The sequence below is a fragment of the Pseudomonas sp. B21-012 genome, assembly GCF_024749305.1.
Classification (GTDB): domain Bacteria; phylum Pseudomonadota; class Gammaproteobacteria; order Pseudomonadales; family Pseudomonadaceae; genus Aquipseudomonas.
This window is the reverse complement of the sequence record NZ_CP087197.1, coordinates 2873594-2929187: the sequence shown is the minus strand read 5'-3', so window position 1 is coordinate 2929187 and position 55594 is coordinate 2873594. Positions and strand designations below refer to the sequence as shown.

Below are 55594 nucleotides of genomic sequence, written 5' to 3'. Positions count from 1 at the left end.
TCGAGGGCGTGGGCCTGGGCCTGTCGATTGTCCGGCGCCTGGGGCAGATGATGGGCATGCAGGTGACGATACGTTCGCGAGTGGGCCATGGCACGGCCGTCAGCCTTGAAGGTTTGCGCGAAATTTCCGCGCCCAAGCGTCAGGCCTACCGTGAAGACCCGAGCCAGGTCGGCCTGCTGACCGGTTTGAAAGTCTGCCTGGTGGAGGATGATCGCAACGTGCTGCTGGCCACCAAGGCCTTGCTCGAGCGCTGGGGCTGTGACGTCCAGGCCGAACTGAGCGGCAAGGACCTGGCCAGCGACTGCGACATCATCGTCGCCGACTATGACCTGGGCAACCACGCCACCGGCATCGAGTGCATCGATGAGCTACGGGCGCAACGGGGCAGGGCGGTGCCGGCGCTGATTCTTACCGGCCACGAAGTGGAGAAGATCCAGGCGGCCCTGCACGACCGCCAGATCGCGATCCTGTCCAAACCGGTGCGCCCGGCCGAGCTGCGCGCTACCTTGCGGGCGTTGCGCGAGGCCTCGGCAGCGTCGGTTTAGCCTGGAATCAGTACCGCTGCAGCGGATTTTGCGGGCGGCCACTGTTCTTGTTGTAGCATTGCGCGCCCATGCCCATGCCCATCGAGGCGATCCCGATCATCACGCCGCTGGGCAGCTCGCAGTTGTAGTCACCCGATGCGGTGCTGGCGATGTAGTAAGTGGAGCTGTGGTCGCTGCGCACGTTGGAAATCTTCGTCACCGGCTCGCCGATGGTGGTCTGCGCGGTGGACTTGAGACGGTCTTCGTTGGGTTTCATGGTCTGGCAACCGGCGACGGCGACCAGCAGGGCGCTGAGCAGGGTGATCTTGCTGAATGCTGATTTCATGGTGCATCTTCCTTGGTGTTGTTCTGTTTTACCGGCACAACGATCCCGCACGCCGCATAGGCGCGGCGTTGGGGAACACTGGGGGTTGCCGGGGAATATAGCGCCAGGGAGGAGGGGGGTCGATTAGCACAAATGGGCTAATGGCATATTGATATAATTTTTTATCTATCGTTGTGACAAGGATATCCGCATGCCCATTTATCTCGCAGCAGAGCAACAGCTGAACGTAGGACACGCCACCGTCATCGAGGCACCGGCGCAGGAGGGGCCTTTTGCCGTGGTCTTCGAGGACGATGAAAATACCGCCTATTTCTACGCCCTGGACAGCAGTGCCAGTGACAACCCGATCCAGGATGCGCTGCATATCTATAACGTCGAAGATATCTCCGACCGGGAGAAGCCCTCGACGGTGAAGATCGGCTGGTCCATGGACCACAGCAAGGCGGTGCTGCTGATCAATGAATATCCCCATGCCGTGTTTGATTTTACCGGCAAGCAGGGTTACTGCCACTCAGGCTTTCCGCCGTCTGTGGGGAAGGGCTGGTCGCTGCAGGGTCATGAGTGGCAGGAAGACGTACTCAAGCTGTTTGCCTGAGGCATGAATATATAACTCAACTAAATAGTTATTTAGTTGAGTTATATTTTAAGGCTATAAAAAAGAGCAGGGCAGTAGCGTACTTCCAGGTTCACCTTTGTTCAATGGCCGCGTGGGGAAACTCCTCGCGCAAAGCCTGGCTCAACCACTCGATAAACCATGCAGCATCTTCCGACAACGGCTGTTGCGGTGTCAGCACTTGATAGCTTTCAAGTGCAATTTGCGCGTCGGTACAACGCACCAGCGAGCCGTCTGCCAGTTCATGTTTGACCAGCACTTCGGTGGCCAGGGCAATCCCGTGCCCACGCCGGGCCAGGTTCAAGGCAATGTCGTTGCTCATGTGCGAGGCTTCGGACCTGACCTTTAGCGGTAACTGTTGCGCCGCAAACCAACTGTTCCACCAGGTGCCGTCGTCGACGTGAATCAGCTCGCAGTTCGGCAAGTCCTGCACCTGCAGGGCTTTATTCGGCAATTTTGCCAGGTACGTCGGCGAACAGACCGGGAAAACCGGCGGTTTGATCATCCTCAGAAACACCCCTGAATGCTCGCCTGGCAGGCCAAAACCGATACCCAGGTCAGCCTGACGGGCATCCACTGACGTGAACGAGGCATTGGGTTCAATGGCCAGCTTCAGGCCCGGGCGCAGGCTGCGCACTGCATCGACATGCGGCGTCAACCAGCGAGACGCAAAGGCCGGGACACACAGGATGCGCAGCCAGCGCTCCTGCTGGCGACTTGCAACCCGCGAGCCGGCATCGGCCAGAATCTTTAGGGCCTGGGTCGCGGCCCGGTGAAACTCAAGCCCGGCCGCAGTCAGAGTAACGCCGCGAGGCGTACGCTCGAGCAGTTGCACGCCCAGCCAGTCCTCAAGGTTTTTCACGTGGCGGCCAATGGCCGGCTGGGTCACGTGCAGCGCCCGGGAAGCGGCCACGTAACTGCCCAGGCGCGCAGCCGCCTCGAAGGCACGAATGGCATTGAGCGGAGGCAGACGGTCGCTGGGCATGGCGTTCACTGTTGTTAGTTTTTGTAATATCGACCCGGACTTTATTGTTCTTTTCCCGCCCCGGCAAGTTGATAAGCTCGAAATCGACTGACGCAATTTCACTGGATGTCGAGGAAGTACCGATGTTACGCAGAACAATAAAAAAACAATCCACCCAGGTTTTTTCGCTGTTGGCATTGAGCATTGCCGCACTGGGCTTGACCCATAGCGGTATCAGCCTGGCTAGCGACCAAGGCGCACACTGTGGCGTTCCAGGGCTCAGCGTTTGCCCGCAACCCTTTGATAAAACGCTGCCCGACCCGCACAACATGCTGACCTGGGACCAGGCCACACGGGTAGTGGGTTTTCGTAATACCTACCGCCTGTACGAAGGCGATGTATTCAGCACCCAGGGCGTCAAACCATCGCCATTAATGCCGGCCAGCAGCCCATTGCCAGCCATTGACTATGCAATGAACGGCAAGCACTTCAGCATCGATAACTACATCGCCAACCAGAGCGTCACCGGCCTGTTGATCCTCAAGGACGGCAAGATTGCCTACGAGTACTACGGCAAGGGCAACAGCGAAAACACCCTGTGGACCTCGCGCTCAGTGGCCAAATCGGTGGTCAGCGTGCTGGTGGGCGTGGCGATAAAAGAAGGCAAGATCAACTCGGTGGACGACAAGATCACCCGGTACATCCCGGAACTCAAAGGCACGGCCTGGCAAGAGGTAACCTTGCACCAGTTACTGCAGCACACCTCGGGCGTGGTCTGGGATGAAAACTACGCATCACCTGACTCCGATTTCTCCCACATGACCCAGTGCGAAGCCAAGCCTGCGCCATACGACTGCGTGTTCAACCTGGTCAAATCGGTGAAACGCAAACCCGGGGTCAATCCGGGCGAAGTCTGGTCCTACAATACCGGCGGCGCCTGGCTGGTGGGGCGCGTGCTGGAAAACGCCACCGGCATGACCCTGGCCAAATACCTCGAAAGTCGCATCTGGAGCCGTTACGGCATGCAGCAGGATGGCGTCTGGCATGCCTTGGTCAAAGACAAAGTCGACATGGGCGGCCACGGCTTCAACGCAGCACTGCGTGACTGGGGCCGCTTTGGCCAGTTCGTGCTCAGCGGCGGTCAGTTGCCATCCGGCGAGAAGATCCTGCCGGATGACTGGATTGCACGCTCGACACACTGGACCACCGCCAAAGGCTCGGTCACGCCATCGGCACCGAACGGACAGTACGGCTATCAATGGTGGTACTCGGCGCCGGCACCTGACGCCAATGCCGAACCCAAGAAAACCGCCACCAGCGAACAAACGTTCTGGGCGCTTGGGATTTACGGCCAGACCATTGCAATCAACCCGGCGGAGAAACTGGTGATGGTGCAATGGTCGACGTGGCAGAACGCAGAGACACCGAGTTCGCTGTATGACGAGCAGGCGTTGTTTGTGAATGCGGTGAGTGAAGCGTTGCACGGCAAGTAACGGTGTAAGGCTGAAAACGGGTGGTGCCAGGCTTGAAATCTGTCCTGGCACTGCCCGTGGGCTGCTATAGATGACTACGCATAATGTATATTATGTTAAATAGAGTATTATGAAAGAAAGCCCGGCATCACCGCCGGGCTTTGCACTACACGGAAGTAAATCTCCAAATTTCTGGCCTGTAAATATCCGAATCCGTAGAGCCTCCCCGGATTCGGATATTTACTTCCTGACGCATTGTGCCTTCGTACATCTCCCTGCGACTGAAAAAATCGAGACTTCCTCTTCGGAATTTGTCACGCGCCCGTTTTACTGGGGCGAGCTTGAAACAAAATCGCGTCAAGCTGCTCAATTTCGAAATTTCCTCGCCTGTCGGTTGCATGTCTGACTCGGGAATTCAGTGACCTGTGTTAGCGCAAAAATCATCGACGTATCGATCCTGTGCGCAGACCTTTAGACTTTTCAGAAATGCAACCCAACCCCACCATACTCATCAACGGTTATTTGAAAAATTCAGAGAAACCGTGCATTCCCAAGTCTAGTGCCTGGCTCATCAAGGAGCGGTCCGAATTGCTTAAAGTTACGAGCTCGCTGGAATGTGACAATTGAGACCAGGCAGCCAAGGTACAGTGCCAGCATTTTTCGAGTCTGAGAGATCGCCACCCTCTTCCTTTGTGGGTACGACACGGTTCTGCAGAGTTACCAAAGATGGGGGAATAGAACCTCAATCGAGTCTGGTGAAAGGTTCAGCGATACAGGTTTACGATCGTCCAGATAGATCAGGCCCTCGCTGGCCATCTGCGCGAGAATGCTCTGAGTGGTTCGTTCGCCTACGCGTAGGCGGGCGTAGATATCAGCACGTTGCTGGTCGCCTTGATAGAGCAACGTTTTGTAGATATCGCGTGACTCGATTCGTAGTGGTGATAACTTTTGGGCCTTGCGATTGGTGTATACCCCGCGCTGTCGCAATTCGAAGTACGCATCGATACGGACGCCGAGCAGTTGTGGCTCGAGCACCGAACTGAAGTACTGCACTTGGCCCAACGCAGTTTCGAGGAAGTATCGAGTGAAGACCAGCAGGCCCGAGTCAGACAGTTCACAACGGCCGTCAAGATCGCCTTTCCTGGGGTGGTCCGCAGCACGCAGTGCGGCATAGTACGCCTCGACGTCCCGACCGAAGCCACGACTCATCGACCACAGCCCGTACCCACCCATACCGACTGCTTTGAGATACTGGTCCGTGAATAGCCGGCCGATCCGGCCATTGCCGTCCAGGAATGGGTGAATCCACATCAGGCGGTGATGCGCTCCTGCAGCCGCAAAGAAGCGGGAAAGCCCGTGAATCCTGTCAAGCCGGTACGCGTTTTCGAACCAGTTCATGTGGGAACGCATTTCCTCGACGCTTGGAGGAATGTGCTTACCCACGACTACGTCCTTCTGCCGAAATTCACCTGGTACCAGTCGAACTGTAGCGCCGCCATCATTAAGCTTGGGATCTAAGTACTGGTCAGACATGCTCGTATAAATCTCGCGATGCATCCGGGCAATCGCGTTACGGGAGCAGACTTCCACCTTGTGAATGGGGTCATCGGCAAGACGCTTTTGAGCCTCTATGTGACGCTTGATCTCCTGTAGGTCCTCGTCGAAGTTCTTCTCCTGGGAGCGCAGGACGTCTTCCGGATCCGTCGCGTTGCCCTCAATCTTGTTGCTATAGTACGAGTTTACCTGTCGCAGCAGATTCAACATTGGCAAGCGAAGCGGCGCAGGGATCTTCCCGTGCAACTCAATGTCGTACTGGATAAGCCTGACCACTGCTTCCTGTAGGTCCGATGGGGCTCTGTCATGTGGGATGAAGGGAGTGAGTGCCATTTGCCGGTTCTATGATTTATCAGTTGCCTTATAAATGAAGGCTTAAAACATCTTCAGAGATGAAGGGTGTCACCCCTCCTCCTTCAACCCAATTTCCGCCTATGCGAATTGTCGGTAGTTCCGAGCCCGGCTTGCGCCGCTACACATCGTCGCGACAACGATGCGTGCGTTCCTTCAAGCAAACTGACTGCGTCAGACTTCAGCCGCATACATGGGCCACTGCCCAGCCGAAAAGACCTGCAGGGTGATGTCACAGCCAAACCATTGGCTGGTGGGCATCTAGAGTCTGCAGCCGAGTAATTCGCCCCTCGGTGAAGAGAGAGGATGCGCTGCTCACATTCGTGCGTCTCTGTTATCAGGCTCTCTGCGCGAGGCTAGGCCTCTCGCGCTCCTTATGTGTACACGCCGTACTGCAGACGTACCAAATAATCATGCACGGTCTCATAGCCCGAGTGGGTCGATAACAGCGCACACGGTGCCACATGACCAAGACCTAACGCTGGCTCGATGAGCCAACGTTTAGCGATGCTGTATTGGCCAAAAACCCTTATAGCCGTCTTCATTATTTCGCTACGCATAGCTAGAAAGTGTCCGTATCGAATACTCCAGCAATAAGTGTGGGGCCTTTCAGAAAGTCTCGAAAGCATCACAGTGCTCAACCGTTCCCGCGTGAATTCTAATCCCTTGACCGCATAAAGGTGCTGAAACGAGGCGTTTTAGCTCCAAGTGGTGTGTTCGTCAGATTTCCTACCGGAATCTACCCAAGCACGACGGACATGCGCCTCGACGCTAACGAACTCAATGACCTATTGCTGTTGCCCGCTAGCCTGGCATCTGAGAGTCACGAGAACCAAGCCAAGCGACTGCTTGGAAAATGGAGAGCAGCGGCGGTGACCATAGGCATTTTGTTGTAGAAAGGGAGCCACCTTCGGCATGGAATATTCTACGCATGTCTGCGCTGCTCCCCGAAGATTGTCGCTGGAGAGCGGCACGATGGTAAACGAGAATTCAATAAATGAACACTATAGGGCTCATCCGACATCAGAATCTGAGCAAGTTCTCAAGGCTCAATGACCTCTTCTCTCAACCGGCTGATCAGCCCGTCCATACAGGCGTCAGGGTCTTGGAGCAAATAAGCGGTCACAATGAGACTTAGTGGGTGGATACCGATCCGACCTGCCAAGTCGTCAATTTTTTGCAGGGTTGGCGCCTTTATCCCACGCTCGAGTGCGCTCACATAGGTTCGGCTGCTCACCAAGGCGAAATCTTCTTGGGTCAAGCCGTGTAAATTTCGCATGCGTCGCAACGCTTCACCCAGGGCCTCACGGATTTCCATGATCATTCCTCGTAAAAGGAATGATGAAGCGCTAACGAACACAATAGGGCTACAACCTATAGTGTTCATTGTGGGATAATTTGAAGTTTCCAGCCCTAGCGACGAGTCGCCTAAAGGGCATGAAGTGCTCAGTGGAGCCTGCTTTGATCTATTTGTCTGAATCTCATACCCGCACTGTTCGTACTGGCTCTTACTGTGAAATTGAGGGGTTGTGCTTCTGGGTGACTTTGCGGTCGCCTACCAACGGTCAGAGGGAACGTGCAGCGGTCATTGAGAATGCTTACGAGCTCAACGTATTTCTCACCCAAGCCACTGGCGTCGATATCGAAAAAGTGCAAATGCTATGCCCTCCATCCATCACTGGACGTTCGCATTGGAGCATGGAGGAGCTTCGCAAGGTTGTGATTCATCGCGGGATTGAATCCTCAAAAAGCGCGGTGGTGTACGAGACTGAGGTGGCCACTTATAAATTGGGGGACCTAGACCTACGCTTACGTAAGCGTTCACACGCGTTGTTTTCTGCACGAATTCTGAAAGCGCGCACCTCCTGTAGTACGGCCCTAGCTCCAAAATCTGGTGAGGATCCACAACTGTACGCGCGCTATTGATGAGGTTACGCACCTACCTCCTTAGCTCTGGCACAAATACATGTGTTTCTGGCTACAAGTCTGTCTGTAGTGGTCAACTAATCCCGGACACCGCGTTAAGTTTTTCTTCGGCCATCGGACACCTCTCTATGGCGAGCATTCTCGCCTAAATGGGTGTCCGGAATCATTAGACCACTACATAAGTGAGCCTCACCTTCAGATTTCGTTAAGAAATACCTTGGATACTCCTCCCCAACCTATACAGGGAGGCAATCTGCCCATGCCCCATTTCGACTGGAACACCCCCCTGCCCCTGCGCTTCGGCCAAGCCGAGACGCCGCAGCTGACATTGACCAGTGCCATTCCAGGCGACAGCCTGCGACCCGCACTCGAAGCGTTTATTCAGCAACGCTTTCGCAAGGCTCACGGCGCCGACATCCGTTATTTCATGCCTCAGCTGTTTGGCATGAGCAAAGCCCATGGCGAATTATGTGCGGTCGCCGGGGTGCGCCTTGCACGTGACGAACCACTGTTCCTGGAACGTTACCTGGACGAGCCCATCGATCCGCTGATCAGTGCTACTGCCGGATACCCGGTGGGTCGGGCCAGCATTGTCGAGGTCGGTAACCTGGCTGCCTGCGATACCGGCAGTGCACGACTGAGTATCATCGCCATCACCTGGCTACTGGCCATGGGCGGCCTGGAATGGGTGGCATTTACCGGCAACATCGGCTTGGTCAATAGCTTCCATCGCCTCGGTCTGAAACCGGTGACGTTGTGTGCAGCCGACCCGGGCCGACTGGGTGACGATCGCTACAGTTGGGGCAGCTATTACGAGAGCAAACCCTGGGTACACGTCGGTAACATTCGCGCGGGATTCATCCATTTGCGCAACAGTGGTCTGTTTACTCGGCTGGGTCTGCCGTCATCCATTGAGGGCACTAGCCATGTCGCTTGAGTTACAACGTTTCCAGAAGATCCTGCATAGCCATATGGAGCGCAACCCACACGCAATTGCACTTTGGGATGATCGGGTGAGACTCGATTACGCCACTCTTTACGCCGAAGTGTCGTACCGCCAGCAACGCCTACGCGACGAACACGTTCAGGTTATAGCCCTGGCACTGGATAACGGCGTTGAAGCAATACTCTGGGATCTTGCCGCGCTGTTCGAGGGCTTGACTTGCGTAACCTTGCCGCCCTTCTTTAGCCCTACACAGCGCGCCCATTGCCTGGAGCAAAGTCAGGCGGCAAGGGTGATTTCGGAACCGGAGCTGGATGCTGAATTGCTTGCCTTGGGCTATGAAAAAAGCGGCGAGTTCTGGCGCCGTACATTCGCCGGCCCGAACCGGATGCCCCCAGGCACGGCCAAACTGACCTTCACCTCCGGTACCACCGGTACCCCTAAAGGCGTGTGCCTGAGTGCTGAAAACCTACTACAAGTAGCAAGAGAGCTGGATCAAGCCAGTAAACCTGCTGACCCGCAGCATCACTTGGCATTGTTGCCACTAGCAATCCTGCTGGAAAACCTCGGTTGCTACGCCGCACTGTACGCTGGCGCAACCTTGAGCTTACCGAGTCAGAAAGCTTTGGGCATTCAAGGCGCCAGCGGCGTCAACTTACCCCGGCTACTCGAGCACCTTACCAAGCGCGCACCCGAGAGTCTGATTTTGGTGCCGCAGTTGCTGCAGATGTTGGTCAGCGCCACTGAGCAGAAAGCCTTCGACCCACAGAAATTGCGCTTTGCTGCTGTAGGAGGAGCGCGCGTCTCTGAGGACTTGTTGCTCCGAGCTGAGCGCGTCGGTCTGCCGGTTTACGAAGGTTACGGATTATCTGAGTGCGCCTCGGTGGTGTGCCTAAATCGTCCCGGTGCACAGCGCCCGGGAAGCGTTGGTAGACCCTTGCCTCACATCCAGGTGAAGCTGGCAGACGATGGTGAAGTACTGATCAAGGGCTCGGCACTGCTCGGCTATCTGGGCGATGCACCTTACGCCGAGGATTGGTGGCCCAGCGGCGACCTCGGAGAGCTAGATCCGGAAGGCTTCCTTTACCTCAAAGGTCGCAAGAAGCATCAATTTGTCACTAGTTTCGGACGCAACGTCAACCCGGAATGGGTAGAGGCCGAACTCACCCAACGCTGCCACATTGCCCAAGCCTTTGTGTATGGGGAATCGCTTCCACGCAATCACGCCCTGTTGTGGCCCCATCGTACCGATTGTACGGATGCAGAACTGGCTAGGGCTGTAGCGGAAGCAAATGACGCATTGCCCGACTACGCCCAAGTTCATAGCTGGACGCGCCTGCCCTATCCCTTCACGGCTGCCAACGGCTTGCTGACTGCCAATGGCCGACCGCGCCGCGACGCTATTGTCGAGGCGTTTCACGCGCAACTTACCGAATCTGCCGTATCTGAGGAGTCTGCATCATGAGTTTTTTCGACACGCTTCAAGAAGCTACACATCAAGAGCGCCACGAACTGTTCAACCTGCCGATAATCCTCGACGCACTTGAAGGTAAGGTCAGCCTTGAGAGCTATCGGGAATTTCTTGCGCAAGCCTACTACCACGTCCGCCACACTGTGCCACTGATGATGGCCTGCGGCGCGCGACTGCCAAGCCACCTCGAATGGCTACGCAAAGCGGTATGCGAGTACATCGAAGAAGAATACGGCCATGAACAGTGGGTGCTTAACGATATAGCCGCCTGCGGCGGTGACCGTGACGCCGTGCGTGACGGCCAACCCTCAATGCCGATTGAACTGATGATCAGCTTTCTTTACGACTTGATTGCTCGAGGCAACCCGGTAGGCCTGTTCGGCATGGTCAATGTGCTGGAAGGCACAAGCATTGCCCTGGCCACCCATGCAGCGGGCAGCATCCGCGAGCATCTGGGTCTTCCAGAAAGCGCCCTCAGCTATCTCAGTTCCCACGGTTCACTGGATATCGAGCATATGCAGACCTACCGCCGCCTGATGAACAGGCTGGAAGACCCCGCAGACCAGGCGGCTGTCATCCATGCGTCAAAAGTGGTGTACCGGCTGTACATCGATATGTTTCATGGTTTGCCCCGGACTGCGGAGGTTCATCATGCAGCTGCATGATGCCCGCGTGGTCTTGACTGGCGCTAGCGGTGGGATCGGCCAGGAAATTGCCAGGGCTCTGTGCGCCGCCGGTGCCCGGGTGCTGGCGGTAGCTCGACATCAGGAATCCCTGATGCCGTTGCTTGAGCGCTATCCGCAAAATCTGTGCTGGGTAGCCGCCGACCTTACATTCCTCAATGATCGTCGTAAAGTACTGGCCGCCGCCGAAGCCATTGATGGCATCAACTTGTTGATCAATGCTGCCGGCGTCAACCACTTCGCCATGCTCGAACAGCTGGATGACAATGAAATCAACGCGATGTTGAGCGTGAACGTCAGCGCCCCAATTTGCCTGACCAAACTGCTTCTACCATTGCTCAAGCAGGCCGACAGCGCCATGGTGGTCAACGTCGGTTCAACCTATGGCTCGATTGGCTACCCTGGATATGCCAGTTACTGTGCAAGCAAGTTTGCACTTCGCGGCTTTTCCGAAGCCCTGCGCCGGGAGCTTGCCGACACCCGGGTCGGCGTCCTCTATGTCGCACCACGCGCCACCCGTACCTCGATGAACAGCTCTGCCGCCCAAGCGCTCAACGATGCACTCAAGGCAAGCGTCGATGATCCACAGGCGGTGGCAGGGGCGGTGATCCACGCCATTGCTGGTGACCGTCGCGATCTCTATCTGGGGTGGCCGGAGCGATTTTTTGTGCGGTTGAACAGCCTGTTGCCCAACTTGGTGGATCGTGGCCTGCGCAAGCAATTGCCGCTGATCCGGCGTCTTAGTCACACCCACGAAAATGAGCACCTCAAACCATGAAAAAGACCGTTGCCTGCCTGCTGCTCGGCATGTTGAGCCAAGGCGTCTGGGCGCTCGACAACGCGGATCAGCAACGCCTTAATGACATTCAGCAAAGCTGGGCGCACACACAATATGAACTGCCAGAGCAACAGCGCGTAGCGGCGTTCGCGCAATTGGCGGCACAAACATCGTCGTTCACGCGAGATCGCCCAGTGTTAGCCGAAGCGTGGATCTGGTCAGGAATCGTCACCAGCAGTTGGGCGGGTGCTCAAGGCGGGCTGGGCGCCCTAGGCAAGGTCAAAGATGCCAAGGCCGATCTGGAAAAAGCCCTGACTCTAGACGCCGACGCCTTGCAAGGCTCGGCCTATACCAGCCTTGCTGCACTCTACGACAGAGTGCCCGGCTGGCCGATCGGTTTCGGTGATGCTGACAAGGCAGAGCAACTGCTTCAGAAAGCATTGCAACTCAATCCTGCCGGCATCGATAGCCTATATTTCTGGGGCGATCACCTCTACCGCCAGAAGCGCTACGCTGAAGCGAAGGTTGCCCTGCAAAAAGCACTACAAGCGCCTCCAAGGCAGGGCCGGGAAAGTGCTGACGTTGGACGGCGCAAAGAAATCGCCGCACTACTGGAAGACGTTAACAAGAAACTCGATTGACTGGAGTTTGCGTGCGTTTATTACTGATCGAAGATGATGTCGCCCTGGGCGAGGGTATTCATCAAGCGCTAGGGCGTGAAGGTTACACTGTCGATTGGCTCAAGGAAGGGAGTAGTGCTCTGCACGCCATGCTCAGTGAGACCTTCGACTTGGCAGTGCTTGACCTTGGTTTGCCACGTATGGACGGACTAGAAGTACTCAGTCGCCTGCGCTATAGCGGTTCCAACCTGCCGGTGCTGATCCTCACGGCCCGTGATGCAACAGAAGACCGTATCGCAGGGCTGGACGCAGGCGCCGATGACTATTTGATCAAACCGTTCGATCTGGCCGAACTGAAGGCCCGTTTACGTGCTTTGTTACGCCGCAGTGCCGGGCGAGCACAGATGTTGATCGAGCATGCGGGCATCTGTCTGAACCCTGGCACTCAGCAAGTCAGCTACCAGGGCCTGCCTGTAGCCCTGACACCCAAGGAATATCAGTTGCTGCATGAATTGCTGTCACCCCCTGGTCGCGTGATGACCCGAGATCAACTGATGCAATTGTTGTACGGCTGGAACGAAGAAGCCGAAAGCAACACGCTGGAAGTACACATCCATCACCTGCGCAAGAAGTTCTCGACTGATCTGATTCGCACAGTTCGCGGCGTGGGATATCTGGTGGAGGAGCGTCGATGACGTCAATCCGACGTCGCACACTCACCCTGATAATCGGCTTGATGCTCTTGGGGTTTGCGGTGATCAGTGCGCTTAATTTTCACGACAGTAATCACGAAATCACAGAAGTCTACGACGCTCAGCTCGCACAAAACGCACGGCTTCTACAGGGTGTCATGCGCATGCCACTACAGAGAAAGGAGTACGCCGAGCTCTATCAGGCCTTCAATACAGCATTAGGCGAAGCCGTACCCAGAGTCGACGGACATCCTTACGAAAGCAAAATCGCGTTTCAAGTCTGGAACAGCCAAGGTGAGCTCCTTGTGCATACGGCGAGCGCCCCCTCTTTTCACACCCTGCCTGGCAAGCCCGGTTTCAGCGATGTCGTGGATCTGAACAATCGGAATTGGCGCGCTTTCATGTTGGAAGACAAACGCAACGGTATGCGGATTTGGGTGGGCGAGCGCGATGATGTGCGAGCTGACCTCGTTGAGCGTATTGTGCGCCACACCTTGTGGCCCAACGTTTTGGGCAGCTTGATTCTTGCGGCAATGGTTTGGCTTGCCATTGGATGGGGTCTCAGGCCGCTCGCGAATATGGCTTCTACCCTTCGTGCTAGACACAGCGGGTCACTGGAGCCACTTCAATTGACCCCCCTTCCGAGCGAGCTGGAGCCAATGCAGGCAGCGCTCAACCGTATGCTGGCGCAAATTCAGGAAGTGCTTGGGCGTGAGCGACGTTTCATTGCCGACGCTGCGCATGAAATGCGCACCCCCCTGGCGGTGCTAAAGGTACATGCCCAGAACTTGTTGGAAACACAGAGTGAAGAAAGTCGGCGCGAGTCACTAGAGCATTTGATTGCGGGTGTGGATCGTACCAGTCGATTGGTCAACCAGTTGCTGACGATGGCTCGCATCGAGCCGCAATCAGTATCCACTACGCCATCAACCATTGATCTTGCAGCCACCGTCCGCGACAGCCTGGTTCAATTGACGCCTTGGCTGCTGAGCCAGGGACTTGAACTGGTATTCGATGTCAGCGACGACACCTACAACGTCAGAGTTGATCCGACTGCCATCAATATTGCGATAAACAATCTGGTAACCAATGCGGCAAATTTTTCTCCGGCACACGGTCTGATCACGGTGCGTCTTGGAAGAAAAGGCGACCACTACGAACTGTCTGTCGAAGACGACGGCCCGGGTATCGATGAGTCCGAGTATGGCCGGCTCCTTGAACGTTTCTATAGTCGAGGTAATGACCAGGGAGCAGGACTGGGGCTCGCTATCGTGAAAACAATTGCAGATCGTATGGGAGGGCAGATAACGCTAGAAAATCGTAGTCAGGGAGGTATGCGTGCAACGTTAGACCTACCCTTCAAGTAATACTCTCGGATTCGCAATCAGTCTCCCGTCGGTGGGCCCAGTGGCTGGGCGCGCGTCGGACAAAGCCTTGAAAGTAGCCACCCGTAAATTGGTTGGGAAGACTCATGTTTGACATACATCAAACGGGGGCGCCCCGACAGGTGTAGATAAGAATGGTGATTTACGAACCTCTCCATCCCTTCGGAGTAAATCCCATGGCACCTGTTCAATCTAACGCGCAAACACCATCTACTCCCGCCTTTCCTCCTGAAAAAGGCGAACACTGGATCGAGCCGCTAAAGGATGGCGGGCACGTCCTCATCAGACCTCTGCGTGCAGAGGATCGCGAGCGAGAAAAGGCCTTCATCATGCGCCTTTCACCAGAGTCGCGACACTTTCGCTTTTTGTGCCAAATCAAAGAGCCAGGTGAAGCCATGCTTGATCAGTTGATGACCGTCGATCAGCGGGAGAAAATGGCATATGTGGCTTTGGCACATGTAAAAGGCGAGCTCATAGAGGTCGGTATTAGTCGTTACGCAGCCGGCGCCCAACCAGATGAATGTGAGTGTGCGGTTACCGTTGATGATCAATGGAAGCATCGCGGCCTAGGAGCACTGCTACTTAGCCACCTGATCGATATGGCTCGGGCGAATGGGTACAAAGAGATGTACTCAATCGACTCGGCGGCCAATACGGCGATGCATGATCTAGCTCGTGACCTCGGCTTTTCCACTGCACGTGATCCCAGCGATGCCTGCCAGGTTATCCATCGCCTTTCATTGACTTGATGAGCGCTGCGGAGCTGCAGACTGTCCACCTGAAATCACACGGTTCAAACATTGCTGCTCGTCCTCCTCAGTGATGCCTTGGAAATCACTTACTTCAAAGACTGAAGTGTTGAACAGGGCGAGCCGCAATACACCATTTCTTTCCAAAAACACCTCAGACAAACACAAGCAGATGGGCGAAGAAACAGATACCAACCTCCCATCCTCCCCCAGGAACGCAAGCTGATCGTTGAGATTCGTTTCACAGGCAGAAACGATGGTACGAATTGATCGAGCCGCGTAGTACAACGTTGTGGGATACCCCACACCTATGGCTATCAGAAGACACAATACAAGGTTCGATTCCTTAGCGTAGGTCGAGATACGATCAACCTTATGCCGCCACCCTGTTGAGCCAGGATTGAAAATAGCTTTACCAACAAGCAGGGTATAACGATGTTGCACAATGACCCCAACGCACAGACTGATCGTAACAAAGCCCAGTAAGATCCAGGGCTTGGCCGTAAGCAACTCAACAGCACCATCGAACCAGCCTGCAATAGATACCAACACTACGAAGCTCACCACTCCAGCAATTATGCCGAAGCTAGCTCGTGGCCTTTTCAACCAGGCTTTAAGCTTCTCTTTACTGGTTGCGTTCATGGTCAATACCCTCACATTAGTCCGTGCCAAATTAGGCTATACGGTGCTGGGCAACTAAAGCTCTACGGTTTCAAGGTGCTCTGGCACTGACACCGACCAACCAAGCTCAAGGCTGATTCGGCGCCGCAGCGTATCAGCTGCATGGGGTTCACCATGCACCACAAAGGTATGCCGAGGGGGCCTCTTGAAGCCCCGCAACCACTGCATGATTTCATCAGTATCGGCATGCGCCGACAGACTCTCCATGGCAGAGACCTGAGCGCGTATCGGGACATCCTCACCGTGCATACGGATTGTCCTAACTCCAGCAATGATGTCCGCTCCGCGAGTACCACCGGCCTGAAACCCAGAAAACAACAACGTATTGCGGGGGGTGGGAGCCAGCGCCTTCAGGTGATGCAGTACCCTGCCCCCGGTTGCCATGCCACTGGCTGCGATGATCACCGCAGGGTCGCGAAGCTGGTCAAGGTGTTTTGATTCGTCGACTGTACGAATGATATGGGTGCTACGGCACATCGCTGCGCACTCCACGGCAGACAGGCGATGCTCTTGGTGAAAGCGCTGATACAGCGCGGTGGTATCTGATGCCATTGGACTATTGAGGTAAACCGGAATGTCTGGGATTCGATGCTCTCTTTTGAGCGCATACAGGTAGTACATCAATAATTGCGCACGCCCAACGGCAAATGACGGAACCAGGGTGATGCCGTGCCTTAGCAGTGTTTGATTAATGACATTGGCGAGATACGTCTCTGGAGCCTCCTTCGGGTGCTGTCGGTCACCATACGTAGATTCGACCAAAAGAATGTCTGCGTTCTCGATCAGCTCCGGGGTTCGCATGATAGGGTCGTTGGGGCGCCCTAGGTCACCAGAAAACACTATGATTTGGCCTCCTGCATTTATTTCGACAGTCGCGGCACCTAAAATGTGACCTGCAGAACGAAGATAGACCTGTAGACAGTCGACGATTTCAACCGAGTGATGTAGTTCCAGTGGGCGGAGATGTGCAAGTGCTCGCTTCGCCTCCTCTTCCGTGTACAGCGCCTGGGCGGGGTGGTGCTTGGAGTAGCCACGTCGGTTTGCATAGTCGGCTTCCTCTTCCTGTAGGCGACCACTGTCGAGCAACAGGATCCTCACCAGCTCACAAGTGGCCGCAGTCGCATAAATCGGCCCACGAAACCCATTCCGAACCAGAACTGGAAGGTAACCGCTGTGATCGAGGTGCGCATGGGTAAGGACTACCGCATCGATTTCATCCACGGGTATAGGCAAAGATTGCCAGTTGCGTAAGCGCAACTGCTTGTATCCTTGGAACAGTCCACAATCGACAAGCACCTGCGTCGAATTGTGCTGGAGTAGATACTTGCTTCCGGTAACCGTACCCGTCGCACCGAGAAATGTGAGCTGCATGATTCTGACCTCGAAAGCTGACCGGAGGGCTCTAGTTGCCGGAATTAACAGCCAGTACGCTGCAATGTGCCGAGTTCACTATCCGGTCTGTCGTATCACCGAGCAGTTTGCCCAAGCCTTTAGGTTGCACTATCCCCATAACCACAACATCAACAGCCAAATCGCGCACCAGATCGCTGATAGCGGTCACTGGCGGCCCTTGGACAAAATGTCGACATTCAGTAACAACGCCGTAGAAGTCGGCCAGTTCATCATAAGGTTCGCGTAATACAGCAATTAGCTCCTCAACCCAGTCCAAAGCCGCATTCGAATCGGCAACAAAGATTGGTGAAATGTCATAGGCAGAAAGTAGGTGCAACTGAGCATTGCATTGCAGCGCCATGGCCGTGGCTGCGCGGATTATTTTGTGATTGAAGTCGTTTCCTTGCTCCGAATTGGCCGTATCGACGGCTGCAAGGATTACGTTGGGAAGAGGCACATTGCCATGCTGGACAAAATGTACAGGTACCGGACTGGTGCGCATCAGCTCGCTATCGAAAGAGACCCCAAACACCCGCTTGAGCGCTGAAATCTCATCAATGTCCTTGATGACCATGTCGGGACGAAGCGTGTGAATGCAGTCAAGCACGTCCTTGACGGGATCGTCGGTCAATGCTGCCTGGCTGGTAGCGCACGCATCGTCTATATGTATTGCCCCAACCGTTTCCGTCAATCGATCACGATATTGTGAGAACTGCTCGGCGATTTGCTGTTCAACCTCTACTTCTTCTCGCCAGTTGCTAAGCCCATGAGGTTCAAACAAACCCAAGACATGCAACCCTGCCCCCGTCGTTTTAGCCAAAGCCTTGGCGCGTTGTGCCGCTGGCGAGGTCAAATCGGCATCCAGGGCAAGCAGCAACAATTGTTGGTACTGACTCATCGCAAACCTCCAATCATGTCATCGCCTACCGGGAATTGAAGCTCAGGCACTAAATTCTGTGCCTTGACCCCGCTTCAGACTTGATTCAGATCAGAAAGGCTGCGACACGCAACGAACTTGATGCAAGTCAGAACGAGGATGCTGGTGAGCAGTACAACAGTAATCGGCAAGCTCCCTTTGATGACTGTAAGCCCGGAGAGCGCGATGAATAACGATATCGATTTTGGCGATCTGTCTAGGGAGCACTGGATAGAGTCGTTGAACGACGGTACTCCTGTACTGATTCGACCACTGCGTGAGCCCGACCGTGAGAGGGATCATGAGTTTGTAGGGCATGTGTCTTACGAGTTGAGACGCTTTCGCTTCCTAGCAGGGTTTAGCGGGGAGGCATCATCGTTTTTCGAACGGTTGATGGATGTGGACTACCACCACCGCATGGCTTACGTCGCGTTGATGTATGACGGTGGCCAACTGCGTGAAATCGGCGAAAGCCGCTATGCGGCAGTCCCCGACAGCAAGAACTGCGAGTGTGCGGTTGCCGTGAGCGAGCAATGGCAGCGCAAAGGCTTGGGTAGACTGTTAATGAATCACCTGATCAGCGCCGCACGCAGCAATGGCTATGAGCGCATGATTTCACGTGATCTCTCAAACAACTACGGGATGCATCGACTTGCGAAAACACTCGGTTTTTCCTCACGCTACCTGGCTGGAGATGTAACTGAAATCATCCATGAGCTCAACCTACATGGATGATCATTTACCTCTGCGCGGTATTATCCGAGCTCCGAAACCGCGCTGAGGCAGGTTCTTTGTCAGACCACTGGAGTTTCCGGGGTGATGACCAGGACACTGCTAGGCATTTTGTAAAGTACCCTTTCAACCGTGCTGCCGATGTACTTGGCCAAACCACGGTGGTGCACCCGCCCCATCACTACGATATCGGTACCTTGGGCTTCGCAGAAGATGCTCAAGACTTTTGCTGGGTCGCCCATGATCATATGGCAACTCTCCGGATCAATACCGTTGCGCTCAGCCAGCTCGCGAAAGGCGTCGCTTTGGGCTTCATGCAGACTTTCGGCAACATTTGAGCCAAACAAAAATGATTTACGCCCAAGGTTCTCCGCATCCGTTTGCATAGAGGTCAGATCATAGGCATACAAGATCTCCACCTGCGCCTTACATTGCATGGCCAATTTCAACGCCTCAGTGATGATGCGGTCATTGAATCCTTGGTACTGATCCTCGGGACGCGATAGGTCAACGGCAGCGAGAACTTTACGAGGCATAGCATGGCTGGCCTTGTCGACAAAATGCAGCGGCACCGAGCACTCCCGTAACAGCCGGATATCAAGTGTAGTGAACATCGCCCGCATCAGGCGCGACTCATGCTCTATGTCCTTGACCACCATTGCAAACGGCTGCTCCCTCAGATGGGTCAGGATTTCATCCAAGACATCGTTCACCCAGACAACCTCTGTGGTGACTGTAAGCCCGTTCCTACGCAGGGGTACGGCTTGGGTTTCAAGCCACTGGCGGTGCTTTTCGACATAGGCCTGGCGCATCACTGCCAGTGCCTGTTCATTGACCAGCCCTGCGGTGGCAAGCCCCTCAAGGTAATCGAAAGCCACTATATGCAATGCAATGCCTTTGGCTTTTGCCAAAGCGGCAGCACGGTCAAAGGCGTCAGTGCGCTGCATCAAAGGGGGGGCGATGAACAACAAGCGTTGATAGTCGGACATGACACACCTCGCACTAAGGGATGAGTAGGTACGCACCATCCTGCATCCGTCCAAGGCTGTGTGTTTGACTTGCATCAAAATCGGATGCACACCACCTCAAAAGGACACGACGATTGGGTGTAGCACACGACCATAGGCGCAGTCCGACGCACGGCAACCTAACTACAAAAAATGGATTTGATTCCTTGATCCCGGTCAATTGATTCGACGATTTTCAGCGCACGCTAAGCAAAGGTGAATGCCACGATCCCAAAGAGGAACCCGCTGCCATGGCTACCATGAAAGCTGCAATTTTTGTGGAGAAAAATCGGATAGAACTGGACGAAAAGCCAATACCGAACATTGGCCCTGCCGATGCGTTGGTTCGGCTCACAACCACGACGATCTGCGGAACCGACATCCACATCCTCCGAGGTGAATACCCTGTCGCCAAAGGGTTGACCATAGGTCATGAACCCGTTGGTATCATTGAAAAACTCGGCGCCCAGGTTCAAGGCTTTAGCGAAGGACAGCGGGTCATTGCTGGCGCAATAACCCCGAGCGGCCACAGTAATGCGTGCCTGTGTGGATGCTCATCCCAGGATGGGCCGGGCACCCTTCATGGATTCAAAGCTATTGGTGGTTGGAAGCTCGGCAACACGATTGATGGCTGCCAGGCCGAGTATGTTCGGGTGCCTGACGCCATGGCCAACCTTTCACTGATTCCCGATAACCTTAGTGACGAACAAGTTTTGATGTGCCCAGACATCATGTCTACCGGGTTCTCCGGTGCAGAACGGGGTGATGTAAAAATCGGTGATACGGTCGCCGTATTTGCCCTAGGGCCCATTGGTCTTTGCGCGGTGGCCGGTGCCCGCTTGAAAGGTGCCGGCACGATCATCGGTGTCGACACCGTAAATGCGCGTATGGCCGTTGCCCGTCAGCTAGGTGCTACTCACGTAATCGACTTCACACAAGGCAACGTCGTCGAGCAAATCATGGCGATTACCATAGGCCGTGGGGTCGATGTTGCGATTGAAGCACTTGGAACCCAATCGACATTTGAATCAGCGCTGCGGGTGCTACGTCCTGGAGGCACCTTATCCAGCCTTGGCGTATACTCTTCGGACTTGCGCATTCCACTTGATGCCTTTGCTGCTGGCCTAGGCGACTACAACATCGTGACCACACTGTGTCCAGGCGGTAAAGAGCGCATGCGACGCTTGATGGAAATCATAGCCAGCGGGCGCATCGATCTGGCGCCACTCGTGACGCACCGGTTCAAGCTGGACGATATTGAAGCCGCCTACGAGTTATTTGGGCATCAACGAGACGGTGTCATGAAGGTGGCCATTACGCCCTGATTCCATCTGCTGTCAGCAGCTTGAATACCTGATGGCATGGACGCCGTTCCTGATTCGATTGAATGTGGAGCGCGCCAAATGCTCAAATTACTCCTACTGTCGATCCTACCGCGAATAGTCCCAGGTTCAATGCTTAACCAGACTAGAAAACGCTTACTTGGTCTCGTCGACGGTAAGCGGAGCTACCGCGCCCCAGACCTGGAACTCATGTTGCGCCGCGAAGTGGGATTGCCCTACCAACCTGTCCTGTTCGCCAGGAACATCGGGGATCAGTTCATCGTCACCGCGGACTTGCAGTCTGTAGGTATCGACAGCTTGCAGATAGGGATTACAACGCAGCAATTCACCTTAAGCGGTTGGGTGATGCCGGATGCTGCCGACGCCTCGACGACAGCTATCTCATCTGAGTGTGGATGTTTTAGTTCTTCACGAACCATTCCGCCCTCAATGGATCTTGACCATTTCACTCTCAATTACCATCAGGGTTTGTTGGTATTCAGCGTGCCTAGTAAGCACTCACAAAACCGGCGTCCTTTGCATTCCACTGCATCGATTACGGAGTAGCATCAATGAACGTCTACATTGAAAATAATCCGCGTCAAAACCGTTGGTGGGTTCACCTGGACATATGGATGGTGAGTTTTCGCAGTATTGACGAAGCGACAGCCTTCGTTGATCGACTTAATACTCGATTGAACGCCCCACACTCCCTGGCGCTGATTGCTAGCTATCCTCTAGTACCTGGAAAGTTCATAAATCGCGACCTGCATGACCCTATTGCCCCATCAGGATCTGCTACCCCGGTATCGGAGGTGAGAAATGCATAGCCTCCTGAACGTTGCCACTGACCTAGAGGAACGTAATCCCATAGGGGTGATATCACCGATCAATGTAAACCCATATAGGGCGGCTTGCGTGGATTGCAAGGTCGGTTCGTTGTGCCTTCCAACTGGCATGTGCAAACACGGAAACGACCGTTTCAGTGAGCTGATCAGGCAGCGCATACGGATTAAGAAAGGTTACGGCTTGTATCACGCCAACGACCCGTTGGAATTCCTCTACGCAGTACGCTTTGGGAGTTTTAAGACCTGCTTTGCAAATGCGGAAGGACAAGGGCTGGTAACCAACTTCTGGATGTCAGGAGACACAATGGGGTGCGATGCGATCAGCACCAACCGGCATGTATGCAGTGCGTTTGCTCTTGAGGACAGTGAAGTTTGCCTTATTCCTTATCAACGCCTGGAGTCGTTAGCCCATGAGTTCCCGTTCTTACAACAAAGCCTCAATAGGTTGCTCAGCAGTGAAATTGTTCGAGAGCATAAGCGGCTTTTAATGATGTGCAACCTCACCGCAGAAGAACGAATGGCCAGCTTTCTACTAGGCTTGTCCAAACGATACCTAGAACGCGGATTTTCCGCCCATAGCTTTGTTTTACGCATGTCGAGAGATGACATTGCGTCCTACTTGGGACTGAGACTTGAAACCATCTGTAGATCCATAGCGCACCTGCGCCAGCTGGAAATAGTTCAGTTCAGCGGACGTACAGTGGAAATTTTGAATTTGTCTGACTTAAAGGCTTTAGAACATGGCTACGGTAGAGGCCCAGCGGCAACTCACTAAGTCGGGATGGGTTTCAGCTCATCCCGAGCAGTCCCGACACCTACCCTCTCCCGCACATCGATGCGGCTCTCATGCTTGAAACCCTGGACATTACACATCTCGCTGCTGCCTTGGGTATAGGTATGCTCGTAGGCCTGGAGCGTGAACGCAAAAAAGGTACCGGGGAACATCGCGCATTTGCCGGACTTAGAACCTTTGCCATCACGTCTGTACTGGGTTACGTATGCATGGCCGTCGCGGGTGCGATGTTGGTCGCCATCATGAGTATTGGCTTGGCAATCATAGTTGCAGTTGCCTACTGGAAACACCCTAGCAAGGATCCTGGCATCACCAGTGAAATAGCTCTGCTTTTCGTCTTGCTGCTCGGTGCCCTAAGTTATGACCAGCCCGAACTGGCTGTCGCCGTCGGTGTCGTGCTTACAGTTGTCCTCGCATTCAGGCAAGAGCTGCATCGCTTTGCCCGCCATCAATTAACTGAAAACGAAGTCCGCGACGGGTTGATACTACTGATTGCCGTATTGATCATTTTACCCTTGGCACCCGATCGCTTCATCGGCCCCTTTGGTGCCATCAATCCCCGCACAATCGGTACCCTGATCATACTGCTGATGTGTGTAGGGGCGCTGGGGCATATCGCCTTACGGGTGGTCGGCACACGCTATGGCTATACCCTCAGTGCCATTGCATCAGGGTTTGCTTCAGGATCCGCGACAATTGCGCTGATGGGGCACCTGGCTCGGAGCGAACAATCGTCTGTCAGAGCACTCAGCGCTGCAGCTATATTTTCCAACCTAGCGACTATTGCAATGCTGGGTCTGGTGCTGGGTACAGTCGACCCCGCTTTCTTGAGGGAATTATGGGCTCCCATTCTGCTAGCGTCGCTCACAACAATAGTATATGGCTCTGTGCTGCTCGCCCCCTGGAGTACTTCCCTTGTGCCGACCGCAACCCAAGTCGGCGATAGTGCATTCAATCTCAAGGTCGCCCTCGTTGTGACTATGGCCATAACAGGTATCACGTTGCTATCTTCGGCACTGCTGCATGCCTTTGGACACAATGGTGTACTGATTGCGGCGATAGTTAGCGGTCTAGCAGATGCCCACGCAACGGCAGCATCTATCGCGTCGCTGGTGAAGTCTGGGCAATTATCAATGGCAGAAATTGCGGTGCCCGCGCTGACCGCAATGAGCAGCAATACACTTACTAAATGTGTGCTGGCCTGGATCAGCGGGGGCGCAAAATTTGCCGCGAACGTAATTGTCGGTCAGTTGGCAATCATTACTTCGATGTGGGCTGGACTGCTGCTCCAGTGAATAATCCGCCCTTTCTTGCAAGCCAGATAAACGATAGTACGCGCCAATCTTTAACGAGCACGCCAGCTTTCCAGGAGACTGAAGAGCACCATTCCCACCAACATCGCAAGTACGAATACGAGTATTTTCCAGTGCCCACTTAACACCAGGGCGAGTGCAGGCCCCGGGCAGATACCGGCAATACCCCAACCAACACCAAATACCAGGCTGCCCACCACCAACCGCCGATCTAATGCTCGCACCCGAGGCATTTGCATCGGCAAACCAAGCATCGAGCGTGTTTGTTTGCTGCTCCACTGCATGGGCAAAAGTGCCACCCCGATAGCACCCACCATTACCAACCCGAGCGATGGATCCCAGCTTCCTGCCAGATCCAGAAAGCCGATTACCTTGGCTGGATTAACCATGCCTGCCAACAGCAAGCCAAGGCCAAACACCACACCGCAGATAAAAGCCGTTACCCATCGCATGCTCATACTCCTGCCAGGTGACGGCTAACGAACACAACTGCAAATCCCGCGCACATAAAGCACAGTGTTGCGACAAGTGAACGAGGCGACAGACGCGCCAGTCCACAGACACCATGCCCACTGGTGCAACCTGCCGCGCAACGTGTTCCCAGGCCAACCAGCAAACCGGCCACAAGCAACCCTACCCAGTCTGTCTGAAACTGTACGACCGGCCGACCCGCAAATAACCACCACACTAGGGGGGCTACCAACACCCCCAGGAGAAACAGTGCTTTCTCGCCTCTGCCCTCGCCCTTCTTTTGCAGCAAACTGCCCAGCAGCCCGCTAATACCGGCAATACGGCCATTCACAAGTGCAAACAGGCTCACGGCAAGCCCGATCAACGCACCGCCGAGCAAGGCCGACCAAGGTGTGAAATTGGCCCAGTCGATAGTCATTTCGGCTCCTTCGCACAGAACCATTGATACAAGGTTTTAATCACCGCCAGGGCAGCTGGACTATCGATGCGATAGAAAATCTGCTTACCTTCACGCCTTGTCGCCACCAGATCTTCGCGCCTCAAAACCCCTAATTGCTGAGACAAGGTGGGCTGCTGAATGCCAAGCAGGGACTCCAGCTCACTTACACTGCGCTCACCTTCAGACAACTGGCATAGCAACAGCAGTCGCTCTGGATTTCCCAGGGTTTTAAGCAACTGAGCTGCTGCTTCGGTGTTGCCGCTTAACTGCTGAACATCCATCGCCAGTTCTTCTATGACTGTAATCTCGCTCACATGATAGATCTAAATATATTATATAAAATAATATAATATTATACAAAACCTGCAAGTACCACGACCGATCAGGTTCCGACGATATGCCCCGGCGACGTTGGTGCCGAAGGTCTCAAAGGGCCTGCCCATGCCTTGGAAGGCCAATAGAAATTAGCGCAGCCAACAGCACGAATGCCGAGGAAACCAACCTTCCGAGGCACCGGGTATCGAGCGTGTCCTCGCCGGCTTGAGAGAGTGCATCGGCGATGACGATCAACTGACAACTGAATCGCCCCGGGCTTTCTAGACACCTTGCAAGCTCTTTGGACTGCCCCCGGAAAGGTAGACATCCCCGGCCTATGCTTGGACTGCCCCCGGAAAGGTAGACATCCCCGGCCTATGCTTTGAGCATAGGAGGAAGTCTATGAGTACCCAACGATACACCCCGGAATTCAAGGCGGAAGCGGTCAGGCAGGTGGTTGAACGCGGCTATTCAGTCGCGGAGATTGCCGCACGCCTCGGCGTCTCGACGCACAGCCTCTATAAATGGGTCAGCGCCGTCACCCCTGATAAATCAGAAAAGCAGGCCAGCGAATTGCTCGAAGCCAAGAGTGAAATCCTGCGGCTACGGGCCCAAATGCGCCGCCTTGAAGAAGAGCGGGATATCTTAAAAAAAGCCGCGCGGTACTTTGCCAGAGAGCCCGAGTGAAGTACCGCTTCATGAACGAGCATCGTCATCAGTATGCAATTACCACGATGTGCAGGGTATTGCGGATCGCTCGTGCCGGGTTCTACCAATGGCTGCACAAGCCCGTTTCTGAGCGCGACCAGGACAACGACCGCTTGCTGAAACTGATTCGCGATTCCTATGCGGCTAGCCGAGGGGTTTACGGTGCTCTACGCGTCTATGGCGACTTGCGGGAAGCCGGCGAGAGTTGCGGCAAACACCGCGTTGCGCGGTTGATGCGTGCCAACCGGATAAAGGCGTTGAGGGGTTATAAGGCGCCGCGCCCAATTGCCGGGCGGCCGTCGATCATTGCACCCAATCATCTCAACCGAGCATTCACAGTTGATGCCCCCAACAAGGCTTGGGTGACCGACATCACCTATATCCGCACATGGCAGGGTTGGCTGTATTTGGCCGTGGTGGTGGATCTCTATGCGCGCAAGGTCGTGGGCTGGTCGATGAAGCCGACATTGGCCCGTGAACTCGCGCTGGACGCGTTATTGATGGCGCTCTGGCGCCGTAGGCCCAAGGAGCGCGTACTGGTGCATTCCGATCAGGGCAGCCAGTACGGCAGTGATGACTGGAAGCGCTTTTGCTTGGCCAATAACCTTGAGCAGAGCATGAGTCGGCGTGGCAACTGCTGGGATAATGCCGTGGCCGAATCGTTTTTCAGCAGTTTGAAGAAAGAACGGATCCGTAAGCGCATCTACAAAACCCGTGACTTGGCCAGGGCCGATGTGTTCGATTACATCGAAATGTTTTACAACCGAACCCGCCGCCACAGTCACCTGGGCGGCGTTAGTCCTGAGGCCTTTGAAAGCGCCTCGTTATGAGGCCGGAAAATGTCTATTGGAATGGGGGTAGTCCAATCAAGCCTCGCCGCACATTGTGGACTGCGCCGTCCTCGACGTACCGGAGAACCAGGTACGCGTGGTCATGGTGCTGACGCGCGCCAAGGCACCGCTGATGCAGCAATTCTCGCAGATACCAGATCAATAGACCGAAGATGAGCGACTCTTTCCCCGCTCACACTACACTCCGACAATCCGCTATGTTCAACGCGCGAGCACTAAACAGTCGAACGGGTTGAAGAACATAGTCAGGCAACAGGCAGCGCAACGTCTAAGGCCCTTGAGCGGTCAGTCAAAGCTCCAAAGCGCCCCTGAGCAATGCATCCAGTTTCAAACTAGCTCCAACGTTTCGCTGATCCAGAAGCGCGATCGGAATATCGTGCAGAACTGCAATCGAGTCAGGCAACCCGTCCCCAATCAATGCAAGTGGACAGGCAATGTCCATCTGTAAGGAACATAGCTTCTTCGCCAGTGCCGTGTTTACGGGCCCCTGGAGTGCGAGCACAAGTGCTGCAGGCTGGAGGGTCGCGCACAACAATGGCAGTTCCTCGAGCGGCTGCCCACTGCCTAACACCTCGATACGCCACCGCTCACTACTGAGAAGTAAGCCGTTGCTCAGCAAATCCAGCTCAGCGCTTCCTTCAATGCCGGCCAGTAACACACATGGGGCACCGAGTTGATTTAGTTGCAGACGTAGCAATAGGCGAGCTCGCAGAAAAGTATCGAGGAACAGCCATTGGCTACGCTGACCGAAAGCGCTGCCAGACAACAGACTGCGCCAGACCGGCATCAGCACATCGAGCAACACCGTAGCCTTGGGGTACAAGGTGAAAAGCTGACCATGAATGCCCTCGAGCGCCTGCCGGTCGAATGCTTTCGTCGCTCGTAGTACAGCAGCGCGCCAATGCTCAATGGAATCGGTCTGCGGCCCGGGCGGGCGGGCGACTTCGTCGTGCTGGCGTGCGAGCAACTCACCCACCTTGCTGATCGGCAAGCCACTACCGGTCCAGCGCAGTATGTCGCGTATGCGCTGTACATCCTGGGCCGTGTACAGGCGGTGCCCGCCTTCGGTGCGTTGGGGGCGAATCAAACCATGACGACGTTCCCAGGCGCGCAGGGTCACTGGATTTATGCCAGTCAAGTTGACGACATCGCGCATGGGCAGCAAATCGGTGGAGGTCGCTTCAGTCATCGCAAGTGATCATCAGGGCGGTTGCACATTCTAAACCCATACCAACCTTCTACGGCGATCGTTCTTCCATCATGATATCGACAACCGCACCTTAGCCTTCCAGCACAAAGGTCTACGCTGCGCATACCGAAAACGCTACTTGAGTGGGTGGGCCACATGATCGACGCAAAACTCTTGCAATTAATGGTCGAGAGCTCCAACGATGGCATCGTCGTCGCCGAGCAGGAAGGCGACGACAGCATCCTGATCTACACCAACCCTGCCTTCGAGCGCCTCACCGGCTACGCCACGGACGACATCCTCTATCAGGATTGCCGCTTCCTCCAGGGCCAGGACCACAACCAACCAGGTATCGCAGCCATCCGCGAGGCAATTCGCGAAGGGCGCCCGTGTTGCCAAGTGCTGCGCAACTATCGCAAGGATGGCAGCCTGTTCTGGAATGAGCTGTCTATCACCCCCGTACACAACGATGCCGATGAACTGACTTACTACATCGGCATCCAGCGTGATGTTACGGCACAGGTCTTCGCCGAAGAGCGGGTCCGCGAACTGGAGGCAGAGATAGTCGATTTGCGTCGACAACTCGCATCAGGCAACGGCTGACCTTGCAACAAATCTATACAGGGCCGTTGACTTGTATAGATTTAGACGTAAGCTCCTCTTATATCTGTACAGAATTTCACTGTTGTACAGGATTTTCGGGAGCCTTGCATGTCCACTTATCTGCAGTATTTCGCGGAGCGCTTCTCCAGCCTTGATGGGCGGAGCCTCGATAGCCTCGAAAAACTGTATAGCGATAACGTAACGTTCCGTGATCCGTTGCATCAGATCGATGGCCTGGCAGCGCTTCGTCGCTACCTCACCGAGCTTTACGCCAACGCACAGGACATTCGTTACGTTATCGCCGGCGCGGACGAAGTTCAGCCGGGCCAGGGCTACCTGCGCTGGACGCTAGAGTTCCGCCACCCCCGACTCGCCAATGGCAGGCTGATCAGTCTGCAGGGCTGCAGTTTTCTCAAGTGGCAAGAGCGTGTTCACTTCCACCAGGACTACTTTGACGCAGGTGCACTGCTTTACGAGCACGTACCAGTCATGGGCGGCGCTATCCGCTTGCTCAAGGGCCGGCTGGTATGAGCCGTTGCTGGCTGACGGGGGCAAGTAGCGGAATCGGCGCTGCCCTTGCCGTCCAATTGCTGGACCAAGGGCACCGGGTTGCCTTGGGTACACGTGATGCCAACCGCTTATTGCACTTGATGCAACGATATCCGGGGCAGGTATTGGCGGCCGTCGGCGATGTCGATTGCGCTGAGCAGGTCTCCAGGATCACCGCACAGATCGAGCACACCTGGGGGGCGCTGGACCTGGTCATCCTCAATGCCGGAACGTGCGAATACCTCGAACCAGGACTCTTCGACCCGGCACTGGTCGAACGTGTGGTGCGCACCAACCTGTTTGGTGTAAGCCACTGTATTGCAGCGGCCATCCCTTTGCTGCATCGCGGTGAGCGCCCGCACCTGGTCGTAATGGGCAGTGCGGTGACCTGGTTGTCGCTCCCTCGTGCCGGAGCCTATGGCGCCTCCAAGGCGGCCGTGCGCTACCTGGTGGAATCGCTTCGCTTCGACCTGATCAATGAAGGTATTGCCGTAACGCTGGTCAGCCCTGGATTCGTCGATACGCCGTTGACCCGTCGCAACGACTTCCCCATGCCTCAGTTGTGGACCACCGAGCGTGCCGCCGCACATATCACTGCACGCCTGCCGCGACGCCCGCTGGAAATTAACTTCCCCACTGCATTTACGCTGGGCCTGCGCGTGATCGGCGCCCTGCCGGTGCGCTGGCGACTGAAGCTTTGCCAGCGCCTGGTGCGTGCCCCAAAGGACTAAAACTCATGCGTATCGCCATCATCGGCACCGGCATCGCTGGACTAACCTGCAGCTACCTGCTGTCCCGCCGGCACGAGGTGACGGTATTTGAGGCCGCCGATTGGATCGGCGGCCATACCCATACAGTCGATGTGCAATGGCAAGGCCAGCGGTACGCGGTGGATACCGGGTTCATCGTGTTCAACGACTGGACCTACCCAAACTTCATCCGCTTGCTCGACCATCTAAAGGTTGCCTCGCAGCCCACGCAGATGAGCTTTTCAGTGCATGACCCACGTAGAGGTTTCGAATACAACGGCCATGGCTTGGACACGTTGTTCGCGCAGCGTCGTAACCTGGTGTCCCCCGGATTCTGGGGCATGCTGAAGGATATCCTGCGTTTTAACCGCGAGGTTCTGGCCGATCTGGACAACCAGCGCATTGATAGTGAAACGACCCTCGGTATCTACCTTAAGACACAGGGCTATGGGCAACGCTTCATCGACCATTACATCGTGCCCATGGGCTCGGCAATCTGGTCTATGTCACTTGCCGACATGCTCGCTTTTCCCTTGCAGTTCTTTGTGCGCTTCTGCCGAAATCACGGCCTGTTATCGGTGAGCCACCGTCCGCAGTGGCGGGTGATCGAGGGCGGCTCACGCAGCTATGTGGCGCCGTTGTGCCGGCCCTTTGCCGAGCGCATCCGCTTGAACTGTCCGGTCAAGCGGGTCGAGCGTGACGAAGGCGGCGTAACCCTCTTCAGCGCGGCGGGCATGGAGCGTTTCGACAGCATTGTGTTTGCCTGCCATAGCGACCAGGCCCTGGCCCTGCTGGGAAGACCCAGCGTGGCCGAACGCTCGGTGTTGAGCGCCATCACCTATGCCAGCAATGACGTAGTGCTTCACACCGACACCCGACTGCTGCCGCGCCGGCGCAAGGCCTGGGCCAGTTGGAACTACCGCCTGGGCGGCGAGGAACAGGCCCCCGCGGCTCTGACCTACAACATGAGCATCCTTCAAGCAATCGAAGCGCCGGTAACGTTCTGCGTGAGCCTCAATCAGACCGCGCTGGTGGATCCCGCGCAGATTCTGGCCCGCTTCAAATACGCCCACCCCCAATACAGCCTCGCAGCATTGATAGCCCAGGCCCGCCACGGCGAACTACAGGGCAGGCAAAACAGTTACTACTGCGGAGCCTACTGGGGCAATGGCTTTCACGAGGACGGGGTGCTCAGCGCACTTAAAGTGGCCGAGCACTTTGGAGAGCGCCTGTGAACAGCAGTTTGTGCCAGGGCTGGGTCAGCCACCGCCGGATGGCCCCGCACCACCATGCATTCCGCTACCGGATCGGCTTGTTCTACCTGGATCTGGATGAGCAGGCCTGGCTAACAGGTCTCTCTCCCTGGCTGGGCCGGTCGCGGTTTGCGCCCCTGAGCTGGCGCGAAACCGATTACCTGCCGGGGCTGACCCGTGATGGAGAATCATTGGCGCAGGCCGCGCGTCTATTAGTGGAGCAAGCCACCGGACAGCGCCCCGAAGGTGCCGTGCAATTGCTCGCCCAACCACGCTGCTGGGGGCTGTCGTTCAACCCTGTGAGCTTCTATTTTTGCCATGACGTTGACGGGCACCTGGCAGCAATCCTGCTGGAGGTGCGTAACACACCTTGGCGCGAACGCTTTCACTACGTGCTGCCGGTACAGGAGGGTCAGGGACGCTCATTCGCCATGGCCAAAGCGTTCCACGTCTCGCCGTTCATGCCGCTGGATATGGATTATCGCCTGCATTTCTTCCTCGATGAGCAACGCGTGCGTATCCATATGGAGAACTGGCGTGCGGGGCACAAAGTGTTCGAGGCCGATCTAGCATTGCAACGCCAGCCGCTCAATCGCGCCACCTTGCATCGGCACATTTTGGCTTTTCCGTGGATGAGCCTACGCACCGTTTCATCCATCTATTGGCAAGCCTTGCGCCTCTTGCTCAAGCGCACCCCCATTCACGACCACACTGCCGGCCAGGGCAACCTAGTGCTCGGTAAACCTTGCAAGGACCCCGATCATGTCCAATCCCACTCTGAGCGTTAGCAAGTCAACAGGCATCACCCCATTCCTGGGCGGCCTCACCCGAAACACCGTGCTCGCTCAGTTACGGCGGTTGAGCCAAGGACATCTACGCGTGCTCAGCAAGGGTCAGCAGTGGAGCTTCGGCGACCCGGCGAGTCAGTTGCAAGCCGAGGTGGAGATCCTCGAAGACGCGACCTGGAACCTGATCGCCGGTAATGGCTCGATTGGTGCTGGGGAAGCGTATATCCACGGCTATTGGCGCAGTCCTGACCTAGCGGCTGTGACCCGTCTGTTCGTTGCCAACCTCGATGTCCTCGACGCCATGGAGGCAGGCCTGTCTCGACTCGGGCGCCCGGTCCTGCGCTTGCTGCACCGGCTCAACCGGAACAGCCGACGAGGCGCTCGACGCAACATTCTCGCCCATTACGACATGGGCAACGCCCTGTTCGAGCGTTTGCTCGACCCGACTATGATGTACTCCGCCGCACAGTTCGACAGTGCCGAACAGACCCTTGAAGCGGCCCAGCTGAACAAGCTGGAACGCATCTGCCAGAAGCTTGAGCTCAAACCCCACGAGCATCTTCTGGAGATTGGCAGCGGCTGGGGCAGCCTGGCCATCCATGCCGCTACCCGCCACGGCTGCCGCGTTACCACCACGACACTCTCCGACGCGCAGTACGCTTATACGTGCCAACGTGTGAAGGCGCTGGGCCTGGAGCAACGTATTACGGTGTTGCGCGAGGATTACCGTGATCTGCGCGGACGTTTCGATAAACTGGTATCGATCGAGATGATCGAGGCCGTCGGACACCGCTATCTACCCACCTATTTTCGCCAGTGTGAGTCGTTGCTCAAAGACGATGGCCTGATGCTGTTACAGGCCATCACCATTCGCGACCAGCGCTATGCACTGGCCCGCCGCTCGGTGGACTTCATCCAACGTTACATCTTCCCCGGAGGCGCGCTACCTTCGCTGAGCGTGATGCTCGAAACCGCTAGCCGCCAGACCGCGCTGAACCTGGTACACCTCGAAGACTTCGGTCTGGACTACGCGCGTACCCTACGTCATTGGCATGACAACTTGCGTCAAACGCGGACGGTGCTGACGGAACTGGGCTACGACGACACCTTCCAGCGCTTGTGGGAGTTCTACCTGTGCTACTGCCAAGGCGGCTTTGAAGAGCGCGCGATCGGCGTGGCGCAGTTACTGTGGGCTACGCCGCGGGCTCGCCGGGCGCCATTGCCGGGCACGTAAAATTGGGCCGCGGGTGGATGATCGGCAATGCCCTTTGGCTTCAGGTCGGCTGGTGGGCATGCGTCTTGGGTGCACACGTTCAATGGCTTCTGCTCATTGTGCCGATCGGACTAGCTTTACACCTGCGCCTTTGTCAGGAGCGTAGCGCCGAAGTGCGTGCGCTTTTGCGCGTGGCACTTGCAGGGTGCTTGCTGGACACTCTGTTGGGCTCTGTGGGGGTGTTCAGCTTTGACCAGCGGCCCTTGCCTGTGTGGCTGGCATTACTGTGGCTGGTGTTAGCCAGCGGCTTGCGCCATAGCCTGGCTTGGACAGGACGCCCCTACTGGCGGGCGGCTCTGGTGGGCATGTTCAGTGGCCCGCTGGCATATCTGGCCGGTGCCAGGCTCACAGGTGTTGATCTGCCGATGGGGCACGTCGGCACAGGCCTGCTGCTAGCGCCGATCTGGGCGCTGGTCTTGCCCCTCGCCGTGCGGGTCGCGTCGTGGCGCTGAGCGGCGACAGCGCTCAGAACAGTAGCGAACGTGCTCCCAGCAGCGTGCCCAACGCTTGCGCCAGGTGAACGGCAAGCCACACACGACGCAGAACTTGCTCGGCAACAATCGCTTGTTCATATCGACTCCCCCGCATCCAGGTGTGCCAACAGCCTCTGGCCACGTAGCCACACCGCATCGCGCCGGGTCGACGACATGCCATCCAGACTGCGATAGACCAATGCCAGTCGAGGGTTTTTCGACAGTAACTGGCGATGACGGATGAGGAAATGCCAATAGAGTGCATTAAACGGACAAGCGTCCTCCTCCACGGCGTGTTCGACTTTGTAGCTGCAAGATTTGCAATGGTCGGACATGCGCTGAATATAACGGCCGCTGGCGCAATAGGGCTTCGAGCCAAGGTAACCACCATCTGCATGCATCACCATGCCCAGTGTATTGGGCAGCTCGACCCAGTCGAAGGCATCCATGTACACGGCCAGGTACCATTCGCATATCGCGGGCGGCGCGATGCCGGCCAGTAACGCGAAATTACCGGTGACCATCAGTCGCTGGATATGATGCGCGTAGCCCAACTCCAGGGTCTGATCAATCACCTGGGCCATGCAGCGCATGCGGGTCTGCCCCGTCCAATAAAATTCGGGCAGCGATCGGTCGTTGCCCAAGTAATTCAGCGCCGCGTATTCGGGCATGCGTAGCCAGTAGATACCCCGCACAAACTCGCGCCAACCGATCAACTGGCGGATAAAGCCTTCGGCGGCGTTGAGCGGTACCCTCCCCTCGCGCCGGGCTCGGTCGACATCGTCACACAGCCGGCGCACATCCAGCAGGCCGATATTCAGTGCTGCACTGATGCGTGCATGAAAAAGGTATGGTTCGCCCTCAGCCATCGCATCCTGATAGTCACCGAAGGCCGCAAGACTGAACTCAAGAAAGTGCTCCCAGAGCTGCTGTGCTTGGTCATGAGTGACCGGGTAGTCAAAGGTATCGACTGCACCATAATGGTCGGCAAAACGCTCACGTACTAATGTCACCACCGCCGCTGTGATCGCATCATGAGCAAATTGTGCGGGAATTGGCCCGCGCAGACCACGCGGCAGTGGCTTACGGTTGTCGCCATCAAAATTCCAGGCACCTCCGGCAGGGCTTCCTTCAGGTTCCAGCAGCAGGCCACAACGCTTGCGCATTCCCCGATAGAAGTGCTCCATTCGCAAGTGCTTGCGGCCAGCGGACCAACGCGCGAAGGCTTCGCGCGAACATAGAAAGCGGGTGTCACGATGCCACACAAGCGGCAACCCGGCATCACGTAACGCCTGTTCTAGCCGCCACTCGCCACATTCGGTTACATGCACCTCGTCTGCATGCAGTAACGCCTGCCACCGCTGTAGCTCCCCGGCGATACTACCGCTGTTGCCCGGCGTATCCAGTTGCTGGTAGTGCACATTCCAGCCTCGCTCGCGCAGGGCCTGAGCGAAATGGCGCATTGCGCTGAGTATCAGCACAATCTTCTGCGGATGATGCGGCACATAGCGTGCTTCACCCTCGACCTCAGCCATCAGCAGAACGTCGCGTGCCGGGTCCAGGGCGCGCAGCACCGCCAGGTCAAAAGACAGCTGATCGCCCAGCACCAAACCCAGGCGCCTCCCCTGCGCTACCACTGGCTGGTTAGCGTAAACGGCACCCGCAGCGGGGCAACAGGACCGCCGCGCTGGCCGCATATTTCCTCGTGCACCAAATACTGCACCAGCATGCACGGCACTGGAAGCACATCGGCCAGAAATTGCCGCAGCTCGGTGGTCGAGCGCAGGCGAAAAACTTCGCCGTTCGCGTCGCACAAGGAATAGGGCCCAGTGTCGGTCAACACGCGCAACACGTTAAAGCCCCCTTCAAGTAACAGAACTTCAAGCTCATTGATATCGCGAGCGCTCGCCGACTTGATCAGCTGCTTCAGGTTCATGGTGTGCCCTCCGGCAAGCGGCGGAAGAACAAGGTTATCTGCCCAATCTCCACACCGAGTTTGCTCATGCTCGAGCGGTTTAGGAGGGTGTCATCGTCCATCAGGTACATCCAGTCATCCAGGTCCACCTCCCAGTTCCGCCCATCAACAGGCAGGTCCAGGCGGTAGCGCCAGCGCAACGTATTACCCGCTACTTCACCGATGGCCTCGCCAATCACGTCACCAGCGGTGCCGCGCCAGCGACTGGGGCCGTCCGGGGTTAGGGTCCAGGTTCTCTGCTGGCGCGTACCGTCGCTGTACAGAAAATGCTCGTCGAGGATCAGTCGTTCGCCCTCGCGGCGGCTGTCGATACGCACATGGAAGCGCTTGACTACCTCCCCCGAGCGCTTTTGGAACATGCCCCAGGCCTGCACCGGCCGCGAGAAAAACTCCACCAGGTTGAGGCGTGGATGCTCCCCAGCGTAGCGCTCAACGCCGACGTTTCCGCAACTACCTAGTAGCAAGCAGCCGATCAACAGAAGCACTTTGTACATATTTCAGTCTCCTCGGTCGCTCCCGGCCAGCCCGAGCAGGCGCTGGCGCAATTGTGGATCACGGGCCCGCGGATCAACCCAAATGGCGAAGAAAGCACGGGCGAAGGCCGGGTCGGTCACTTCAAGGCTGAGTTGGCCATCGACATAGAATCGGCAACCTTGCCCCGGTAGGTACAGACCGGTGATGCGCATGCCCGGGCGCACATCCACAAACGCTTCCTGCATCGCTTTTGACCATCGCTTCACGGTTTCCCTCGCCATTGGACGGTCAGCTAGGCGCTGCATTTCATCAATGCTGGCCTGCACCAACGTTTCCCGGGTCAATGCCCGGTGGTAGATCAGCTCGAGGGCGAACGGCTCATTCCAGCTCCATGCAGCACCGGCGCTCCACAGGCGGGCGGTGTAAAGACGCAGGCCGAACCAGGTGAATTCGCCGCTGCCGACCACGCGCGCCTCTGAAAGCGAAGGCCTCCAGTCTGACAATGCAGGCTGTGTGATCGTCATAAGAAAGGCCAAGGCGAATAGGCTGAGTGCTGAGGTTCTGCTTGCCATGTGCGGGACACCGGGAAGAGAAAATACTGTACAAGTATATTTTAATGTACAGTTTTGAGTACAAATATCGAAGGTGATGATCAATTTCGTATGACCCGGGGGTTAATACCGCGGCAACATCTTGCCGGGAGAGCAATATGACGCTGATCACCAATCTAGCTGTGGCAGCAAACACTCTTGTCTGCGGCGCCAGCGAAGGCATCGGTCTTGCGCTTTGCTCACAATTGCTAGCGCGTGATGACGTTAGGCAGGTGTTTGCTGTCTCGCGTCAGGCTAACCACAGCGCGGGTCTGGAGGCGTTGGCCCGGCAACATGGCCGGCGTTTGATACGCATCAATTGCGACGCCCGCTACGAAAAGTCGCTGGAGAAACTGACTCGTCATATCGGCGCAACTTGCGAGTGTTTGCATCTAGTGATCAGCACACTGGGCGTGCTGCACGACGCTCCAGCACGGGCGGAAAAAAAACTTGCGCAGTTAGACTTAGCAAGCCTGCAGGCCAGTTTCGTCACCAACAGCTTTGCCCCCATCTTACTGCTTAAACACCTCTTCCCGCTGCTGCTGCATCAGCCTACGACCTTCGCCGCGCTTTCGGCGAGAGTCGGCTCAATCAGCGACAACCGTCTGGGTGGCTGGTACAGCTACCGGGCCAGCAAGGCGGCGCTCAACCAACTGTTGCGCACCGCCAGTATCGAACTGAAGCGGCTGAACCCCGCGTCGACGGTGCTGGCGCTACACCCCGGCACGACGGCTACCCGCCTTTCTCAACCGTTCCAGGCCAATGTACCGCCAGACAAACTGTTCGCGCCTGCGTTTGCCGCGCAGTGCATCCTCGAACTAATCGCTCGGCACGGGCCAGCTCACAGCGGCACTTTCTGGGCATGGGACCATCAGCCGGTCGCCTGGTGAACCTCCCTGCCTTTGTCACAGCAGAAAGCGTTGCATGAAACCTACCAGCATCCAGTTTGCCAACAGGGCCTGAAATTAGAGTAGGAGCGCGATTTAGGTTGCAGTTATGACTATCAATCTCGCTCTAACGTTTCATCCAGCTTGGACCCGGAGCAGACAACTACAACCAAGCCTGGAGGGACCATCAGATTACTTTCACGGCACGGCCGATGAATTGCACCGGTCCTGTGGGTTTGCCAGTCTTCGATCCAGTGGGACTTTCCAGCGTCAGTTCAAAGAGCTGGTTGGGCTCCAGCGGTGGCAGTTTATCTAGAGGGACAGAAAGTGTTTGTCCAGGTGTGACCAATCCAAGAGATACCGGTCCTTGCCAGTCGTCGGCTTTGGTCCAGAACTCAAGTGCTTTGTCGGCAGGGACTTGCGTGCCCCCCAAAGGTATCAGTTGGATTTCCCGTGGACTGCTCGCCTGAATCACCCAGCCGGGCGTCTGATTTTGTGGCGCCACCAGAACGACCAGGTAGGTGATCGGTTTCATCTGAGCGGTTTGGGTCAGGAGTGCGGTTGCGAGCAACAGCGATGCGACAAGACCTGTCGCCGCCAGCCCACGCCATAGTGCAAGACGGTTCCACCATGAGTTCGGCTGTGCGGCGGCCGTTGCTCGTGGTGCTTGTCGCTCAATGCTGTTCACGCTGCGCTCGATACGCTCCCAGAGGCGTGGCGTAGGCGATTGCGCTTCAACCAGTTCAGTCAACGGGTATAAGCGCTGCTCCCAAGCATCTACAGCGGATCGTAGTTCAGTGTCTTGGGCCAGACGCTTTTGTACTTCGATGCGCTGCTCGGCCTGCAGCGTGCCCAGAACATACTCACTGGCCAGCGCGTCGATGTCGTCCGGGCTTTCATCTTGAGGGGTCTCGGTCATCCCATGCACTCCCGCAATGCCACCAGACTGCGTTTGATCCAGGCTTTGACCGTCCCCAGTGGTGTACCCAGTTTCTGTGCGATTTGTGCATGCGAATAGCCGTCGACATACGCATGAAGTATGCAGGTGCGCCGCGCCGGCTCCAGTTGCTCAAGGCAGGTATAAATGCGCCCTGAATGGCCGTGATAATCGAAGGTTTGCGCAGTCTCTAGCGATGCCTCCATGGAGGCTGAAGCGTGCAACGCCGTTTCGCTCTGCTCACTGACCTGTACTTCCCTGGCGCCATTACGCATGAAATTAAGCGCCAGGTGCCGCGTCACGCTGAAAATCCAGCCACGTGCTGAGCCTCTTGCCGGGTTGAAACTGGCGGCACGGGTCCAGATCCTGATAAAGGCATCGTGCACGATGTCTTCGGCCAGAACGTTGTCACGCGCAATGCGCCTGGCGACACCCAAAAGCCGAGGACTTTCCTGCTCATATAAATCCCGTAGTGCCTGCTGGTCGCCTCTGGCGCAGGCAATCAGGCAGGATTCATAGTCAAAACCGGGCTCGGGCAAGGACAATTTTTCCGCCGTCAGCAAGGGGTAGCCCCCAGCCGTATAGCTGGAGTTCGATCAGAGCAGCGTAGACGACTTTGTGCGCTGTCAGGCTGCTCTGAATCGCTGGCTTAATTGGCTGTCCAGAAAATATAGTCAGCCTGATATTTGACCATCTCTTGTTTGCCCTTGTTTGCGGCGGAGCATTCGCTACTGGGGGCTACGCCGCCTTTGACGGCCACCCGCTGGATATAGCTGACACCGTTCATCGCGCCTTTGCCTTCAGCTGGGTTGGCCTTGACCAACTGATAAGGGAGGTCACCGGTGCTTGAAGGGGCAACAGACAGTTGCGTCCCGGTGACTTTGGAGCCGTCATTGGCTTGCCAGGTGGCAGGCGGTCCAAAGTAGGTGCCGATCTGTTTGCCGCTACGATCATTGAGCACCGCCTTGGGCCCGACAAACACCCATTCGGTCTGGCCGGCGGCGTTGGCTTTGTCGCGGCATTCATAAGTGATTTCGCCCACGCCTACGGCTTCCAGTACGGTCTTGTGGCCGTCCGGAACCTTGATGCTGTCGGGCAGATTTGCCTGTCCATAGGCCGCAGGGATCATGAGTGACAAACAGGTGACAGCGAGCGTAGTACTGGTCATGCAGAGGAATCGTATGGCGTTCATGTAAGCCTCTCCAGAAGGATAATCAGCTCAGCAGCGCGATGGCTACTACCTGTACTACCCGCTGGAGGTCGATCTGGATGCAGTTACATTAGAAATATCAGTACAACTAACGCCGTAGAGCAAGTCCTTGATCGCTTGCCGGTGTGAGTGTCAGCTCTTGGATTGTCGCTGATTCAGAATTGGGTGATTGGCCCGGTGCTGATGTTCGGGTTGGCTGTCGTATTCCTCTCCGACAAGCCCGAGTACATGACCGGCCTAATCCTCATCGGCTTGGCACGCTGCATCGCCATGGTGCTGGTGTGGAACCAGATTGCAGGCGGCAACAACCAGTACGTTGCGGGCTTGGTCGCCTTCAACAGCATCTTCCAAATTCTGTTCTTCAGCGTGTATGCCTGGATCTTCCTGGGCCTTCTGCCGCCGCTGTTCGGGCTGGAAGGTAGCATCATCGAAACCAGCTTCATCGAAATTGCCCAATCGGTACTGATCTATCTGGGTATCCCATTCCTGGCTGGCTTCCTGACCCGCAAGATCCTGATCAGCCGTAAGGGCTCCGCGTGGTACGAGGAGCGCTTCATTCCGAAGATCAGCCCGCTGACGCTCGTGGCGTTGCTGCTGACCATCGTCGCTATGTTCAGCCTGAAAGGCGACATGGTGCTGCAACTGCCTCTGGATGTGCTGCGCATAGCCATCCCGCTAACCATCTACTTCGTGGTGATGTTCTTCATCAGCTTCTGGATGGGCAAGCTGCTGGAGGCCGACTACCCACGCACCACCGCGCTGGCATTTACCGCTGCCAGTAACAACTTCGAACTGGCCATTGCCGTGGCCATTGCCACTTTTGGCCTTGCCTCGCCGGTAGCATTTGCCACCGTCATCGGGCCTTTGGTGGAAGTACCGGTACTGATCTCCCTGGTCGGCGTTGCCTTGTGGCTCAAGCGTCGCTGGTTCGATCAGCCATCTGGTGCCTTGTCCCAGGAGTGAAATCATGACCGAACACCATATCCCCAACATCGACAGTGATCTGATCGATCTGCCGTCTTCCGAAAAGCTGGCTATCGAGCAGCAGTCCACTCACAAACCGCGCATCCTGCTGCTGTATGGATCGACCCGAGAGCGCTCTTTCAGCCGCCTTCTGACCGAGGAAGCAGCCCGCCTGCTGGAGCACTTCGGTGCCGAGACGCGGATCTTCAATCCGTCGGGCCTGCCGCTGCCGGATGACGTACCCGACGACCACCCCATGGTCAAAGAGCTGCGCGACCTGGTGCTCTGGTCGGAAGGCATGGTCTGGTGTTCACCAGAACGCCACGGTGCGATGACCGGCGTGTTCAAGTCGCAGATCAACTGGATTCCGCTGAGCATGGGTGCAGTGCGGCCGACGCAGGGCAAAACCCTCCCGGTGATGCAGGTCTGCGGTGGCTCGCAGTCATTCAACGTGGTCAACCAACCGCCTGCGCAGCTACCTCGCTGAAGCGCATCTCACGTTCCACACGGCCGTGCCAGTAGTCGTGGATTTTGTGTGTCTGATGTTCATGCAGAACCGCTGCAACCTGGGTGTAATGCTCCAATTGATTGAGTTCTGCTTTGAGCCATTGTTCAGGCATCCACACTGTCCGGAGGGCTTCCGGCAGTTGGCCCTTGAACAGATTTCCCTTAGGTTCTACGGGACTGGTATTGACCCCATAGCTTTTGAAACCTTTGAGCAAAGTATGCAGGCGGCTGAACAGCGAGCTGAGCGTCCATACAAACAGGTGACGCTGGCCGCAGAGATTACCTTTGGCTCTGTAACCCCATTTTGGTCGGTAATGATCCCCTCAGCGTTGAGCTCTATCCAAGTAGAGTGATATCTCAGCGTACATGCGATACCGCTTCAGCCGAGCAGGATTGAGTACGAGTTCACTCAACATGCAGCGCTTGGCGAAAGAGGCGTCCTAACGCAGTTACGGTACTTTAGCCACTTGGTAGCTCAGGTGGCTCAGCAGTGTTGGTAGATACTGGACACCTATCGACGAGAGACACCGACCGGGATTATCTCATTTTGAGTATTGTTCAAAGGCGGCGTGAGTTTCTGCAGAAATTGCTGAACGAGTACGGCTACTGAGCGAATCATGACTTTTGAAAACGTCCAGCGGCTGATGCTGAACTGGTCAAGTAATTTTGCACACCAGTTAAGGTTTTGAATGAATGCCCAGCATTTCAGCCGGGCTTCATGGCTATCGTCGTTTCCGGGGATTGCTGCGTCGCGCCCGTGAAACTCAGTTGCTGCCTGCGATCAACGCGGAGAGTTTCGTGAAGACGATCAAGCGGGATTACGTCGCGCACATGCCCAAGCCGGATCGAGAAACAGCGTTGCGTAACCTGGCAATTGCCTTTGAGCATTTCAACGGTTTTGTAGGGGCAAGTCCATAGGCTGAAAGTTATATTGGAGGTACGTAAGGTTCAAGATGGAGACTGGGCTAATACGCTGCCATTAACGCCAGCTCAAGTGCAATAATCGCTTGCTGAACATTCTCCACACAACGCTTGAGCTGCTGGAAATGCACCTGTGGCTCCAGACACGCCAATTCGAGTTCGCGACAGCACTGCACCAATTGCTCACCCTTAACCACTCGCGCAGCGCCTTTAATGCGGTGGGCCAATTCCACAAGTTTTTCGCTTTCCTGATTGTTAAGCAACACCGTCATCAGCGCGTGGTCCTTGCGGTTGTTATTGATTAGTTCTTCGAGAATTTGGCGAAACTTAACCGGCTCGCTGCTGACTAGCAGCTGCAGTGGCCCCAAGTCTACCAGCGCTGAAGTTTCGGCTACTTGCCCCGCCGTGATCTGCGAACCTGCTTGTTCCGCTTCAACGTTACTCACCTGTTGCAATACCAGCAGACGCTCATCCAGCTCCTCCAACGCAATGGGTTTGATCAAGCAGTCATTCATGCCCGCTTCGATACACAGTTCGATCTCCTCGGGCTGGGCGTCGGCCGTCAGGCCGATAATCAAAATTGGCTCCAGCCCTTTCCTGCCTTCAGCCTGACGGATGGCCTGGGCCAACTGGGAACCGGTCATCACCGGCATGTGGCAGTCCGTGATGATGATGTCAAAAAGTTGCTCGGACCATAGTTTGAACGCCGCCTGACCATTTTCTGCTTCGCTGACATCATGGCCGAGGAAGCTCAGTTGCTGATGCAGGACCTGGCGATTGACTTGATGATCATCCACCACCAGTACTTGTAGCCGCAGTCGCTGGCTGGTCACTGCCAATAGTGGCGCAGGCGCCGAATCGATTCGCTCCAGTGCCTGCAAGCGCAGCTCCATTTCAATCCGGGTCCCCTGCCCTGGCTCACTACTCATCTGCAGGGTGCCTCCCATCATTTCACACAGCGAACGGGAGATCACTAGGCCCAAACCAGCTCCTTCGGCGTCGCGCACATTGCGTTGAGCCTGGACAAAAGGCTGGAACAAGCGCTGTTGGTCCCCAGGACAAATACCCACGCCCGAGTCCTCAACAACCACCTGCACGTTGATTGTCGACGGTTCACTGAAGTGGCCGACAATGCTGATTTTGACAAAGCCTTCTTCAGTGAACTTAATGGCATTGCCAACCAGGTTGGAGAGGATCTGCTTAAACCTCAGGGCATCGACCAAAACGTCACGGTTAATTGCAGCATCGATATCGAGCATCAGGTTCAGGCGCTTCTGCCGCGCTAGGCCTTCGAATACCCGTGCCACCGATTCGACCAGCTCACGCAGGTTGGCGCGTTTGAGTGACAGGCTTAAACGACCAGACTCGATCCGGGCAATATCGAGAATATCGCCAATCAATTCCAGCAAGCTTCTCGCCGAGTTGTGCGCGATCTCAATACTGGCCCGGTCAATAGGCTGGCTGGGTGACCGCTTGAGGGCGAGTTCCAGTAAGCCGATCACGGCGTTCATTGGCGTGCGGATCTCGTGGCTCATGGTTGCGAGAAAGCGAGTCTTGGCTTGGCTCGCACCGTCGGCTTGCTCCTTGGCCTGCTGCAACTGTTTGACTAGATGGCGGTGCTCGGTGATATCTAGCCAGCCGCAGATCACCCCACGGGTAACGCCCTGAGAATCCTGGAAGGGATGAACCCAATGATCGATCCATACCTCTCGGCCCTGCAGCAGCAGGTTGTGGACCGACTGGAGCGACTGCCCATCGCGTATGGCTTGCAGGTAGTGCTCGTGGAAATTGGCCTGTACCTCCACACTCTCCTCGGGCAGTTCATGCACCGTCTTGTTCAGCACCTGCTCGGCGCGCAGCCCCATGCTGGCCAGATAACTGCGGTTGCACGACAGCATCCGCCCGTTTAGGTCGCGCACGTACAGTGCCGGCGGCATGCTGTCGGTCAGGGTTTCAATGAACTGCAACTCATCGTTGAGCATCTTTTCGGCTTTGGTTCGGGCGCGGATCTGCAGCCGCAAATAGTGCACCCAGACCAGTGTCAGGAGGATCAGCAAAGCGGCGCCAGCAACCACTTCGGTGATCAACAGCTGATAATCACGCCAGGTCTCGCCACTCATGCCCGGGGGCGAACGCCATCGGTTGGCAATCGCTGTAAGCTCATCCGGCGTAATGTCTTGCAACGCTTTGTCAAGAATCGACTGTAGCTCGGCATCACGGCGGTCCATGGCGAAATTGGCCGTTGCCGGACCGATGTCGAGCAAGTCATTGATCCGGAGGCTGTTTTGAAACAAGCGCACGATGTAGTAGCGGGCAGTTACAAGAGTAGCTACGGCGGCATCGGCCTTGCCTTCATATAGCAGGTTCATTGCATCCAGCGAGGCACCGGCTTCGATCAGAGTCGCCTGAGGGTATCGTTTGCGTAACGCCTGCGAGCCAACCAGTCCGCTGGGGACCGCTAGGCGCTTGCCGGCTAGATCCCCGAGGTCATGCGGTTGACCGCGCTTGCCAAGGAGCACAAAGCGGCTGGACAGAAACGGCCGAGAGAATCGTAGTAGCTCATTGCGCTCGGGGCTGGCGGTCATGATCGCCATGTCAGCTTGCTTGTTTTGCAGTGAGTCAATCTGTTGCGGGTAGCTACCACTGCGAGACTGCACCTGAAAATGTAGGCCTGTACTCAGGGTTACAACCTCAAGTAAATCCGCGGCCATCCCCGAGAACGTGCCGCTGGCATCAAAGAAGGCCACCGGCGCCAAGTCGTCATTTATTTGAAGGCGCACCACTGGGTGGCGCGCCAGCCAGCGAGACTCTTCTGCCGTCAGGGCTATACGCTCGTCGTTGGGCAGAAAACTGTTGCCCAACCAGCGACTGGCGAGGTTGCTCAACTGCTCTTTACCAATCGCCTCGATGGCAATGTTGACCAAGGATTGCAAGCGTGTGTTGTCGTCGCGCAAGGCATAACCATAGCCACCTGCAGGCACGTCGGCAAAACGCTCAAAACGCAGGTAGCCGTAAAAGGCATGGTTGAGCCGATAATAAGCGCTTAGCACATCATCTATGTAGACATCTGCATGGCCAAAAGCGGCGGCGGCGATCGCTTGATCATGATCTGGGTACTCGCGGATCGCCGCGCGTGGAAATCGCTTGTGCAGCTCAGCGCTGTGTTCGGCCGTCACCGAGACGCGCAGACCGGCCAGATCAGTGGGCGAATGCCGCGGTTCATCGCTACGTTTGAACATTGCCAGGCGGTCGCGGGCATAGGGCTCGCTGAAAATCAGTCCGTCGATCGGAGCCTGTCGGGCATGGCGACTAAGCAAGTCGATGCTGCCAGCTTGCAGCGCCTGCAGCGCGTCCTGATCAGTCCCGAATGGAACAACTCGCACCTGCATGCCGAGCAATTGAGCGATCAATGCCGTTGCGTCAGCACTTATACCTTCATATTGATTGTCGTCGTCAATAACTCTGAATGGCGCGGCCTCAGTGGCCGAAACACCGATGACCAGTTCGCCCTTGCGCCGCAACCAATGCCAGTCCTCGCTGGATATAGCTATATCGTGGCGATCGATGCGTAATTGGCTCGATAGTACTTGAGGCTCCACCGGCAGCATCGCGGCGGACATAGGGGTGCTGGCCAGTAAAAGGCACAAGGTGATACAAAGAGTTCGTGGGTGCATGAATAGTTCAGAAAGCTAGGGACGGGAGACTGTCATTTGCAACGTATGTCGGGTGAGGCACCAAGAAGGGGCAGCCATGATACCTATCATCCCGGCGCGCTCATCGGTTCTCAAGTCTGCAAAAGCGATCAGCAGCTACTTTCATACAGTAGTTGATAAAGTGGCTAGCCGGCATCGGTCGAGCGAATAAAAAACCCTGGGCGACGGAACAGCCTAGATCTATCAGCCGCTGTGCCTGCTCTTGCGTCTCAACGCCTTCAACCACCAGAGTGATACCTAGCGCCTCTGCCAAGGCTACCGAGCAACTTATGATCGCAGAAATTTTCGGCTGGCTATGCATCTTGTATACAAAAGCACGATCGAGTTTGATCTGGCTGAATGGTATTTCACTGAGACGATCCAGCGATGAATAGCCGGCGCCGAAGTCATCCATGGCCAGGCCGCAACCCATGATGCGTAAGCGCACCAGGTTTTCCAGGCTACTAGCTGGAGCATTGATCAGCGCTGATTCGGTAATCTCGAACAGCACACTGGCGGCCGGCGCCTGAAAGCGCTCGAGCAGCAGCGCGGCATTTTCACTCAAGCTATGCCCCTCCAGCAACGAAGGATGCAGATTAACCGCCAGCTCGATCGACATGCCCAATCGCAACAGATTCCGGCGTAAAACAAGGCCTTGTTCGAACATTTGCCAGAACAGTTGTGGGAGCAGGTTGTGCTGCTCCATAACTGGGAGGAAGTGCACCGGAGCCAGAACCCCTAACCGCGGGTGGTTCCAGCGCGCAAGTAACTCGACGCCAACCAGGCGCTGACCTTGCAAAGTCACCTTAGGCTGGAAATACGCTTCAAACTCGCAGTTGTCCAACCCGCGATGGACATCAGCTAATGATGGTAATTCAGCACTTTCGAGAGGTAGGGCCGCATGATTGCGACCAGTCTGATAACCCCCCAACAGCGCAGCGAAACCTTCAAGGCAGAATGGCTTGCCCAGGTCACCGAGAAATTCCAGTCCCAAGTAGCGAATAATCGAGACGGTTGCCTGGCGCAGGATTGGTTCGAGCTCACTGCACAGCACCACGGCCCGCAATTTTCCGCTGGCGCTGGCATGGCGGAAAAACTCCAAGCCGTCCATGCCAGCCATTTTGAGGTCGCAAATAGCTACATCGAACGGGCCGCGGCTCTCGAGCAATTGTAAGGCTTCATCACCACTGGCCGCTTCAGCAATCGGACCAGGCAGCCGTTGCCTTAACGCCGTCACCGTGATCAGCCTCTGGAACGGATCATCTTCAAGTACCAGCACATTCAAATCCTGCATCACTGAACCACCGGAAATAAGGGGCGCCAGTGTGCGAAGGAATTCTCGCTCAATCGATAGGAAATTTCCTATGAGGCGTGAGAATTTTCTCGACACGACCTAAAGTGATAAGCACTTTCCTATTCTACCAATGGTGATAACCTTCAACGACGAAAGGTTTGCCCCTGGCTGATGTAAGCCACATTTTCAAGGATCATGATTTATGCACAGCGTCCTCATCGTCGATGATCACCCGGTCATCCGCCTAGCCGTTAGGGTGTTACTGGAAAAGCACGGCATGCAGGTTATCGGTGAAACTGATAACGGCCTCGATGCCATTCAGCTGTCGCGTTTGCATAAGCCAGATGTCGTGATCCTCGATATCGGTATTCCCAGGCTCGACGGCTTGACGGTGATCGCCCGAATTAAAGCGCTTGAGGTACCCAGTAAGGTACTGGTTCTGACGTCGCAAACCGCTGATGCTGCCAGCCGGCGTTGCATGCAGATGGGAGCGCGCGGTTTCATCAACAAAGAAGAAGATCTCAACAACCTTATCAGCGCAGTGAAAGCGGTAGTTGCCGGCTACTCCTTCTTCCCGACCCTCACTCACGACAGCGTCAATCCGTCGGATCAATTGACAGAGGCCGAACAGATCGGATTGCTGACCGACCGCGAAATGGTCGTGCTGCAACACCTAGCCATGGGCTTGTCGAACAAGGCCATCGGCGACATATTGTTCCTCAGCAACAAAACAGTGAGTACTTACAAGACCCGCTTGCTTCAAAAGCTGGGTGCAAGTTCAACTGTGGAGCTTGCGGAATTCGCGAAGCGCAATGCCTTGATTCCGTGATATTTCATCGATATTCTGTTGCTTAGGAAATTTCCTAGGCATTCAACGGAATCTTCCTACTCAGTTTGTTTGCTTCGCCTCCTAGACTAGCCCCGGCCCAACGGTACTTCGATACCGCAGCTATCAGAGACCTCAGGTTTCTTCAAGGACATAATCTAGGAGTATCAAATGAAACTGAGTACCTTAACTGGCGCGATGATCACAATTGCCCTAGCAGCTACCTCGGTTGCTGTAAGTGCAGCAGAAGCAGATAAAGGCCACGGTGTGATCACTTTCAAGGGATCGATAATCGACTCCCCTTGCACCATTGCGCAAGAGTCACAGTATCAGACCATCGAAATGGACCAAGTTTCGAACGTGGCTCTTAAGGACGGTGGCAAGTCCATCCCCACTCCATTTCGCATCCAGCTACGCGGCTGTGAGCTGGGTTCTATCAAAACGGCCACCGCCACCTTTACCGGCCCTCCTTCGTTCGCCAACTCTGACATGCTGGCGCTCAACGGTACTGCAAAAGGGGTCAGCCTGGGTATCGCCGACAACAAGGGCGACCTAATTAAACTCGGCAGTGCCTCCCCTGCGCAATCGCTGTCCAACGGTGATACCTACCTGCAGTTCCAGGCCTATCTGCAAGGTGATCAAACTACCCCAGAAAAGGGCGACCCTGTTGCCGCCGTTATTGTGCCGGGTGATTTTGAGACCTTCGCCAATTTCACTCTGGCCTATCAGTAAGCTGCATCACCACGCAGATATTTCTGGTAAGTAGGAAATACCTATCCAGAAAAAGCTAGCGGAGGGTTTGATGTTTCGGGCAACCGTACGAATGCTTATTCCTCTGCATCTGTGCTTGCTGGCAACCAATGCATGCGCCGTTGAGCCTCCGTTAGGTCAGTTGCTCAAAGGGCGCGTGCATCTAGCCGGGAGCATTGTTGATGCAGCCTGTGCAATACGAGTGGGTAATGAAAACCAGACAGTCACCCTGCATCCCGAAACTATAAGTAATGTAGTCAGCGGCGAAGTCGCTATCCGGCAACCATTGGATATCTACATAACCCGCTGCATGACCTCGAGCGCCGAGTTCGCAGGCCGTGGCCTGAACGCCTTCAAGGTAACGTTCGAAGGAGATAACCAAACCCAATTTACTGTTCACGGTAGTGCGAAGGGTATTGGCATTCAGATCATGGATGACCACGGAACGGTGATTAGCCCTGGGGTGGCGCTAGATGGCAATTCAATGCCCTCAGGCAGTATGGCACTTAGATTTTTTATCGCACTGGTAGGCACTGGTCACTTACTCGAAGCAGGCGACTTTCACGCGACGATTAAACTTCGTATTCAGCACTTCTGAGTTGTATCGACCTGCGGTAGTTTTTTCTTTCAAGGATATTAGTCTCGTGAACCATCGCAGGGTACTGGCCACTGCCACGTTGTGCGCTGTCGCGGCATGGGCAAATGCCGCCGAAGAGTTTCAGTTCAACACAGACGTCCTCGACATTAAGGATCGCCAGAACTTGGACTTGGGCGTATTCGCCAGTGCTAACTTCATTATGCCCGGTCAGTACAGCCTGATGATTCACGTCAATAACGACACGTTGAATGAAAGTGATGTGTTATTTGTTACACCTGCCGATAACCCCAAGGGTAGTACTGCTTGTATCTCGCCTGCGCTGGTCAGTGTGTTGGGTTTGAAGCAGCACGCACTTGATACACTCACTTGGTGGCACGACGGTACCTGCCTGGACACTGCCAGTATTCCGGGCATGCAAGTGCGTGGCGACCTGAGCGCGTCGGCGTTATATCTGAGTATTCCACAGGAATCGCTCGAATACACCGCCCCCAACTGGGACCCACCATCACGCTGGGATATTGGCATCCCGGGCCTGATGTTTGATTACAACTTCAACGCCCAGACCACCGACCGCAAACGTCATAAAGGTCGCACGGATAATCTCAGTGGTAACGGCACCACGGGTGTCAATATGGGCGCTTGGCGCTTGCGTGGCGATTGGCAAGCGCAGATGGAGCGCAGCACAGGCGAAAAAAAACAGCAGTCGTTCGAATGGAGCCGTTTCTACGCCCTGCGCCCTATCCCCTCTTTTCGCTCAAGCCTTGTTGTCGGCGAAGACTATCTGGACTCCAACTTATTCGGCAGCTTTCGCTATGCCGGAGCAAACCTCAGTAGTGATGACAGCATGCTACCGCCCAACCTCAGGGGGTACGCCCCGGAAGTAACCGGCGTAGCAAGAACCAACGCTCGAGTGGTAATCCGCCAACAGGACCGTGTGCTATACGACACCCAAGTTGCGCCCGGTCCATTCCGAATCCAGGACCTGAACGATGCCGTCAGCGGTGAGCTGGACGTGCGCGTCGAGGAACAGGACGGTAGCGTGCAGTCTTTCAAAATGGACACCGCAAGTATCCCCTACCTGACCCGCCCAGGGTCAGTGCGCTACAAACTTGCAGCCGGGAGGCCATCAGACTGGAACCACCAGGTGGACGGACCAGCGTTTTCCACTGGAGAATTCTCCTGGGGCGTAAGCAACGGCTGGTCGCTTTACGGCGGGGGTCTAGGCGCAAAAGACTACAATGCGCTGGCTTTGGGGGTCGGCCGTGACTTGCTGGAGTTCGGTGCGATGTCCTTCGACATCACGCAGTCCCACGCGAACATGCCTGATAACGACACTTTTATCGGAAAATCCTATCGAGTTAGTTACTCCAAGCGCTTCGAGAACTACAACAGCCAGGTGACGTTTGCCGGTTACCGCTTCTCGGAAGAAAACTACATGAGCATGAACGAGTTCATCGAGGCACTGCGCGGTGATCGGCCGTTCAATCAGAGCAAGGAAATGTACACTGCAACTTTCAATAAACAGTTTCGTGACGCCAACTTTAATATCAACTTCAACTTAAATCATCAAACTTATTGGAACAGTCAGCCCAGCGATAGCTATAGTCTTTCGCTGTCCCGTTACTTTGATTTTGGCCGTTTGAAGAACCTCAGCCTATCGCTGACAGCTTACCGTAACAACACCAACGGTACTAACGATGACGGCGCCTACTTGTCGGTCAATATTCCTTGGGGTGGCACCGGCTCGATCGGTTACAGCACTTCGGTCACCTCAGGGAATACCAACCAGACCGTCAGCTATTCCGACCGTATCAACGAGCGCAGCAACTACATGATCAGTGCCGGTAAATCCTCCAGTGGAAATTCTACCAGCGGCTTTCTGAGCCACGATGGCGATATGGCGGCAGTGGTGGCCACTGCCAGTTATCAAAGCGGTGAGTACAGTTCTGCAGGCCTTTCACTACAAGGGGGCGCCACCATCACCGCCGAGGGTGCAGCCTTGCATCGCATCATGCAGATGGGTGGGACTCGCCTGTTGGTCGATACCCAAGGGGTATCCGGGGTGCCAGTACGCGGTAACGGACCCGCAAGCCGCACTAATTACTTCGGCAAGGCGGTCATTGCCGACGTCAATAGCTACTACCGCAACCAAGCAAGCATCGATATCGATCACTTGGCTGAGGACGTCGAAGCCGTTCAATCAGTGACCCAAGCCACACTCACTGAAGGTGCCATCGGCTATCGCCGTTTCGACGTAATCGCCGGCGACAAGGCCATGGTAGTCATTCGCCTGGCCAATCTCGATGCACCGCCGTTCGGCGCCACGGCTCAGAACAGCCGCGGCCAGGAAACTGGCATTGTCGGGGACGAAGGTTCGATTTACCTAAGCGGTATGAAACCGGACGAAACCATGTCGCTGCACTGGGACGGTAAAACACGTTGCAGCTTCACGCTTCCAGGCACTACCAACTTGACGACCGGACAGTTGGAACTTCTTTGCCTGCCCGCTGAGCACCGCGACTCCTCCGCCTGATCAATGCTCACACATTGAAACCCATACGGTATATCACTATGAAATATTCAAATTTTTTCTCACCTACCCTACTGGCCCTGATTGGCCTGTGCAACGTACAACCAGCTTATGCCGCTGTCTCGCTTGATCGTACACGGGTGATATTCATCGGCTCGGAAAAATCGGTGAGCCTGAACATCAGTAATCAAAACACCGAGTTGCCCTACTTGGCGCAGGCATGGATTGAAAACGAAGAGGGTCAGAAGATAACCCATCCGCTGGTGGTCTTACCTCCAATCCAGCGACTTGAGCCGGGTTCCACTAGCCAGGTCAAAATTCAGGGCCTTCCGCAACTGAGCGCGCTGCCGCAGGACCGCGAGTCGCTGTTCTACTTCAACTTGCGCGAAATTCCGCCGCGTAGCGACAAACCCAACACCCTCCAAATTGCCCTGCAGACGCGGGTAAAGCTGTTCTATAGACCTTTGGCTATCGCCCGACAGCAGGGTCTGGGTGAAGCACCCTGGCAGGAAAAATTGATACTTAAACAGCAACATGGCCGCTATCAGATTAACAACCCTACGCCCTACTACGTCACATTGATCGACGCCAGCAAAAACATTAAGAGCAACTCCGAGAAGGAGTTCAAACCACTGATGATTGCCCCCAATGGCAACGCGGACCTAGGCGTGAGTGTGAAGGCGCTGGGCCTGAAACCGGTGCTGACCTATGTGAACGATTATGGCGGTCGACCACAAATACTGTTTGATTGCACAGCCAACACCTGCACCGCCTCACCCGTTGCTGAAAAGCGGTAACGCCCTTCAAGCCTAACTTTTGCTCTGGCCCAAATATGAAGCCAAAAACTCTTTCTCGGTTGGCGCTGATGTTGATTGGTGCCAGCAGTACAACATTGATACGCGCATCCGACAGCAGCGATCAGACCGCCTTTTTCCAAGTCACTGGCTCGCTGCTTGAAAGCGCCTGCTACTTGGACCCGGGGTCTACATATCAGGAACTTGCGCTGGGCGAGCTCAATACAGCAAGCCTTGGCAGGCCGGGGGATCAAGGAGCTCCGATAGCCTTGGAGCTGAAGTTGCGCGGATGCGTGCGCATTGATGGCGGGCGTCAAGACGCGCAGACCGGCTCACTGCTCTGGAACAGTGTTGAACCACTAGTAAGCCTTACGTTCCGAGCAGTGGTAGACCCTGACAGCCCAGATTTGGTGAATGTCATCGGTGCGGGGGGCTTTGGTCTTCGTCTAACCGATGTACAGGGCGCAGACGTGCGCCTGGGTCGTATGGCGCCAGCCTGGTTCTTGACGCCCGGGGACAACCAAATCATTTACTACATCAGGCCGGAGCGCACCACGGCCTCTCTGCGCCCGGGCCATTTTCGCGCCAGTCTAAACGTCAACCTAAATTATGACTAAGTTCAAAAAAATAGCTCATATTCGCGTTCCACTATTGGTAGCGGCCTGTGCAATGTCATTGGCCGGCTCCGCTAACGCCGATCAAAGATTGATGGTGAAGGGTGTCATCATTGCGACGGTGTGCAAAATAAGCGAGGGACAGCTCATCACTGGTGCATTTGGGGATGTACGGACTGACCTCATTGACGGAAGCTACAAGGCCGTAGAGCTTAATTACGCGATCGTTTGCGCTTCAAATAAATCGGTGAAAATGCGTGTTGAGGGCACCGCAGCTAGCTTCGATGAATCAATACTTGCAATTCCGACGTTTGACAACGTGGGTATCGCATTCAAACGCTCCGAGCAGCAATGGCCGATCAATACGTGGTACAGCTTTAACTCAAGCGCCCCTCCAACGCTGCACGCTGTACTAGTCAAAGTGCCTGGAAGCCGACTAAAGCTTGGCTCTTTCAGTACCGGTGCGACCCTGGTTTTGGAGTACCAATGAGCAGACTTAGCGTAACCCTGATCGGATCATTCCTACTCGTTTCGCTCACCACTGCCACTCCCGCGCAGTGCTATGCGGCCCAGAATATGCAATTTACCGGCAATTTCATTGTTCCACCCGCTTGCACTGTAAGTGATAAAGGCAGGCGTCTCGAAGTACATTTCGAATCGGTAATCGCGATCAATAATATTAATGGTGACCAATACCGCCAGGCGGTCCCGTATCAGATTGACTGCCCAGGTGCTGCTGAATCAGGAGTCAGCTACAACATGAAGCTGACTCTGCTAGGCACACCCACTCAATTCGACCCAGCCGCTATCCAGTCGTCATTGCCCGATTTAGGTATAAAGATGCTGCTGGGTGGCACCGACTTGGTCCTCAATGAACCCAGGCAGATCGACATCAGCAACACATCGACATTACCTACACTTGAAGCGGTGCCAGTAAAGAACAGCGGAGCGGCCTTGGACAGCGGCAATTTCGATGCTTCTGCGTTACTGATAGCTGAACTTTACTAGGAGCCGCGATGAAACAATGGGCCCGCGTAGTTATTGCCTTTTTCGCAACCGCAAGCTGGCTATCCACAACGCAAGCGCTGGAGCACAATTTTTACATTTCAGGAGTTTTAGTAAATGAGCCGTGCACCTTGGCCGTTGAGGATGGGTTGATTGAATTGGATTTTCTCAGTGTCAGTGACAAGGACCTCTACCTGAACAGCCGGACAAGAGGTAATCCACTCGTTTTACATTTACAAAACTGCGACCCAACGATAGCCAGTCATGTCAGCATCATATTTTCGGGGGTGGAAAGCGCTAACTTGCCCGGCTTGTTAAAGCTTGAGGATGGAAAGAGCAGGGGTTTAGCTATTGGCCTGGAGAGTCAACAAAGTAACCCTTTGCTGTTGAATAAAATTCATCACATGGCAGACCTTGCCGAGGGTAATAATGAAGTTTACTTTAAAGCGTTCTTGCAAGCTGAACCCGACACTTTGATCGACCGGGCGATAGGGCTTGGATCGTTTTTTGGCTCTTTGACATTTACGCTAATCTATGAATAGCAGTGCACGGCTAAATTTTAGGACGCTCATAATGAAACGGCTTATTGCGCATTCTGCGACAAGTTTAATACTTGCACTACTACTGTTCAGCATCCCCACCCCCGAGGCATGCGCCAGCAAATTAACAGTCACCAGCTACAGCAGGGGATATTACGAACCCGGCAAGTATTATTTCAGCATTTATCAATATGTCATATCGGACTGGAGGTGGTCCGATCCAGAGCCCAGCATTTGTAATGCTGGCCCCACTGGTGCCACATGTTCACTTTATGTGGAGTTACGGGACGGACCGCAGGGAAAAGTCTATAACCGTGTAGAGAAATTTCGCGTCGACTCAGCCCCCAATGCAACTATGGGCGATTTATTGAAAGCCGCTAACGCAAAAGGTTTCTCAGCCCCCCACCGTGGTAGAGACCAAGTTGAAGACTCATTATTAGACCCCGTACGGCGCACGCTATGTGTGACGCTAGCTGTTGGCTTCAATGGTAGTCGCGAAACGTCACCCATAGGTTCCTGCATACCCCTTAACCCAATCCCCCCTCAGCAATCATGCAGCGTCACTGGCAACACAACAATTGATCATAAAATCATCACGGATGATGTAAAAATAAGTGAAGCGTCTGTCAATCTATCGTTAACCTGTAATTTAACAGGAAGCGTAGAACTTTACGCAGGTACAGAATCATACCGAGGCACATTATTGGACGCTCGTAGAGAAATCACCTCAACGTTCTCGATTAATGGCGCAA

At 55.5% G+C, this 55594-nt stretch carries 59 protein-coding genes and 3 pseudogenes (2 of these 62 cut by a window edge); 39 read left to right on the top strand and 23 right to left on the bottom strand.

The genetic code is table 11. The features are described from left to right. On the top strand, window positions 1-545 hold the 3' end of the coding sequence (locus tag LOY37_RS13320; protein ID WP_258717149.1) for a hybrid sensor histidine kinase/response regulator. 1072 nt of this gene lie to the left of the window's left edge; the window shows 545 of its 1617 coding nt (coding positions 1073-1617); its start codon lies off the left edge, out of view; it ends in the stop codon at window positions 543-545. 7 nt (window positions 546-552) lie between these two features. Here the strand turns inward: LOY37_RS13320 and LOY37_RS13315 are convergent, their stop codons facing one another. After that, entirely contained in the window at window positions 553-870 is a 318-nt protein-coding gene (locus LOY37_RS13315) for a hypothetical protein (RefSeq protein WP_093382978.1), read from the bottom strand. A gap of 190 nt (window positions 871-1060) precedes the next feature. On the opposite strand from LOY37_RS13315, the gene LOY37_RS13310 reads away from it, so the two are divergent. After that, window positions 1061-1465, top strand: coding sequence for a DUF2251 domain-containing protein (locus LOY37_RS13310; protein ID WP_258717148.1), 405 nt, complete (start codon window positions 1061-1063; stop codon window positions 1463-1465). Window positions 1466-1556: 91 nt separating this feature from the next. Here the strand turns inward: LOY37_RS13310 and LOY37_RS13305 are convergent, their stop codons facing one another. After that, window positions 1557-2468: a LysR substrate-binding domain-containing protein gene (locus LOY37_RS13305; RefSeq protein WP_258717147.1), complete on the bottom strand. Its 912-nt coding sequence runs from the start codon at window positions 2466-2468 to the stop codon at window positions 1557-1559. A gap of 122 nt (window positions 2469-2590) precedes the next feature. Here LOY37_RS13305 and LOY37_RS13300 point away from each other — a divergent pair, with 122 nt between their 5' ends. Then, complete coding sequence (locus tag LOY37_RS13300; protein WP_258717146.1) at window positions 2591-3940, top strand: serine hydrolase; 1350 nt, start codon at window positions 2591-2593, stop codon at window positions 3938-3940. A 696-nt stretch (window positions 3941-4636) separates the two neighbouring features. Here the strand turns inward: LOY37_RS13300 and LOY37_RS13295 are convergent. The 3 genes from LOY37_RS13295 to LOY37_RS13290 all read right to left on the bottom strand — a co-directional run bounded on the left by LOY37_RS13295 (window position 4637) and on the right by LOY37_RS13290 (window position 7142). Then, window positions 4637-5806, bottom strand: a complete 1170-nt coding sequence (locus tag LOY37_RS13295; RefSeq protein WP_258717145.1) for a Fic family protein — start codon at window positions 5804-5806, stop codon at window positions 4637-4639. Between the two features lie 392 nt (window positions 5807-6198). Next, window positions 6199-6369: an antitoxin Xre/MbcA/ParS toxin-binding domain-containing protein gene (locus tag LOY37_RS27575; protein WP_408980727.1), complete on the bottom strand. Its 171-nt coding sequence runs from the start codon at window positions 6367-6369 to the stop codon at window positions 6199-6201. A gap of 497 nt (window positions 6370-6866) precedes the next feature. Next, the gene (locus LOY37_RS13290) at window positions 6867-7142 is read right to left on the bottom strand and encodes a helix-turn-helix domain-containing protein (protein ID WP_258717144.1); all 276 of its coding nucleotides are present in this window, start codon (window positions 7140-7142) and stop codon (window positions 6867-6869) included. Window positions 7143-8009: 867 nt separating this feature from the next. Here LOY37_RS13290 and LOY37_RS13285 point away from each other — a divergent pair. The 8 genes from LOY37_RS13285 to LOY37_RS13250 all read left to right on the top strand — a co-directional run bounded on the left by LOY37_RS13285 (window position 8010) and on the right by LOY37_RS13250 (window position 15071). Further along, window positions 8010-8687: a thermostable hemolysin gene (locus tag LOY37_RS13285; protein WP_258717143.1), complete on the top strand. Its 678-nt coding sequence runs from the start codon at window positions 8010-8012 to the stop codon at window positions 8685-8687. Continuing rightward, entirely contained in the window at window positions 8677-10158 is a 1482-nt protein-coding gene (locus LOY37_RS13280) for an AMP-binding protein (RefSeq protein ID WP_258717142.1), read from the top strand. The genes LOY37_RS13285 and LOY37_RS13280 overlap by 11 nt, the downstream gene beginning before the upstream one ends. Then, window positions 10155-10829: a TenA family transcriptional regulator gene (locus tag LOY37_RS13275; protein WP_258717141.1), complete on the top strand. Its 675-nt coding sequence runs from the start codon at window positions 10155-10157 to the stop codon at window positions 10827-10829. The genes LOY37_RS13280 and LOY37_RS13275 overlap by 4 nt, the downstream gene beginning before the upstream one ends. Continuing rightward, window positions 10816-11625, top strand: a complete 810-nt coding sequence (locus LOY37_RS13270; RefSeq protein WP_258717140.1) for an SDR family oxidoreductase — start codon at window positions 10816-10818, stop codon at window positions 11623-11625. The genes LOY37_RS13275 and LOY37_RS13270 overlap by 14 nt, the downstream gene beginning before the upstream one ends. Beyond that, a complete protein-coding gene (locus LOY37_RS13265) occupies window positions 11622-12266 on the top strand; it encodes a tetratricopeptide repeat protein (protein WP_258717139.1) in 645 nt (214 codons plus the stop codon). The genes LOY37_RS13270 and LOY37_RS13265 overlap by 4 nt, the downstream gene beginning before the upstream one ends. Window positions 12267-12277: 11 nt before the next feature. Further along, window positions 12278-12940 (top strand): response regulator, encoded by a 663-nt coding sequence (locus LOY37_RS13260; RefSeq protein ID WP_258717138.1) that lies wholly within the window; start codon window positions 12278-12280, stop codon window positions 12938-12940. Further along, on the top strand, window positions 12937-14304 hold the full coding sequence (locus LOY37_RS13255; RefSeq protein WP_258717137.1) for a sensor histidine kinase: 1368 nt from the start codon (window positions 12937-12939) through the stop codon (window positions 14302-14304). Before LOY37_RS13260 ends, LOY37_RS13255 begins: the two co-directional genes overlap by 4 nt. 194 nt (window positions 14305-14498) lie before the next feature. Further along, a complete protein-coding gene (locus LOY37_RS13250; RefSeq protein ID WP_258717136.1) occupies window positions 14499-15071 on the top strand; it encodes a GNAT family N-acetyltransferase in 573 nt (190 codons plus the stop codon). Here the strand turns inward: LOY37_RS13250 and LOY37_RS13245 are convergent. The 3 genes from LOY37_RS13245 to LOY37_RS13235 are packed head-to-tail and all read right to left on the bottom strand — an operon-like array spanning window position 15060 to window position 18042. Next, on the bottom strand, window positions 15060-15713 hold the full coding sequence (locus LOY37_RS13245) for a hypothetical protein (RefSeq protein WP_258717135.1): 654 nt from the start codon (window positions 15711-15713) through the stop codon (window positions 15060-15062). The genes LOY37_RS13250 and LOY37_RS13245 overlap by 12 nt on opposite strands. A 54-nt stretch (window positions 15714-15767) precedes the next feature. Continuing rightward, on the bottom strand, window positions 15768-17123 hold the full coding sequence (locus LOY37_RS13240; protein ID WP_258717134.1) for an MBL fold metallo-hydrolase RNA specificity domain-containing protein: 1356 nt from the start codon (window positions 17121-17123) through the stop codon (window positions 15768-15770). Between the two features lie 31 nt (window positions 17124-17154). Then, a complete protein-coding gene (locus LOY37_RS13235; protein WP_258717133.1) occupies window positions 17155-18042 on the bottom strand; it encodes a universal stress protein in 888 nt (295 codons plus the stop codon). 204 nt (window positions 18043-18246) lie between these two features. Between LOY37_RS13235 and LOY37_RS13230 the strand changes: the two genes are divergently transcribed. Beyond that, window positions 18247-18795, top strand: coding sequence for a GNAT family N-acetyltransferase (locus LOY37_RS13230; RefSeq protein ID WP_258717132.1), 549 nt, complete (start codon window positions 18247-18249; stop codon window positions 18793-18795). A gap of 59 nt (window positions 18796-18854) precedes the next feature. Here LOY37_RS13230 and LOY37_RS13225 read toward each other — a convergent pair whose 3' ends face one another. After that, a complete protein-coding gene (locus LOY37_RS13225) occupies window positions 18855-19781 on the bottom strand; it encodes a universal stress protein (protein WP_258717131.1) in 927 nt (308 codons plus the stop codon). 269 nt (window positions 19782-20050) lie between these two features. Between LOY37_RS13225 and LOY37_RS13220 the strand changes: the two genes are divergently transcribed. The 3 genes from LOY37_RS13220 to LOY37_RS13210 all read left to right on the top strand — a co-directional run bounded on the left by LOY37_RS13220 (window position 20051) and on the right by LOY37_RS13210 (window position 24057). Further along, window positions 20051-21124: an NAD(P)-dependent alcohol dehydrogenase gene (locus tag LOY37_RS13220; protein WP_258717130.1), complete on the top strand. Its 1074-nt coding sequence runs from the start codon at window positions 20051-20053 to the stop codon at window positions 21122-21124. Window positions 21125-21943: 819 nt separating this feature from the next. After that, entirely contained in the window at window positions 21944-22744 is an 801-nt protein-coding gene (locus tag LOY37_RS13215) for a helix-turn-helix domain-containing protein (RefSeq protein ID WP_258717129.1), read from the top strand. Window positions 22745-22815: 71 nt separating this feature from the next. Continuing rightward, complete coding sequence (locus tag LOY37_RS13210) at window positions 22816-24057, top strand: MgtC/SapB family protein (protein ID WP_258717128.1); 1242 nt, start codon at window positions 22816-22818, stop codon at window positions 24055-24057. Between the two features lie 50 nt (window positions 24058-24107). On the opposite strand, the gene LOY37_RS13205 is transcribed toward LOY37_RS13210, so the two are convergent. Genes LOY37_RS13205 through LOY37_RS13195 form a run of 3 tightly spaced genes read right to left on the bottom strand, consistent with a single transcriptional unit; the run spans window position 24108 to window position 25266 of the window. Continuing rightward, complete coding sequence (locus LOY37_RS13205) at window positions 24108-24527, bottom strand: DUF6691 family protein (RefSeq protein ID WP_258717127.1); 420 nt, start codon at window positions 24525-24527, stop codon at window positions 24108-24110. Between the two features lie 2 nt (window positions 24528-24529). Beyond that, the gene (locus tag LOY37_RS13200; protein WP_258717126.1) at window positions 24530-24964 is read right to left on the bottom strand and encodes a YeeE/YedE family protein; all 435 of its coding nucleotides are present in this window, start codon (window positions 24962-24964) and stop codon (window positions 24530-24532) included. Then, complete coding sequence (locus LOY37_RS13195; RefSeq protein ID WP_258717189.1) at window positions 24961-25266, bottom strand: metalloregulator ArsR/SmtB family transcription factor; 306 nt, start codon at window positions 25264-25266, stop codon at window positions 24961-24963. The genes LOY37_RS13200 and LOY37_RS13195 overlap by 4 nt, the downstream gene beginning before the upstream one ends. Window positions 25267-25477: 211 nt before the next feature. Here LOY37_RS13195 and LOY37_RS13190 point away from each other — a divergent pair. Together LOY37_RS13190 and LOY37_RS13185 are read left to right on the top strand one after the other, a co-directional pair. Then, a pseudogene (locus LOY37_RS13190) lies at window positions 25478-25585 on the top strand (chromate resistance protein); the annotation flags it as partial. A 117-nt stretch (window positions 25586-25702) separates the two neighbouring features. Beyond that, window positions 25703-26838 (top strand): IS3 family transposase gene (locus LOY37_RS13185; RefSeq protein WP_223253821.1). Its coding sequence is split into 2 segments (ribosomal slippage): window positions 25703-25955 and window positions 25955-26838, totalling 1137 coding nucleotides; the frame shifts between segments, so codons are not numbered across the junction. Between the two features lie 310 nt (window positions 26839-27148). Here LOY37_RS13185 and LOY37_RS13180 read toward each other — a convergent pair. Next, on the bottom strand, window positions 27149-28048 hold the full coding sequence (locus LOY37_RS13180; RefSeq protein WP_258717125.1) for a MerR family transcriptional regulator: 900 nt from the start codon (window positions 28046-28048) through the stop codon (window positions 27149-27151). Window positions 28049-28204: 156 nt separating this feature from the next. Here LOY37_RS13180 and LOY37_RS13175 point away from each other — a divergent pair, with 156 nt between their 5' ends. From LOY37_RS13175 to LOY37_RS13145, 7 genes are all read left to right on the top strand, one after another. Continuing rightward, a complete protein-coding gene (locus tag LOY37_RS13175) occupies window positions 28205-28651 on the top strand; it encodes a PAS domain-containing protein (RefSeq protein ID WP_115089621.1) in 447 nt (148 codons plus the stop codon). A 108-nt stretch (window positions 28652-28759) separates the two neighbouring features. Further along, entirely contained in the window at window positions 28760-29182 is a 423-nt protein-coding gene (locus tag LOY37_RS13170; protein WP_115089620.1) for a nuclear transport factor 2 family protein, read from the top strand. Next, on the top strand, window positions 29179-29931 hold the full coding sequence (locus tag LOY37_RS13165; protein WP_115089619.1) for an SDR family NAD(P)-dependent oxidoreductase: 753 nt from the start codon (window positions 29179-29181) through the stop codon (window positions 29929-29931). The genes LOY37_RS13170 and LOY37_RS13165 overlap by 4 nt, the downstream gene beginning before the upstream one ends. A gap of 5 nt (window positions 29932-29936) precedes the next feature. After that, the gene (locus LOY37_RS13160) at window positions 29937-31184 is read left to right on the top strand and encodes an NAD(P)/FAD-dependent oxidoreductase (protein ID WP_115089618.1); all 1248 of its coding nucleotides are present in this window, start codon (window positions 29937-29939) and stop codon (window positions 31182-31184) included. Further along, a complete protein-coding gene (locus tag LOY37_RS13155) occupies window positions 31181-31990 on the top strand; it encodes a DUF1365 domain-containing protein (protein ID WP_115089617.1) in 810 nt (269 codons plus the stop codon). The genes LOY37_RS13160 and LOY37_RS13155 overlap by 4 nt, the downstream gene beginning before the upstream one ends. After that, window positions 31965-33224, top strand: a complete 1260-nt coding sequence (locus LOY37_RS13150; protein ID WP_258717124.1) for a cyclopropane-fatty-acyl-phospholipid synthase family protein — start codon at window positions 31965-31967, stop codon at window positions 33222-33224. The genes LOY37_RS13155 and LOY37_RS13150 overlap by 26 nt, the downstream gene beginning before the upstream one ends. 17 nt (window positions 33225-33241) lie before the next feature. Further along, the gene (locus LOY37_RS13145; protein ID WP_401293958.1) at window positions 33242-33715 is read left to right on the top strand and encodes a DUF2878 domain-containing protein; all 474 of its coding nucleotides are present in this window, start codon (window positions 33242-33244) and stop codon (window positions 33713-33715) included. Here LOY37_RS13145 and LOY37_RS13140 read toward each other — a convergent pair. The 5 genes from LOY37_RS13140 to LOY37_RS13120 are packed head-to-tail and all read right to left on the bottom strand — an operon-like array spanning window position 33656 to window position 36757. After that, window positions 33656-33835, bottom strand: coding sequence for a DUF2256 domain-containing protein (locus LOY37_RS13140; protein ID WP_115089615.1), 180 nt, complete (start codon window positions 33833-33835; stop codon window positions 33656-33658). The two genes, LOY37_RS13145 and LOY37_RS13140, sit on opposite strands and share 60 nt — an antisense overlap. After that, window positions 33832-35346 carry a cryptochrome/photolyase family protein gene (locus LOY37_RS13135; protein ID WP_408980716.1) on the bottom strand — a complete coding sequence of 505 codons (1515 nt, stop codon included), beginning with the start codon at window positions 35344-35346 and terminating at the stop codon, window positions 33832-33834. The genes LOY37_RS13140 and LOY37_RS13135 overlap by 4 nt, the downstream gene beginning before the upstream one ends. Window positions 35347-35366: 20 nt before the next feature. Beyond that, a complete protein-coding gene (locus LOY37_RS13130; protein ID WP_258717122.1) occupies window positions 35367-35672 on the bottom strand; it encodes a DUF6482 family protein in 306 nt (101 codons plus the stop codon). Beyond that, window positions 35669-36205, bottom strand: coding sequence for a DUF3833 domain-containing protein (locus tag LOY37_RS13125; protein WP_115089613.1), 537 nt, complete (start codon window positions 36203-36205; stop codon window positions 35669-35671). The genes LOY37_RS13130 and LOY37_RS13125 overlap by 4 nt, the downstream gene beginning before the upstream one ends. A 3-nt stretch (window positions 36206-36208) precedes the next feature. Beyond that, complete coding sequence (locus tag LOY37_RS13120; protein WP_115089612.1) at window positions 36209-36757, bottom strand: chalcone isomerase family protein; 549 nt, start codon at window positions 36755-36757, stop codon at window positions 36209-36211. A 137-nt stretch (window positions 36758-36894) separates the two neighbouring features. Here LOY37_RS13120 and LOY37_RS13115 point away from each other — a divergent pair, with 137 nt between their 5' ends. Next, window positions 36895-37665, top strand: coding sequence for an SDR family NAD(P)-dependent oxidoreductase (locus LOY37_RS13115; RefSeq protein ID WP_115089611.1), 771 nt, complete (start codon window positions 36895-36897; stop codon window positions 37663-37665). Between the two features lie 184 nt (window positions 37666-37849). On the opposite strand, the gene LOY37_RS13110 is transcribed toward LOY37_RS13115, so the two are convergent. The 3 genes from LOY37_RS13110 to LOY37_RS13100 form a co-directional block, all read right to left on the bottom strand. Next, entirely contained in the window at window positions 37850-38581 is a 732-nt protein-coding gene (locus tag LOY37_RS13110; protein ID WP_115089610.1) for an anti-sigma factor domain-containing protein, read from the bottom strand. Then, window positions 38578-39138, bottom strand: coding sequence for a sigma-70 family RNA polymerase sigma factor (locus tag LOY37_RS13105; RefSeq protein WP_195885995.1), 561 nt, complete (start codon window positions 39136-39138; stop codon window positions 38578-38580). The genes LOY37_RS13110 and LOY37_RS13105 overlap by 4 nt, the downstream gene beginning before the upstream one ends. 110 nt (window positions 39139-39248) lie before the next feature. Further along, window positions 39249-39791: a DUF3455 domain-containing protein gene (locus LOY37_RS13100; protein ID WP_115089609.1), complete on the bottom strand. Its 543-nt coding sequence runs from the start codon at window positions 39789-39791 to the stop codon at window positions 39249-39251. A gap of 156 nt (window positions 39792-39947) precedes the next feature. Here LOY37_RS13100 and arsB point away from each other — a divergent pair. From arsB to LOY37_RS13080, 4 genes and pseudogenes are all read left to right on the top strand, one after another. Next, a pseudogene (gene arsB, locus LOY37_RS13095) lies at window positions 39948-40772 on the top strand (ACR3 family arsenite efflux transporter); the annotation flags it as partial. Between the two features lie 4 nt (window positions 40773-40776). Further along, window positions 40777-41235 (top strand): annotated as a pseudogene (locus LOY37_RS13090) (NAD(P)H-dependent oxidoreductase); the annotation flags it as partial. 79 nt (window positions 41236-41314) lie between these two features. Continuing rightward, a complete protein-coding gene (locus tag LOY37_RS13085) occupies window positions 41315-41632 on the top strand; it encodes a hypothetical protein (RefSeq protein ID WP_258717121.1) in 318 nt (105 codons plus the stop codon). A 340-nt stretch (window positions 41633-41972) separates the two neighbouring features. Next, window positions 41973-42197, top strand: coding sequence for a hypothetical protein (locus LOY37_RS13080; protein ID WP_258717233.1), 225 nt, complete (start codon window positions 41973-41975; stop codon window positions 42195-42197). Window positions 42198-42244: 47 nt separating this feature from the next. Here the strand turns inward: LOY37_RS13080 and LOY37_RS13075 are convergent, their stop codons facing one another. Next, a complete protein-coding gene (locus LOY37_RS13075) occupies window positions 42245-45874 on the bottom strand; it encodes a transporter substrate-binding domain-containing protein (protein ID WP_408980715.1) in 3630 nt (1209 codons plus the stop codon). Window positions 45875-45974: 100 nt separating this feature from the next. Beyond that, window positions 45975-47186 carry an EAL domain-containing protein gene (locus LOY37_RS13070; protein ID WP_258717119.1) on the bottom strand — a complete coding sequence of 404 codons (1212 nt, stop codon included), beginning with the start codon at window positions 47184-47186 and terminating at the stop codon, window positions 45975-45977. A gap of 202 nt (window positions 47187-47388) precedes the next feature. Between LOY37_RS13070 and LOY37_RS13065 the strand changes: the two genes are divergently transcribed. The 10 genes from LOY37_RS13065 to LOY37_RS13020 all read left to right on the top strand — a co-directional run. Then, window positions 47389-48015 (top strand): response regulator transcription factor, encoded by a 627-nt coding sequence (locus tag LOY37_RS13065; RefSeq protein ID WP_258717118.1) that lies wholly within the window; start codon window positions 47389-47391, stop codon window positions 48013-48015. 168 nt (window positions 48016-48183) lie between these two features. Next, window positions 48184-48744 carry a fimbrial protein gene (locus tag LOY37_RS13060; protein WP_258717117.1) on the top strand — a complete coding sequence of 187 codons (561 nt, stop codon included), beginning with the start codon at window positions 48184-48186 and terminating at the stop codon, window positions 48742-48744. Window positions 48745-48814: 70 nt separating this feature from the next. Further along, the gene (locus tag LOY37_RS13055; protein ID WP_258717116.1) at window positions 48815-49360 is read left to right on the top strand and encodes a fimbrial protein; all 546 of its coding nucleotides are present in this window, start codon (window positions 48815-48817) and stop codon (window positions 49358-49360) included. 46 nt (window positions 49361-49406) lie between these two features. Then, window positions 49407-51893: an outer membrane usher protein gene (locus LOY37_RS13050; protein ID WP_258717115.1), complete on the top strand. Its 2487-nt coding sequence runs from the start codon at window positions 49407-49409 to the stop codon at window positions 51891-51893. Window positions 51894-51931: 38 nt separating this feature from the next. After that, window positions 51932-52687: a fimbria/pilus periplasmic chaperone gene (locus tag LOY37_RS13045; RefSeq protein ID WP_258717114.1), complete on the top strand. Its 756-nt coding sequence runs from the start codon at window positions 51932-51934 to the stop codon at window positions 52685-52687. A 35-nt stretch (window positions 52688-52722) separates the two neighbouring features. After that, window positions 52723-53301, top strand: coding sequence for a fimbrial protein (locus tag LOY37_RS13040; protein WP_258717113.1), 579 nt, complete (start codon window positions 52723-52725; stop codon window positions 53299-53301). Further along, window positions 53294-53788 (top strand): fimbrial protein, encoded by a 495-nt coding sequence (locus tag LOY37_RS13035; protein WP_258717112.1) that lies wholly within the window; start codon window positions 53294-53296, stop codon window positions 53786-53788. Before LOY37_RS13040 ends, LOY37_RS13035 begins: the two co-directional genes overlap by 8 nt. Then, entirely contained in the window at window positions 53785-54306 is a 522-nt protein-coding gene (locus tag LOY37_RS13030) for a fimbrial protein (protein WP_258717111.1), read from the top strand. Before LOY37_RS13035 ends, LOY37_RS13030 begins: the two co-directional genes overlap by 4 nt. Window positions 54307-54314: 8 nt before the next feature. Next, window positions 54315-54845 carry a fimbrial protein gene (locus LOY37_RS13025; RefSeq protein WP_258717110.1) on the top strand — a complete coding sequence of 177 codons (531 nt, stop codon included), beginning with the start codon at window positions 54315-54317 and terminating at the stop codon, window positions 54843-54845. 31 nt (window positions 54846-54876) lie between these two features. Then, a protein-coding gene (locus LOY37_RS13020; RefSeq protein WP_258717109.1) for a hypothetical protein crosses the window boundary here: on the top strand, window positions 54877-55594 show its 5' portion. 149 nt of this gene lie beyond the right edge of the window; the window shows 718 of its 867 coding nt (coding positions 1-718); the start codon lies at window positions 54877-54879; its stop codon lies beyond the right edge, outside the window.

Coding starts and splice junctions, on each gene's coding strand:
- LOY37_RS13315 (WP_093382978.1), bottom strand. CDS start 870: ATGAAATCAGCATTCAGCAAGATCACCCTGCTCAGCGCCCTGCTGGTC.
- LOY37_RS13310 (WP_258717148.1), top strand. CDS start 1,061: ATGCCCATTTATCTCGCAGCAGAGCAACAGCTGAACGTAGGACACGCC.
- LOY37_RS13305 (WP_258717147.1), bottom strand. CDS start 2,468: ATGCCCAGCGACCGTCTGCCTCCGCTCAATGCCATTCGTGCCTTCGAG.
- LOY37_RS13300 (WP_258717146.1), top strand. CDS start 2,591: ATGTTACGCAGAACAATAAAAAAACAATCCACCCAGGTTTTTTCGCTG.
- LOY37_RS13295 (WP_258717145.1), bottom strand. CDS start 5,806: ATGGCACTCACTCCCTTCATCCCACATGACAGAGCCCCATCGGACCTA.
- LOY37_RS27575 (WP_408980727.1), bottom strand. CDS start 6,369: ATGAAGACGGCTATAAGGGTTTTTGGCCAATACAGCATCGCTAAACGT.
- LOY37_RS13290 (WP_258717144.1), bottom strand. CDS start 7,142: ATGGAAATCCGTGAGGCCCTGGGTGAAGCGTTGCGACGCATGCGAAAT.
- LOY37_RS13285 (WP_258717143.1), top strand. CDS start 8,010: ATGCCCCATTTCGACTGGAACACCCCCCTGCCCCTGCGCTTCGGCCAA.
- LOY37_RS13280 (WP_258717142.1), top strand. CDS start 8,677: ATGTCGCTTGAGTTACAACGTTTCCAGAAGATCCTGCATAGCCATATG.
- LOY37_RS13275 (WP_258717141.1), top strand. CDS start 10,155: ATGAGTTTTTTCGACACGCTTCAAGAAGCTACACATCAAGAGCGCCAC.
- LOY37_RS13270 (WP_258717140.1), top strand. CDS start 10,816: ATGCAGCTGCATGATGCCCGCGTGGTCTTGACTGGCGCTAGCGGTGGG.
- LOY37_RS13265 (WP_258717139.1), top strand. CDS start 11,622: ATGAAAAAGACCGTTGCCTGCCTGCTGCTCGGCATGTTGAGCCAAGGC.
- LOY37_RS13255 (WP_258717137.1), top strand. CDS start 12,937: ATGACGTCAATCCGACGTCGCACACTCACCCTGATAATCGGCTTGATG.
- LOY37_RS13250 (WP_258717136.1), top strand. CDS start 14,499: ATGGCACCTGTTCAATCTAACGCGCAAACACCATCTACTCCCGCCTTT.
- LOY37_RS13245 (WP_258717135.1), bottom strand. CDS start 15,713: ATGAACGCAACCAGTAAAGAGAAGCTTAAAGCCTGGTTGAAAAGGCCA.
- LOY37_RS13240 (WP_258717134.1), bottom strand. CDS start 17,123: ATGCAGCTCACATTTCTCGGTGCGACGGGTACGGTTACCGGAAGCAAG.
- LOY37_RS13235 (WP_258717133.1), bottom strand. CDS start 18,042: ATGAGTCAGTACCAACAATTGTTGCTGCTTGCCCTGGATGCCGATTTG.
- LOY37_RS13230 (WP_258717132.1), top strand. CDS start 18,247: ATGAATAACGATATCGATTTTGGCGATCTGTCTAGGGAGCACTGGATA.
- LOY37_RS13225 (WP_258717131.1), bottom strand. CDS start 19,781: ATGTCCGACTATCAACGCTTGTTGTTCATCGCCCCCCCTTTGATGCAG.
- LOY37_RS13220 (WP_258717130.1), top strand. CDS start 20,051: ATGGCTACCATGAAAGCTGCAATTTTTGTGGAGAAAAATCGGATAGAA.
- LOY37_RS13215 (WP_258717129.1), top strand. CDS start 21,944: ATGCATAGCCTCCTGAACGTTGCCACTGACCTAGAGGAACGTAATCCC.
- LOY37_RS13210 (WP_258717128.1), top strand. CDS start 22,816: ATGCTTGAAACCCTGGACATTACACATCTCGCTGCTGCCTTGGGTATA.
- LOY37_RS13205 (WP_258717127.1), bottom strand. CDS start 24,527: ATGCGATGGGTAACGGCTTTTATCTGCGGTGTGGTGTTTGGCCTTGGC.
- LOY37_RS13200 (WP_258717126.1), bottom strand. CDS start 24,964: ATGACTATCGACTGGGCCAATTTCACACCTTGGTCGGCCTTGCTCGGC.
- LOY37_RS13195 (WP_258717189.1), bottom strand. CDS start 25,266: ATGGATGTTCAGCAGTTAAGCGGCAACACCGAAGCAGCAGCTCAGTTG.
- LOY37_RS13180 (WP_258717125.1), bottom strand. CDS start 28,048: ATGACTGAAGCGACCTCCACCGATTTGCTGCCCATGCGCGATGTCGTC.
- LOY37_RS13175 (WP_115089621.1), top strand. CDS start 28,205: ATGATCGACGCAAAACTCTTGCAATTAATGGTCGAGAGCTCCAACGAT.
- LOY37_RS13170 (WP_115089620.1), top strand. CDS start 28,760: ATGTCCACTTATCTGCAGTATTTCGCGGAGCGCTTCTCCAGCCTTGAT.
- LOY37_RS13165 (WP_115089619.1), top strand. CDS start 29,179: ATGAGCCGTTGCTGGCTGACGGGGGCAAGTAGCGGAATCGGCGCTGCC.
- LOY37_RS13160 (WP_115089618.1), top strand. CDS start 29,937: ATGCGTATCGCCATCATCGGCACCGGCATCGCTGGACTAACCTGCAGC.
- LOY37_RS13150 (WP_258717124.1), top strand. CDS start 31,965: ATGTCCAATCCCACTCTGAGCGTTAGCAAGTCAACAGGCATCACCCCA.
- LOY37_RS13145 (WP_401293958.1), top strand. CDS start 33,242: ATGATCGGCAATGCCCTTTGGCTTCAGGTCGGCTGGTGGGCATGCGTC.
- LOY37_RS13140 (WP_115089615.1), bottom strand. CDS start 33,835: ATGAACAAGCGATTGTTGCCGAGCAAGTTCTGCGTCGTGTGTGGCTTG.
- LOY37_RS13130 (WP_258717122.1), bottom strand. CDS start 35,672: ATGAACCTGAAGCAGCTGATCAAGTCGGCGAGCGCTCGCGATATCAAT.
- LOY37_RS13125 (WP_115089613.1), bottom strand. CDS start 36,205: ATGTACAAAGTGCTTCTGTTGATCGGCTGCTTGCTACTAGGTAGTTGC.
- LOY37_RS13120 (WP_115089612.1), bottom strand. CDS start 36,757: ATGGCAAGCAGAACCTCAGCACTCAGCCTATTCGCCTTGGCCTTTCTT.
- LOY37_RS13115 (WP_115089611.1), top strand. CDS start 36,895: ATGACGCTGATCACCAATCTAGCTGTGGCAGCAAACACTCTTGTCTGC.
- LOY37_RS13110 (WP_115089610.1), bottom strand. CDS start 38,581: ATGACCGAGACCCCTCAAGATGAAAGCCCGGACGACATCGACGCGCTG.
- LOY37_RS13100 (WP_115089609.1), bottom strand. CDS start 39,791: ATGAACGCCATACGATTCCTCTGCATGACCAGTACTACGCTCGCTGTC.
- LOY37_RS13085 (WP_258717121.1), top strand. CDS start 41,315: ATGTTCATGCAGAACCGCTGCAACCTGGGTGTAATGCTCCAATTGATT.
- LOY37_RS13080 (WP_258717233.1), top strand. CDS start 41,973: ATGCCCAGCATTTCAGCCGGGCTTCATGGCTATCGTCGTTTCCGGGGA.
- LOY37_RS13075 (WP_408980715.1), bottom strand. CDS start 45,874: ATGCACCCACGAACTCTTTGTATCACCTTGTGCCTTTTACTGGCCAGC.
- LOY37_RS13070 (WP_258717119.1), bottom strand. CDS start 47,186: ATGCAGGATTTGAATGTGCTGGTACTTGAAGATGATCCGTTCCAGAGG.
- LOY37_RS13065 (WP_258717118.1), top strand. CDS start 47,389: ATGCACAGCGTCCTCATCGTCGATGATCACCCGGTCATCCGCCTAGCC.
- LOY37_RS13060 (WP_258717117.1), top strand. CDS start 48,184: ATGAAACTGAGTACCTTAACTGGCGCGATGATCACAATTGCCCTAGCA.
- LOY37_RS13055 (WP_258717116.1), top strand. CDS start 48,815: ATGTTTCGGGCAACCGTACGAATGCTTATTCCTCTGCATCTGTGCTTG.
- LOY37_RS13045 (WP_258717114.1), top strand. CDS start 51,932: ATGAAATATTCAAATTTTTTCTCACCTACCCTACTGGCCCTGATTGGC.
- LOY37_RS13040 (WP_258717113.1), top strand. CDS start 52,723: ATGAAGCCAAAAACTCTTTCTCGGTTGGCGCTGATGTTGATTGGTGCC.
- LOY37_RS13035 (WP_258717112.1), top strand. CDS start 53,294: ATGACTAAGTTCAAAAAAATAGCTCATATTCGCGTTCCACTATTGGTA.
- LOY37_RS13030 (WP_258717111.1), top strand. CDS start 53,785: ATGAGCAGACTTAGCGTAACCCTGATCGGATCATTCCTACTCGTTTCG.
- LOY37_RS13025 (WP_258717110.1), top strand. CDS start 54,315: ATGAAACAATGGGCCCGCGTAGTTATTGCCTTTTTCGCAACCGCAAGC.